Genomic DNA, 57,671 nt, shown 5'->3' with positions numbered 1-57,671 from the left:
TCTTGATCTTCGTTAAGTCCAATAAAAGATTTATCTATTCCATATTTATCCATCTCATCTATGATAAATTTTACAAAATCTTTTTGATCTCCAGTAACTGGAACATCTTTAAACATATATTCAGCGGGAAAAGAAAACAACTCCTTACTTTCCTTATCTAACAAAAGTGGTTTCATAAATTCATACCAGTCATTTCTATCTGAATTACTTGGTATTCCCATCATTAGATCTATTATTTTTATATTCTTCGAAAACTTCATAAAATTTACCTCTTTAGTAATTTAAGACCTGAAGTAACTGTCCTTGAAAATTTATTGATATGGCAATATCTAATTCAGATTCTTTCAGAGAGTTAACTTTAACCCAGTTAAAAGATTTTTTATTATTATCTGATAAAAAAGGGAGTGTTATAAGAAATAATCTCCGCAGCTGATTAGCTTCATAAGCTACTGAAATTTCTTTCTCATCATTGATGATTAGATTCTTTTTATTCTTTTTAAAATATTTTAATAAGTAATCTATATTCAATATCATCTCATCATTAAATTCCACTTCTTTGAAATGAAAGTTGCAACCATTTATAGATTGAATATAAATAGCCGAAGTTTGCAATAGATTTTGATTTAATTCCGAAATATATCCTATTAAATGTTTATTGGCTTTCATTGTCTAATTTATTTAGTTTAATTTCTGATTAACAGACTACCTTATCAAAGGTTATACTTCTAAAAAAATCATTTAATTAAATTAATGCCCGAGTCTACAACTGCTAATGTAAAAGAAGTCCTCAATAAATTGACGCCTTGGTTTGAGGATCGCTTAGATAGCCCTAAAGTTCTTGAGTTAACTTCATCTGGAGGACCTGAGGACACTGGTTTTTCTAATGAAACTTTAATAATAAAAGCTAGTTATATAAAAAAAGATATTCCTCATGAAGATTCTTATGTTTTAAGAGTTAAGCCGACAGGTTTTCAGGTTTTTCCAGAATATGACCTAGATAAGCAGGTTCTAATAATGAATGAATTATATAAGTTAGGTTTGCCAACCCCGGAAGTCGTGTGGAATGAATCTTCTTCTACAATAATTGGCTCACCCTTTTATTTAATGAGATATGTAGAGGGTACAGCTCCCCCAGATAGCCCCCCATTTCATATGGACCCAAACTGTTGGGTTGCAAGGGCTTCTATAGAGCAAAAGAAGAGAATATGGTGGGAATGGGTTCACTACATGTCAGAGGTTCATCTAATTGATTTAGAAGATCTACAACTCAGCTCTTTAGATAGGCCTGAATTAGGTGAAAGACCCCTAGATCAAGAGATCCAATATTATCGGAACTTTATGTCATCGGCTCTTCCAGAAGAGGAGCATAAAGTATGTGAAGATGCATTTGCTTGGCTAGAAGATAATAAACCAACTTTGGATATCAATCCTATAAGCTTAGTATGGGGTGACTGTCGTTGTGGAAATATTTTATATAAAGATTTTAAAGCTTCAGCCTTACTAGATTGGGAAATGGCTATTTTAGGAGATCCAGTTATGGACTTATCTTGGGGAATTGCTGTTGATGATGCAAATAGCTTAGGCTTGTCGGTGCCGAGATTAGAAGGTTTTCCAGAAGCAGAAGAGACTATCGAGGTGTGGGTAAAAAAAACAGGTTATGATCCAACTAACTATTTTTATTATAGAATTCTTGCCCTCCAAAAATTTTCAATTGTTATGATAATGACAAGTAAAAAAATGATAATTAATGGAGTGATGCCTGAAGATAGTGATTATTATATAAACAATCATGTCACTCAGTACATGACTCAAGAATTAGAGAAACATGGTTAGAGTTTAGATGTCCATTTTAACAAGACATATTTTAGAAGACGGCAGACGAGAATATATTCTTAAGAGTCCAGTAGACCTTAGTTCAGCTGGGTCCTTTATAGCGACAACTAAAAAAGAGATTGTTGAGGCTGTAGACAAGGGAAGGTTAGCTCAAAAGAAATGGTCTATTTTGTCTTATAAAGAAAGAGCCGCATACATGCATTCCATGATTGATGAGATTATTAAGAATCAAGATGAAATTATGGAAGTTGTAATGAAAGAGACAGGAAAACCGAAAACTGAAGCATTATCAATGGAAGTTTATGCTGCAGTGGATTCTTTATCATTTTATGCTAAAAGAGCAGAGAAACTTTTAAAACCTAAAAGGATAAAACTTCATGGCGTTATGAATCTTTTAAAAAAAGCCATGGTCCTTCATAAACCTCTTGGAGTAATAGGTATTATTACTCCTTGGAATGGCCCTTTTATTCTTGCTCTAAATCCAGCTGTCCAAGCATTGTTAGCAGGCAATGCTGTTATTATAAAACCTTCGGAGGTAACACCTTTTTCATCTAAATTAGTTGAGAAATTATTTTTACAATCAGGCTTACCAGATAATTTAGTTCAAGTTCTAGTTGGAGATGGTCAAACAGGAGAGGATCTAGTGGAAAGTTCTGTAGATAAAATTTCTTTTACTGGAAGTGTTGCTACAGGAAAAAAAGTAGCAATGAGTTGTAGTGAAAAATTAGTTCCTTTTACACTTGAATTAGGTGGGAATGACGCAATGATTGTTTGCGATGATGCCGATATAGACAAGGCAGCTTCAGGCGCCTTAATTGGTTCATGTATGAATGCGGGGCAGTATTGTTGTGGTACAGAAAGAATATATGTGACAGAAGGGAACTATGATGAATTTATTAAAAAACTTTCTCATAAAGCTTCTCTTCTCATTCAAAATGGAAAAGAAAATGCTGATGTAGGCTCGATAGTATGGGACAAGCAGCTAATGATTATTGAAGAGCATGTCCAACTTGCTATAGATGACGGAGCTATTCTTCACACGGGAGGAAAAAGAAATACTTCTCTTCCAGGTCTTTATTTTGAACCCACCGTTCTTTCTAATGTAGATCATTCAATGAAGATTATGAATGAGGAGACCTTTGGACCTATTGCTTGCGTTCAAAAGGTAGTAGATGAAGAAGAAGCTTTAATGCTTGCTAATGATTCCAGTTATGGACTTAATGGAAATATTTGGACCGAAAGTAGGGAAAAGGGAATAAGGCTTGCTAACAAGTTAAATACTGGAGCAGTTAGTATAAATGATATGGCTATGAGCTATGGAGTTAATGAAGTTCCTTTTGGAGGAATAAAGAATAGTGGTTTTGGTTTAGTTAATGGAGTTGAAGGTTTGAAAGGGTACTGTCATCCTATGCCGATTATTACTGAACGTTTTTCTAAGGGTCCTGTTTCTGAATATCCTTATTCAGAAAAAACAGTCAAGGATATGCAAGGAGCAATAAAATTATTTTGGGGCAGTAAACTTGTTAGGAAAATGTTTGGTTAAAATTATGCAGGAAAGTTTAGAACCAAGTAAATTTGAAAAACAAAACCTTCCATTTAAGGTAAAAAGGTTAAGTCCTTCAATAGGAGCGGAACTCTTAAATATAGATTTAACTAAAAATCTTAGCAAAGAAATAATACAATTAATCTATGAGGCCCTCCTGATATATAAAGTAATTTTCTTTAGGAAACAGGTAATAAATACAAAAGATCATATAAGATTTGCTAACTACTTTGGGGATCTAGAAGTCCATCCTTTTGGAGCTAATAATCCTGATTACCCAGAAGTTTTAAGTATAGTTCGAGATAAAAGAAATAAAGGAAAAGAGAATGTTTGGCATTCTGATGTAACCTGGAGAAAGGAACCTTCTTTAGGTTCTATACTTAGAATGTTGAAATGTCCAAAAAATGGTGGAGACACTTTATTTGCAGATATGGGTGCAGCATATAATGATCTTCCTGATCAGGTTAAAGAAAAGTTAGTTGGAGCAGTTGCCATACATGACTTTACAACTTTCCGATACAGGATGATAAAAGAAGGGAAGACTAAAGATGAAATAGAATCTTTTAATATGATGTATCCTAAACCTGAACATCCGGTAATAAGAACACATCCGGGTACAGGTCAAAAAACTATTTATGTGAATGTAGCCTTTACGCAAGAAATAAAAGGTTGGAATAAACAGGAATCAGAAGAGATGTTAAAATATCTTTACTCTAGGTCTTCTATTCCGGAGTACCAGTGCAGGTTTAAATGGAAAAAAAATTCTATTGCCTTTTGGGATAATAGAGCTTGCCAACATTATGCAGTTCAGGATTATTTTCCTCAAAACAGAGCTGTAGAAAGAGTTACTATAAAAGGTAATAAACCATATTAATTTTAAGATGACTAACGAAAAAGATAAGTATTCTAAAAAAGCAAAAAAGATCGCTGATAATGTCATGAAGAAATCATTACTTGCAGAAAATTTTATAAATAACTCTCTACTCAAAATAGAAAAGATGATTTCTAAACCATATAATTTAGATAAAGAAAATTCTAAAAAGAAACAGGAAAGAAAATCCTAGTCCTAATACTTTAGGAGATAAATTACATAGTAATTTCGTTATTAAGTTATGCGGGCATGCAACATAAATCAGTATAACCTTAGATTTGCTATGTTATATTTAGGTTTTTGTATCTTACTTTCTTGGAGGAAATATGAAAGCTGCAGTTTTTAAGGAGGCAGGAAAACCTTTAAGCATAGAAAATGTAGATGATCCCACGCCTGGAGATAAACAGGTGGTTATTGCGGTAAAGAGATGTGGAATTTGTGGAACAGATCTTCACGGGACTGAATCACATGCAACAGCTCTTCCATCTGGAACAATACCTGGCCATGAATATGTAGGAGAAATTATAGCTACAGGTAAGTCTGTAGATAAAGATTGGAAAACAGGTAAGAAAGTAACAGGACTTCCTTTCTATAGTTGTGGAAATTGTGCTTCATGCCAGTTAGGTAGGCCTTGGCAATGTAAAAAAAATGAAGTTATAGGCATGATGCATCCAGGAGGTTTTGCAGACTATGTTTGCTTGGATACCCATAATTCTATTATTCTTCCAGATAGTGTTGATTGGATTGAAGGAGCTCTTATAGAGCCTATGGCTGTAGGTCTTCATGCTGTTAAGATGGCTTCTTCGTTACAAGGTAAAAATATATTAATAATCGGAGCAGGTCCTGTTGGACTGTCTGTAACTTACTGGGCACGTTTTATGGGCGCTTTTAATATTATTGTTAGTGAGCCTGAAGATATTCGCAATAAGGCTTCATATGATTATGGTGCAACTGCAACTATTAATCCAACTCTAACACCAGATGTAGGAGAAGAGTTTTCTAAAATCTGCGATGGCTCCTTCCCCGATATTATATTTGAATGTGTTGGTATACCTGGCATGATCTCTGAAGCAACAAATATTGCTATTTACGGAACTGAACTAATAGTAGTTGGGTTTTGTACTCGTGAGGATCACTTTATACCTGCTACGGCTATGGCAAAAGAAATGACAGTTAAGTTTGTCTTATCCTATCATAAAGAAGATTTTGAATTTATCTCTGGTCTAATTGCTTCTGATAGGCTCGATGTTTCTAATATGTGTACCGGAACAGTAGGTTATTCTGACTTTCCTGATGCTTTCGAAGATTTGAGAAAACCTAATAATCATTGCAAAGTTATGTTGGCTCCTGATGAAGAGTAAAATGAAAGATTTATTCTCCGTTAAAGGAAAGATAGCTTTAGTTACAGGCGGTTCAAGAGGCATTGGAGAAATGATAGCAGCTGGTTTCTTAGCTAATGGAGTAAAGGTTTATATTAGCTCAAGAAAATCTGATATTTGTAATGCCACTGCAAAAAGACTAATGAAAGAATATGGAAGTGACTGTATTTCTATACCAGCTGATTTATCTACCGATGAAGGCATAAAATTTTTAGCAAAAGAACTCTCTTTAAAAGAAGAAGGGCTTGATATTCTTGTTAATAATGCCGGAGCTTCTTGGGGAGAACCACTAGAGGAATATTCCTCTAAGGGTTGGGATAAAGTTATGGATACAAATGTCAAAGGTGTTTTCTTTTTAACACAGCAACTTCTTAATTTATTAAAGGTGAATGCAAGTCATCAAGACCCTTCAAGAGTTATAAATATTGGCTCAATAGATGGGATTAGAGGTCATTCCTTTGATGCTCATGCTTATGGGCCTTCTAAGGCAGCTCTGCATCATTTAACAAAAGAGATGGCATCCAGGCTAGTTAAAGATAATATTATTGTTAATGCTATAGCACCGGGTCCGTTCCCTACATGGATGTTAAGTACAGGCGTAGGGGGTGGTGGAGATACGGATATTGACTGGTCATTTGTTTCAGATTCTAATCCCAGGAAGAGAGTAGGCACAATGGAGGATATAGCTGGTTTAGCAATATTCTTAAGTTCAAGAGCCGGTGCTTATACCGTAGGTGATGTAATTACCTGCGATGGGGGTGTGGTAGTTAGGGTCTCTAATATTTAGATTATATATTTCAGAAATATGGATGAGTCTATTAAGTCAGCAATTGTGGACTTAAAGTCAGGTGACTTAGAAAACTCAAAAAAAAAGTTACTTAATCTTCTTAAAAAAGAACTTAAAAGGTTTGATCTTTCTGTAGTACTTGGAATTCTAGGTGAGGTTTATCTTGTTTTAGGCGACTATAAAAATTCAATATTATATTTAAAAAGAAGCCTTGAAATTCGTTCAGATTTTCCTGAGGCTTTAAATACTTTAGGTTTATCTTATAAAAAAGATAAGCAGTTATATAAATCTATTCAAGCATTTAAAAAGGCAATTCAAAATAAATTTAACTATTCCGTTGCTCATAGAAACTTAGGATTGGTATATAAAGAATTAGAACAATTTAATGATGCTGCAGATTCATATCGTTTAGCTATTAAATATAGTGATGGATATTCTGAAGCTTGTAATGATCTTGCAAATGTTCTCCGATATCAAGGTAAGATTGATGAGGCAACTTCCCTCTATAAGGATGCTATCAGATTAAATAAAAATAACACTGTAGCTTATAGAAATTTATTTACCTTATTTAAGGTTAATAATAAATCTGAGTATTTACTCTCAGCAGAAAAGGCCTATAAATCATTAAAAGAAGAAGAAGATCTAGTTAATATAGAATTTGCCTTAGGTAAAGCGTACAAAGACTTAGAAATTTTTGATAAATCATTTACTTTTTATAAGAAAGCAAATAAAAGAAAATACAATCTATTATCTCGGAAACCTACTAATTACGATAAAGAATTTGAAGAGATCATATTTCTTCATCAACAATTTGAGTCTTTTAAAAAAGTAACAAGTAATAAAGAACTTCTTCCTATATTTATAATAGGGCTTCCACGCTCAGGTTCAACATTAGTTGAATCGATTTTATCAATGAATGGTGATATCTCTAGTTTAGGTGAGGTAGATCATTTGAATGAGGCTATTTATTCGACTGTATTACTAAAAACAAATAACAAAGCAGGTGCATTAAGAAAGAAATATATAGATCTAGTTGGTGGTACCAGAAGTTTTACCGATAAAATGTTATTTAATTTTAAGTTTTGTGGAATTATTTTAAATTCTTTTCCTGAGGCAAGAATATTACATACTTATCGAAATCCCTTAGATAATATTTTTTCTCTTTTCACCACATATTTTAGTAATGAACTTGAATGGACATTTAGCTTAGATGAAATTGAGAGATATTATGACTTCTATAAAAAAGTTATGGAATATTGGGAAAGGCAGTTTCCATCTAAAATATATCATCTGGAATATGATTCATTAGTAAAAAGCCCTGAAACAGAAATTTATAATTTGATAAAATTTTGTAATTTAAGATGGGACAATAAGTATTTATCTCCTCACAATAGTAGTCGAAATATTTTAACAGCTAGTTCTTATCAAGCTAGGCAACCTATCAATACTTCTTCTGTTGGGTTTTCAAAGAATTACGAAAATAATTTCTTTAAAATAAAAGAAAGTATGATTGAGAAAGGTTATAAATTAGATTAATCCATGATTAGAACTAAAATATTATCTGAATGATCTTTTATGTCGAGATTGATATCTGAATATTCTTTTTTATTGAGTTCTGATTGTATTTTTTGTTTTTTTGCAAAATCAGAATAGTCACTAAATCCGCAACTTATATAAAAAGCAATTTCAGGACCGAACTTGTGTTGTGCTAGATTGCAAGCTTTAAATGACGACTGAAATAGATTAAATAATTTTTTAGCTCTGTCTCCTCTTTCAGTAGCTGTAAGGTAAGGGCCAAAAATAAATTTAGAATAAAGAAGGTAATTAGGTGCTTCTGTCAGGTTTCTTTCTATTACAGAGACAAAATTATCACTATGAGAAGCAAAATTTTGTCTACTTGAAGTATTTGGTGCAGCATTTGATTTTTTCATTATTTCAGCAAATTGTCCAAAATCATCAAAATTGCAATAGGTATAAAATGACCTAGGTGCTCCAAATTCATGTTGATAGACTCCGCAATTATTATAACCAAATGATTCTTGATTTTTTTGGTAAGTTTGTAACCATTTAGAAAGAACTTGAGGATTCTGTCCATAAGCTATTTCGTATGTAGAAATAAGTTGATAGTTATTAGACCCTAGATCAGATTCTTCATGGTGAGCAGCATATGCATTTAAGGAAAAAAAGATTAAGGCTGAGATGACTAGATTTTTCATAATATATTACTTTTATTTTTATATTAGTGATGAAAAGAAGAAAGTAAAGACTTTAAATTTATTCTTTGGCGTCGTGATAGGATGGCTTTTCTCCTCCTCCATGTACCAGTAATGAAGCTCCGCTAATATATTGAGCTAAAGATGAACTTAAGAATAAGCAACTATTGCCAATATCACTTGGTTTTCCCATTCTTCCTAAAGGAATAGTATTTGATATCCGGTTTATAGATTCTTTGTCACCATAATGCATAATGGATTCTTCTGTTTCAACTAGTCCTGAAAGTATACTATTTACTCTAACTTTGGGCGCCCATTCTATAGCTAAAGATTCTGTTAAATTAGCTAAACCAGCTTTAGCGCCTCCATATGTTGCTGCTCCAGGAGAAGGTCTAATTACACTTACGCTTGAAATATTTATAATTGACCCTCCATAAGTTTGCTTCTGCATTATTTTATTTGTCGCCTGACTTACATATATAGGCGCTAAAAGATTTAAATCTATTATAGCTTTAGTGAGTTTAGGAGGGGCATTACTTGCTTCTATGGGCGGCCCCCCTCCGGCATTATTGACTAAAATATCTATAGACTTTTTTTTCTTTAGAATAGTTGAAAACATTTTTTTTATTTGATCAGGATCTTTAACATTACATTTAATAAATTCTGCTTTCAATCCAGATACTCTAGGGAGACTATTAGGTTTATTTCTTCCGCAAACTATTACATTCGCTTTTTCTTTTAGAAAACTTTCAGCTATACCTTTTCCTATGCCCTTAGTTCCACCAGTAATAAGGACTATTTTATTCGAAAATTCTTTTTTAAAGTTCACAATAGTCTAGTTTTTTTACCAAATGTTTTTGACATAAATGATACACCTATTCATTATACGCAAACCAATATAACAGTAAAAAAGGTTAACTATGGAAAGTAATAAAACTATTTCAATATTAGGTGGTACAGGAGATTTAGGAACTGGTATTGCAAAAAGACTTATAAGAGCAAATTATAAAGTTATTATAGGATCAAGAAAGTTAGAAGCAGCTCAGGCTTCTGCAAAATTATTAAGTCCTTCTTGCGAAGGTTTACTGAATAAAGATGCTGCAAAGAAAGGTGATATCTCAATTTTGACTGTTCCTTTCGCTCACCATGAATCTACAATTAATAGTTGTTTTAATGAGGTGCAAGACAAAATTTTTATCGATGCAACTGTTCCTCTAATGCCACCAAAAGTTGGAACAGTGCAATTACCAAAATATCAATCAGCAGCTGTATCTGCACAATTAATCTTAGGAAAGAAGGTAAAGGTCGTCTCTGCTTTCCAGAATATATCAGCAGAACTTCTAAAAAATGATCAATCGATAGATTGTGATGTTCTAGTTTGCGGAAATAATAAAGAAGCACGTCAGAAAGTTATAGATTTAATAAAAAAAATGGGAATGAAGGGTTGGCATGCTGGGCAGTTAGCTAATTCATCTGCTTCAGAAGCTTTAACGTCTGTTCTTATAAGTATTAATAGGCATCACAAAATAAAACACTCGGGTGTAAAGATAACTGGAATAGAAGAAATGTAATTATGAATGATTTAATCTTAAAATCATTAGAATCAATTCCTCTTATAGAACCAGGAGATGATCTTCCTCAGATTATCTATGACTCCATTGTCAAACTTAGTTTAGATATCCAAGATGGAGACATATTTGTGATTGCACAAAAAGTTGTTTCAAAATCAGAAAATAGATATGTTTACTTAAATGAAGTCAAGCCATCAATAGAAGCTATTGCATTATCAAAGGAGACAAAGAAAGATCCAAGATTAGTTCAAGTGATTCTCCAAGAATCTGAAAGAGTAGTTAGAACAAGAGAAGGAGTTATAGTAGTTGAAAATAAATTAGGTTTTGTTCATGCTAATGCAGGAATTGATAGATCAAATATAGATTCATTGGATAATAACCCAAAGGTACTATTATTACCCAAAGATCCTGATAAAAGCGCTGAGGATATAAGGCTATCATTAGAAAAGAAGTTACATGTAAAGTTGGGAGTAATCATTAATGATAGCGCAGGAAGAGCCTGGAGGAATGGAACAACTGGTATTGCTATTGGATCTAGTGGAGTTTTAACTTTATCAGATTTGAGAGGAAAAAAGGATTTATATGGTAGATTGCTAGAAGTTACCCAAATAGGATTAGGCGATGAATTAGCTTCTTCAGCTTCAATTCTTATGGGGCAAGCAGATGAGGGGCTTCCTGTTGTTCTGATTAAGGGTTTAATGCTTCCAACAGTAGAACAATCAGCAAAAGAATTACTTAGATTGGCAGACCAGGATTTATTTAGATAAGTTGAAAAAAAAATACTTAGCATTATGCGGCGGAATTGGTGGAGCTAAATTAGCCTTTGGTTTATCAAAAAAACTTTCATCTGATGAATTAATCTTTATTGTTAATACTGGAGATGATTTTATTCATTTTGATCTAAATATTAGCCCAGATATTGATACTTTGATTTATACATTAACAAACATAAATGACCATACAAGAGGCTGGGGCATAAAAGATGAAACTTGGGAATTCATGAGAATATTAGATCGCATTAAAGAAGATACCTGGTTCCAATTAGGAGATAAAGACCTTATGACTCATATAAAAAGAAGTTTCTTAATAAAAGAAGGAGGTCTTTTTTCAGAAGTTATCACTAAAATTGCAGTTGATTTTAATGTACATTATTCTATTTTTCCTATGTCTGAGATTCCTGTCAGTACTATATTAGAAACAGACATAGGCACATTATCATTCCAAGAATATTTCGTTAAACATAAATGCCATCCCGCAATAAAAGAGATTAACTTCAGAAATAGTATAAATGCCAAAGTTCCTGACTCTTTATTACAAAAAATGCAAGAAAATTATTTTTCTGGAATTATTATTTGTCCTTCAAATCCTTATTTAAGTATTGATCCAATCTTGTCAGTCAAAGATATAAGAGATTTTTTGATTAATAGAAAATGCCCAGCAATAGCTGTTTCTCCAATTATCAAGAATCGTGCTATTAAAGGCCCTACAGTTAAAATTATGGAAGAATTGGATTTGCAAGTTAGTATAGATACAATTTTAGAACATTATAAAGATATGATTGACATACTATTGGTAGATCATGAAGACAAGTTGTCTTTTTCTGGCAGAGAAAATATTCAAATAGAATTTGATGAAATATTAATGACTGACACAAAAACTAAAATAACTTTAGCTGAAGCTTGTTTAAATTTATTAAATTAAAATGACTATTTGGTCTCTAGTTCCCATTAAATCATTCAAAAGACCTAAAAGTAGATTAAATGATATTCTTTCTTTGGATGAGAGAAGAAGTTTAGTCCGGAAAATGCTCTCGGATGTCATTAAAGTTCAACAGAATACAAAAGCTTTCACAGAGCATTTGATAGTAACGGAGGACGAAGAGGTTATTAGGTTTGCTAAGAAACTAGGCTGTAAATCTTTATTGCAAAAAAAACCAGGTTTAAATCAAGGTGTTAAAGAAGGAGTATCTTACTCTATGAGTAATGGAGCTAAGTCTATATTTATAATGCATGGAGATATTCCGGGAGTCGATCAAGCATCAATATTTTCAATTATTAATGCGCATAATGAATTATTGATAAATAATGTAGCCGCTGTAACTTTATTACCAGATACAATTGGAGCAGGTACTAACTGTATGATTTGCACTCCTCCAAATGCAATTAAATTTAGGTATGGAATAGATAGTTGTAGTTATCATCTTGAAGAGGCTGGTCAAGTAAAAGTAAAAATAAAGATCCATAAGGCTAATAAATTATCAGCTGATATTGATGTTCGTCAAGATTTAGATGATTTCCTAACCGAAAGAAAATATTTAAATTTAGAAAGTTATTTAAATAGTTAGTATTGTTTGATTACTGTTCTGGAATAAAAATCTATTTCAGCAAGCATGCCATCTAAAGTTCGATCATCTTTACCGCCTGCATAACTATCTCTAAAACCTACAGCACACTCATTAACGCCTATAGAATTTAGTTTCGATACTCCTTCAAGTGAATAACATTCAGGCCCCATTGAAAGATTATAAAATTCTTTATCTTTTGTTCCATATTCAGATCTTAACTCATTTATTCGGTTAATAATTCTTTCAGTTTCATCTATTTCTAAGCCAGCACTAGTCCATCCATCAAGAAATCTTGCAGCTCTTTTTAGAGCCGGTTCACTATGACCTCCCATTAAAAGAGGTATCTTCAAAGAGGGAACAGGGCATATTTTGATAGAAGGAAGTTTATAGAATTCCCCTTCGTAGCTAAAATAATCTCCTTTTAATAAACCTCTTATGATCTCTATCATTTCATCCATTCTTTTACCTCTTCCGCTCCATTGGGATTGAGTTACTTCAAAGTCTTCAATCCAAGGACTTAGACCAACACCAAAAGTAAATCTATTATTTGATATTACAGCAACTGATGATAATTGTTTTGCTACTAGGACGGGTTGCCTGATAGGCAATTTCATTACTTGAGTAGTAAATCTTAATGAAGAAGTGTGAGAGGCAAGAACAGGTATAAGAGTAAAAGGTTCTAAAAAAGGAACTCCATCTAGAAAATCACCTTTACCAGTTTCATTATATGGATATGTCGATTTCGATGGAGTCTCTGGAAAACATATGCTATCCGGAATAACAAAATTATCAAAACCAGCAGACTCAGCTGCCTTGGCTAGAGGTATATAGAATTCTGGGTTGCACATAGCTGCGTGATATCCAAATTTCATTTTATTCCCCTTTATTTTTCATAACTTAAGTTTTTTTTATTTATTATGTAATTAAAGATATTATATCACCCAAATGGAACATGAGGCATACGTAAAAAACTACAAAGATCAAGATATCCTGAATCTGGCTAAAGCTACTGATACTGAATTGCTATCATTGAATGCTTCTTCTTTGAGAGATTCAAACTTCTCTAATATTATAACTTACTCTCCAAAAGTCTTTATTCCCTTAACTCATCTTTGCAGAGATGTTTGTCATTATTGCACTTTTGCTAAGACTCCCAAAAATGTAAAAAGTCTTTTTATGAGTATTGAGGAGGTTGTAGAGTCTGCAAAAAAAGCGGAAAAAGCAGGTTGTAAAGAAGCTTTATTTACCTTGGGAGAGAAGCCTGAATTAAGATATTCTGCAGCGCGAAAGGCCCTTAAAGATTTAGGTCATGATTCAACTCTATCCTATCTGCACGAAGCTAGTTCCGCTGTTCTTAAAGAAACAAGTCTTCTTCCTCATTTAAACCCGGGATGTATGACATCAGAAGAAATAATATCTATGAGAGAAGTGTCAGCCTCTATGGGTTTAATGCTAGAAAGCTCTTCATTAAGACTTTGTGAAAAAGGCGGTCCACATTATGGATCTCCTGATAAAGATCCTCGAGTTAGATTACAAACTATAGAACTAGCGGGTATTCATAAAATTCCTTTCACAACCGGGATACTGATTGGTATAGGTGAGACTAGGCTAGAAAGAATAGAGTCCCTTATAGCTATCAAGAATATACACGATAAATATGGACATATTCAAGAAGTCATAATTCAGAATTTTAAACCAAAACAAAATACAAAGATGTCTGCATCTGAAGAGCCATTGACTGAAGATCTAATATGGACAATAGCTATTGCTAGAATTATCTTTGGAAAAGGAATGAGTATTCAGGCCCCTCCTAATTTAAGCCCAAATAAATTAAATCTTTTAATAAATGCAGGTATAAACGATTGGGGAGGAGTTTCACCACTAACGCCAGATTATGTTAATCCAGAGTTACCTTGGCCTCATCTTGAGGAGCTTGCTAAAGAAACTTTAGCTTCTAATAAGATTTTAGTTCCCCGTTTAACTATTTATCCTAAATATCTTGATGATTTAAATCACTGGAGTCATAAGGCACTTCATGCAAAAATTCTTTTTTTATCAGATGCTACAGGTCTATCAAGAGAAGATAATTGGATAACTGGTAAAGGAAAAATTCCAATAAAAAAAGATAGTGTAATTCCTCTGCATAAATCCAAAACATTTAACGAACATTTAAAAGTAGTTGAATCAGGAAAGTCATTAAATAATAAACAAATAATAGAGTTATTTAATGCCAGAGGTTCTGATTTTAATTATGTTATTGAAGCAGCAAATGAACTTCGAAAAGACCAGATAGGTAATGAAGTCACTTATGTTGTAAATAGAAATATTAACTACACAAATATTTGTTATTTTGGTTGTACTTTTTGTGCTTTTTCTAAGGGGCAGGGTAATTCAGATTTACGCGGATCTCCATATGATATTCCAATATCTGAGATTCTAAGACGATGCCAAGAGGCAGAAGATAGAGGAGCAACTGAGGTATGTCTTCAAGGTGGAATCCACCCATCTTACGACGGTCATACGTATATGGAAATCGTCAATTCAATAAAAAAACATAATCCTTCTTTGCATATCCATGCATTTTCTCCATTGGAGGTTTGGCAGGGAGCTAGCTCTTTAGGTCTTAGTTTAAAAGACTATCTAACTGAACTTAAACGAATTGGGTTAGGTACTTTGCCAGGAACAGCTGCCGAAATATTAGACGATTCAATAAGACAAATTATTTGTCCTGATAAAATAAATACATCTCAATGGATAGAGGTTATGAAAACGGCACATGAAATAGGTTTGGCATCTACTTCTACCATTATGTTTGGGCATATTGAGAAACCTGAGCATTGGGCTAATCATCTTATGCAAATAAGAAGGCTTCAAGAAGAGACGGGCGGTTTTACAGAATTTGTACCACTACCATATGTTGCTCAGGAAGCTCCAATGTACAAAAATGGCAAATCAAGGTACGGCCCTACCTTAAGGGAATCAGTCTTGATGCATGCAGTTTCAAGGTTAGTATTTCATGGACTTATAAAAAATATTCAAACCTCATGGGTTAAAATGGGACCTTCTGGAGTAAAGCTATGTCTAGAAGCTGGTGCAAATGATCTTGGTGGAACTTTAATGAATGAATCTATCACCAGCGCCGCAGGATCAGAGCATGGACAAGAACTATCACCTTTTAAATTAGAGAACATAATTCAAGACATGGGAAGAACTCCAAGGCAGCGAAATACTTTATATGGACAAGTAGAATCTCAAATCTCATCCAAAGCAAAAACTCCTTCAAAGTTGCAAGAGCCTGTTAATGGATTGGTTGATAGAAAAAAAATAAAAAAAGATCTTATAAGAATTAAAAATATTTAGACATAATTATGACCAGCAAAAATAAAGATCTATTAATTTGTTCTTTTATTTACCTTTTTACTTTATTAATCTCCCTATGTATAGGTTATTTTGTATCAAATCTAACTCAATGGTTTATTATTTTGGCTGCTCATCTAGCAGCTACATGTATTATTTTTGTTTTTAGTTTTTTATTAAAAAACTCTAGTCTATATGACCCTTTCTGGTCTCTTGGGCCTTTACCTATAGTAATTTATCTAAGTTTTTGGCCTGTGTCAGGAGTAATAAACTATGAAAAAATAATATTTGTTTTACTACCAATATCTTATTGGTCTTATAGGTTGACGCATAATTGGGCTAGGCATTGGCAAGGTTTACAAATGGAAGATTGGAGATATGTTGATTTAAGAAAAAAATCATCTCAATCGCCTTACATCATAGATTTCTTTGGAATCCATCTATATCCCACCTTACAGGTTAATTTTTCTCTATTTCCAGTTTATTTTGTTTTATCAAGCTCTACTGACTCCATAAATAGTTTTTTTTACCTTTCTTGTATTTTTACATTTTTAGCAGTAATTTTAGAAAAAATAGCGGATGATCAGATGAGGAATTTTAAGTCTAAATCAGTCAATTTTAATTTAACCATGAAGCAAGGTTTGTGGAAATATTCAAGGCACCCTAATTATTTAGGAGAAACTTTATTTTGGTGGGGACTTTATTTGATGGCCATTAGTCTCAACTTAAATCTATGGTGGCTATTTATATGCCCTCTAAGTATGACTTTTATGTTTATATTTGGAACTTGCAAGATGATGGATGATAGAAGCCTTGGGAAGAGATCAGACTATCTTCCTTATATGAAAAAGACGTCTATGATAATGTTGTGGCCGAATAAGTAGTGACTAATGAATTAATATTTTTTTACCATTCCTACATATTTACCTTCAAATTCAAGTACACAAAATTCTAACTGATTTTCCTCTACAAATTCTCTAAAAGCTGAGTTATCTTCAATGTCATCTGAGATGAAAATACCTCCTTCCTTTAAGTGCTTCCAAATTAAGGGTTGAGACCATTTTCTACCATAATAAGATTTATCTGAGTCATAGTGGGCTATATCAAAACTATCGCCATGTTTTTTTATAGCCTTCCTTAACCCAAATTTATCTGGCTCCCTTATTAAATCCCAAAACTTTAGATTTTCTTCATGAACAGCAGTCCCTATTAAGTGATAATCAGTTTGTTTCATCATTGGCATATCAACTGATATTAATTTTCCAGATCTCTTGGAAAGAGATTTAAGGATGGCAGATGATGACCATCCGTATGCAACTCCCGTTTCTACAACTTTTGTTGCTTTTAATCCTTCACATGCTATGTATAAAAGATCTATATGCCCTTGACCGCCAAAATTTGATCTAGATTTATTTAATCTATTTTCCACTTCTAGAATATAGTCATTGTTAAATATAGGATCTGCTGGCAACGTAAAACCATATTTTTGAACACATTCCTCTAAGGAAATGCTGTGTTTTTCACACCAAGATCTTTCTAATTCTTTATGTTGTAAAGAGTCCTTAAATGGTAAGAATTTTCTTAAAATTAAAGAAAACATTGTAGGATAAAATTTGGGCCCTTTTAGTAAAAACCAAAGTAAAGTCTTTAAATCTTCTAGCATTGTTATAGATTTTTAATTAAAAAATTGCTTCATTATTTTTGGAAACAGTATATTAGACCTTTTGCTACCAATAGCTATCATAAAATTAAATCTAAATACTCCTTGCCTATTTTTTCAATAGAAAAATCTTTTGCTCTATTTTTTAGTACGCTTGCATCAAAAGGATTTAAAAGACCTTTATGGATAGATTTAGATAAGTCCTCTGCATCATTAATTTTACATAAATATCCTAATTCACCTTTTAAAAGAATTTCACTTGGTCCAGATGGGCAGTCAGTGGAGACAACATTTACGCCTTCAGAGAGAGCTTCAGCTATAACAACCCCAAAACCTTCAAAATCAGATGAGAGAATAAATAAATCTGATTCTTTTAAGAAGGGCATAGGGTCATCTACCCAGCCGGGCAATGAAAAAAAATTTTGTAAGTTATGACTATTAATTTTAGACTGAATAAATTCCCTTTCTTCCCCGTCACCTAAAATTAAAACTTGAGGTTTTAGTTCATAGTTTTTATAGAAATGAGCCATAGCTTCTACTAGATTGGGAAAGTTTTTCTGTTTTTTAAATTGACCTATGGCAATAAGTTTTTTTTCTTTTGAATTTAACCATTTATCTATTTTTATATCAGAAAGAACAGACTCAGACGAAGAATGCAAAGGATTATAGATAACCGATAATTTTTTATTAGTTACTCCTTTATCTTCTAAATCTTCTTTTACACCTTTAGACACAGCTATTACATGGTGTGCTAATTTATAAAAAAGTAAAATTGAGATATTTTGCATCTTCTTAAATAAAAAATTATATTTCTTAAATTCAGCTGATAAATTGCAATGGTCTATAAAAACTAGTCGCGTTCTAGACGAGATAAGATTTATAAAGCTAGATAGGATTGTTAAAGGCCAGACATTTGCAACAAAGACATCAATCTTATTTTGTAATACAAATCTATACAAAGGAAAAAAAGCGGAAGAGATTACTTTTTTATTTAAGCTTTTTATATTAATTCTTGGATCAATTAGGTCATTAAGATGATTCTCATTCGAGATTGTAAGAATAGACACATTTAGATTTTGTTGAACAAAATAATTCGCTAAATAGATAACCACTTTCTCTGTACCTCCTATTCTGAGGTCATAAAGAAAGAAATAAATAGAGCTATTCTTACGGTCCATAATTCATAAAATTTACTTAAAAAACTCTCATAATTTTAGCAAAATACTTTCGATAAATTGAATAAAGGAATTCAAGTTTTTTTTCTTCATTTGGATAGTCTTTATAAGATTTAGGCTTGGCTCTAATAATATTTTCAAGATCTTCATAACTAATGCCAAGTTTTTTACTTACATATTCTTTATCTGATCGAAGTGTTTCTTGATTAAAAGGTACTTTTTTTAGATCTATCAGGGCTTCTTCTCTTGAAATTTCACCATTGCATATTTGACTCGAAAAGGTTGCTTTTCTGTAATCAAGATCAAATTTTACTGGCTGAAGATAAGACTGAACAAACCTCGTATAAACTGATTCATGATGTTTTCCACCATAATTTTTCCAGCCTACCTTTTCCTCTAGTTCACTTATTGCCTTAGATTTATTAAATGGTAAGTAATTTAGTAAATATACTATTTTGATTCGTCTTATAAATTTATAGTAGATTTCTATTTTGTAATCAAATGTAGGAAAATCACTAAGTCCCTTTGAAGCAAATTCTTTATGGATGGATTTTAGTAATTTAAGGTCTTTTGGATTGTAAAACCAAAGGTTTGGTAATATTCCTTCTGTTGCATAATTACCTCCGCCTATAATGTATTTAATATTATTTTCAGATGCCACCTTGTGACATACTCGTGTTATTGCTACATCAGTGGGTATTTCTACTTCGACAATAGAAGATTTAAGAATAGAAAGTTGTATCTCTTTAAATTGTTCCCAATTCAAGACATAACTTTGATAATCTACATTGAGTTTGGTGCAGACATTTTTTATATTCTTAACAGCCTCTTCTGAATTCCAGCCATTGTCCATATGCACTGCCAAAGGTCTTAACCCATATTCTACAGCTTTATAGGTAACATAGCTGCTATCAACTCCTCCACTCATACCAATTAAACAATCATATTCTTTACCTTTTCCTTCAGCCTTAATCCTTTTTAAAATTTGTTCTAATTGCCTATCACTTTCTTCTCCGTGATAAACAATATCTTGGGAGGTAGATAAGAATTCATTGCAATGGTTACAGTTGCCTAATTCATCAAAGATAATTGCTGGATCAGAAGTATCCATTACGCATCTTTTGCATATTTGGTGAAGATTATTCATATAAGAATTATAGGTGCGTGAAATTTAGTTAAATTATAAATCACTTAAAAAGCGAAAGAGAATCTTTTTCTAAATAATTTACTAAAACACCCTTTTTTGGACCTTGATAGACAAACATACTTCCTGCTGCCACAGCACTAGCATGAGCTTTTTTATACCCTTCTATTAAATCCTCAATTTTACCAGCGCCCCCTAAAGCAACTACAGGAATCGAAACAGATGTAGAAACATTTCTTATTAATTCAACGTCATAACCATTCATTTGACCATCTCTATCAATACTTTGTATGATAATTTCTCCAGCTCCTTTATCCTCTAGCATCATGGCGCAATCGATTGGGGATAAATTAGTTGCCTTTTTTCCACCATGAGTCCAAACAACTTCTTTTCCAAAAAGTCTCTTTTTTACATCTATGCAAACTGTAATTGTGGATGTACCAAAGTTATCAGAGGACTCTTTAATGAAATCAGGATTAGAAATCGCTGATGTATTTAAAATAACCTTTTCAGCCCCTTTGGCTATAATATTTTGAATTTCTTTTAGCTTTGTAATTCCGCCACCCACTGAAAAGGGCATATTTGCTTCTTCTCCTACTTTTTCTACTAACTCTAGTGGAATTATTCTTTTTTCAATCGTGGCTGATATATCTAAAAAAGTTAGTTCATCTGCTTTAAGGTCATTAAAAACTTTAACTGCATTTATAGGATCACCAATATATCTATATTTTTTAAACTTTGTAGATTTAACCAATATATTATCTTTTAGAAGAAGTACTGGTATAACTCGCGGCCTAAACATTAAATCTCTATGAAGTTTTTTAATAAAGTTTTCCCATGATCATGACTTTTTTCAGGATGATATTGAACTCCAAAAATATTGTCATCTTGAAAAGCTGAAATAAATCTATCTTCATATTTTGTCTCATTGACAATGTATTTCTTATTTTTTGTTACAAAGTGATAAGAGTGAACAAAATAGAACTCAGTATTATTTTTAATATCTTTCATTAGAGGGCTGTCTTGAGTAATTTCAATGTTATTCCATCCAATATGTGGTACTTTATATTTTAAAGAGTTTTTAACTTCAAACTTCTTTATTTCGCCATCTATCCAGCCTAGTCCTTCAATATTTCCTTCTTCGCTTTTTTTTGCCATCAGCTGCATGCCTAAACATATACCTAGAATTGGTTTTTTTCTAATAAGGACTGCATCATTTAAAGCATCTATAATATTTAGTGATCTTAAATTTTCTAAAGCTTTCTTAAAGTGGCCAACCCCTACAAGAATAATTTTATCAGCTGAATCAATATCTATTTTAGTTGAGGTGATTATAGGGTCTACGTTCAAATAATTAAGGGCTTTTTTAACTGAATGCAAGTTACCCATGCCATAATCAATGACAGCTATATTGGAGGTCATTAGATTTTTATTTTATTTAATTTGTATAGAATTGTTTAAACCATCTTCTAAAACCAGCAATTGGTCCGTCTTTAGAACATAGTATAGGGTTTTCTAAATATTTTTTATTTTCCCATATGGGTATGTCCTCTTGGACTTGCTTATTTATATCAGCAATTATTGCAGCAGCCACTCCTCCTTTAGGGTCTTTCCCATCTTTCTTTTCCTGACAAAAGGCAAACCTTAATTCCATCTTTTCAGAATTAATTGGAGTAGGTAAACCCATAAGAAATGTTTCACAAATTCCAGTAAATCTTGTTGAACTTTGACCAGGACCTGATCCAAAAAGATTGATAGAACCATCTACCAGTCCCCTAGGTGTTGGCATTTTTGCTTTCATTACTCCAACACGTTTATGTTCTTCATAAGAAAAATCCCATTCTGGAAGCGTTGCCGTACCATGTACATATACGAAGTGAGCTGAATCAGCTCCATTTTCCGCTGTTTCTTGTAAATGAGCATTGAATTTATATTCATATTTATCAAAATTTGTCCAATTAGCATTTGTAGCTTCATCATAAATATCTGGTTCCCATATAGGATCTAAGTCATCTGGATGATACCAGGCCATTATTGTTCTATTTACTTCTCTCGTAGGAAAAGTTTTTATACATTTTTTATCTTTAATTTTTGGTGGAATATTATCAGCATAGGGAATATCAACTACGTAACCTTCTTTACTGAAAGTCCATCCATGGAAAGGACATGAAATATTATCGCCTTTAACGGGTCCGCCTTCTCCTATGTTTTCGTGAATACCATAACCAAGATGAGCACCCATATGTGGACAATAGGCTTCCATAAGAACTGGATCTCCTTTTTTTGTTCTATATAAAACTAACTCGGTATTAAAATAGTTTAAAGGTTTTGATTTTTCCTTAATAAGATCTTCTGAATAAGATACAAAATACCACCCATGTGGAATTGGCATTGGAAAACGACTCACAAATTTCTCCCTTCTCTGTTAATTTAAGTATTATAACTAAGTTTTTGGATTTATATTAAAACTAAAAAGCATAATTATGACTGTTAAATCAAGTTATTCGTATGATGTAATAATAATCGGTTCAGGAAATGGTGGAATGACAGCTGCTATTTCAGCGCACGATCAGGGGCTTAATGTATTAATCATAGAAAAAAGTAGATTATTTGGGGGCTCAAGCGCAACTTCTGGTGGGGGAGTTTGGGTACCTAATAATAGATATGCAAAAGAATTAGAGGCAAATGATTCCTTGGAAGAGGCAAGGACATATATAAAACATGTTTCCCCTAAAGAAAAAATAAGTGATGACTTGATAGAGACATACTTAATTAAAGGGCCTGAGATGATTGATTATCTTCATGAAAATACACACGTAAAGTATATTAGTCTTGAACACTATCCTGACTATTTTCCTGATGATCCAGGCGGCAAGTCAGGCCATAGATCAATGGAGCCAGAGCCTTTTTATGGGGACTTATTAAGAGAGGACTTGAAATTTTTAAGGGGTCAGCATCCTCAGACAAAAGGACCCATGGGCATTAATTTTACTCAAGTAGAAGGCCAAATATTATTAGGTGGATTATCGGGATGGGTTATTTTGTTTATCAAACTTCTAATAAAATTTTTGTTTGATTTTCCATATCGTTTTACAAATTTCAAAGACAGAAGATTGACAATGGGTAATGCTGGAATTGCTAGATTAAGAATGTCGTTAAAAGAAAGAGAAGTTCCTTTTTGGCTTAATACCTCTTTTAAAGAATTTGTATTTGAAGGCGGAAAGGTAACGGGAATAAAGGCTATAAAAGAAGGAGATGAGGTTACTATAAGTGCAAGACATGGGGTTGTTTTGGCCTCAGGTGGATTTGAACGCAATCAAGAAATGAGGGATAAATTCCTGCCCAAGCCTTCTAAAACATCATGGAGTGCCGCAAATCTTGATAATACAGGAGAGGTCATCACAGAAGCGATCAAGATTGGAGGTAAGACTAATCAAATGGAATCAGCCTGGTGGTCAACAGTTATGCAAGTTCCCGGAGAAGAAAAAGCTAGACTTTCAATGGTAGATAAATCACTACCTGGGGCATTTTGTGTAAATTCTAATGGTGAGAGATTTTCAAATGAATCTCAAAATTATGTGAGTTTTGTTGATGAGATGTATGATAAATTTTCTGTTGGAAACCCTTGCATACCTTGTTTTATGATTTTTGATTCAGAGTATAGAAAAAAAAGGCCTTGTGGACCTCTTCTTCAGTCCTCTATGATGCCTGATAGCTTGGTACCTAATCATTGGTGGGATAATTCTTTTCTTGTAAAGGCCAATTCTTTAGAGGAATTGGCTGATAAACTCTCTATAAATAAAGATGGCTTTATGAAGACAATAAACAAAGTGAACACCTTTGCTGCAGAAGGTAAAGATTTAGATTATAAAAGAGGAGATAGTGTTTACGACAGATATTATGGCGATCCTTCAATCAAACCTAATCCATGTCTAGGTACAGTCAGCAAACCTCCTTTCTATAGTATTACTCTTTATCCTGGGGAAATGGGCACAGCTGGAGGCCTAGTAATAGATTCAAGAGCCAGAGTTTTAGATTCTAATAATTTACACATACCAGGTTTATGGGCTTGTGGAAATTGTACTTCTGCACTTTTACCTAGGTATCCAGGACCTGGATCTACTCTTGGCCCTGCCATGACTTTTGGTTATATTGCCGGTAGAGACATAGGGAGAGCTAATTGAAAGTAGAGGGATATTGCGACTCTAAATTTTTAGAAGTAAGAGATCTTTTTCAAAAAAGTTTTGATTCAGGGTTTGAGTTCGGTGCGGCTATTGCAATAGAAGTTGAAGGAGAAATGGTTATAGATCTCTGGGGAGGAAGGGTAAGTAAAAATTCAAAAGAACTGTGGAAAAAAGATACCATAGTAAATGTTTTTTCTACAACAAAAGGAATTGCGGCAATTTGTTTTTTAAAGTTACTGGAGGAAGGTTCAGTCAATCTTGATGATCCTGTTTCTAAGCATTGGCCTGAATTTAGTCAAGGTGGGAAAGAGTCCATACCAGTAAGGTTTTTATTAAGTCATCAATCAGGTCTTTGTGGAATTAAAAAACCTTTACCTAGTGGTGCTTGGACGGACTGGAATTTAATTACTACATCTTTAGCGGAACAAGAACCTTGGTGGATTCCAGGTTCTAGACACGGCTATCATGCACTATCTTATGGTCATTTGGTGGGAGAGTTAGTAAGAAGAATTTCTGGTAAGTCGATCGGTACATATTTTAAAGAAAATATACAAGAGCCACTGGAATTAGACTTCTGGATTGGATTACCAGATGATAAGTTTGATAGAGTCACGAATATCCTTAAAGCAGAAACTCCAATAGTAGATTTTTTCATGCCAATTCTTAAAAAAATCCCTCAGATGCCTTTTTATCCTCCTTACTTAAAAATCTTATTAAATTTTTTTGACTCTAACACTCCTCAGGGTTCTGCTTTTTCAAATCCTGAATTTAATATAGAGTATGTTAATACTAAAGAATGGAGAAATGCTGAAATACCAGCTGCTAATGGTCATGGAACAGCTCGTGCCTTGGCCAAACTTTATGGCATACTTGCTAATGGAGGTTCGAGAGATGGTATTCATATATTAAATCCAGAAACAATAGAAAAAGGAAGAACCGCCGAAGTGGAAGGTAAGGATCTTGTTCTAGCCAACATTAAAAGTAAATTTGGATTAGGTTTTATGCTTGGAACTGAGCATATTAGTATGGGTCCAGGAATAAAATCTTTTGGACATGGAGGCGCTGGTGGATCTCTCGGTTTTAGTGATCCAGAAAATAAAACATCTTTAGGTTTTGTTATGAACCAAATGCATCCTGGCATAACAGCATGGAAGACGGCAAATGATATAGCATCTTTAGTATATAAAATAAGAGGAGTTTAAAAAATATGAAAGCAATAAATTATCACGATGGACAGGTCAATATTTTTGATACGCCAGCTCCCTCCGGTGAGGGGGTATTAGTTAATATTCTCGCATCTGGTATTTGTGGTACCGATATCCATTTATTTTCATCCGGATTAGAATCTCCCCATATAGCAGGACATGAATTTTCTGGAATCACTGAAAATGGAAAGCCAGTAGCTATAGAACCTTATACAAGATGTGGAAAATGTAATTCTTGTTCGATAGGTGATAGTCATTTATGTACGGAAGATTTTTCTTGTTTTGGGGTTAATTCGAATGGTGGAATGACAGAACAAATGATCGTACCAGAATATTGTTTAGTGCCATTGTCAGATAAAGTAGAGGTAAAAGATGCTTGTCTTGTTGAGCCTCTTGCAGTTGCTTTTCATGGCCTAGTAAGAACAGGTACAAAATCACATCATAGAGTAGCAGTAGTAGGAGCTGGGAGTATAGGTCTTTGTGCAGTCGCAGCAGCTAGATATATTGGATGTGAAGTTGGTTTGCATGCTAAATATGATCATCAAATGGCTGCGGGAGAAAAACTAGGTGCTGAGCCTATAAAAGGAACATATGACAGGGTTATTGATTGTGCTGGTGCTTCTGGCGTTATGGAATTATGTCATTCACTTGCGAATCCTGCAGCATGGGTAATCCTTTTATCAGTTTATTGGGATCAATTTGAAATGCCTGGAATATCTGCTTTTGTTAAAGAATTAAAAATATTTCCTTCTATGATGTATGGTCAGACCAATGGAGTCAGAGATATGGATGAGGCAGTAACAATTCTGGCAAAGAACCCCCAAATAGGTGAGACTTTAATCTCTCATAGATTCCCTTTGGAGTCAGCAAAAGAAGCATTTGATACTGCTAAGGACAAGAAATCAGGGGCTATAAAAGTTGTATTTGATACAACTATTTGATGTATGAAAAGTTTACAAGAAAAAGTAGCGATAGTTACCGGTAGTGGACAAGGTATTGGAAAGGGTATTGCCTTAGCTTTAGCAGAGGAGGGTGCTAAAATTGTTTCAGCTGGAAGAACTTTTTCAAAAGTTGATGAAACAGCAGATGAAATCACTTCTCTTGGAGGTGAGGCAATAGCCGTTGAATGTGACGTTACAAATCTAGAAGAAATAGAAAATGTAGTGTCTTTAGCTATTCAAACATATAGCCGTATTGATATCTTGGTAAACAACGCTCAACTAGTTCCTTTAGGTAAGATTTTAGATGTTACTGATTCTTCATTCCTGGACGGTTGGAATTCTGGACCTTTAGCAGTTCATAGATTTATGAAGTTATGTTATCCGCATTTAAAATCAGCAAAAGGTAGTATAGTAAATTTAGGTACTGGAGCAGCAATTAGACCAGACCCAGATGGGTTTGGATTATATTCAGCTGTTAAAGAGGCAATCAGAGCTCTTTCAAGAGCAGCAGCAGTGGAATGGGGTAAAGATGGAATTCGTATCAATACTATTATACCAATAGGCAATTCACCCGGCATGCAGATTTGGGAAGAATTAGTTCCTGAAGAAGCAAATGCATTCAAGAAATCTATTCCACTTGACAGGATTGGAGATTGTAAAAATGATATTGGTAAGGCGGTTGTTTCTTTAGTCGGACCTAATATGAAATATATAACCGGTGCAACAATACCTATAGATGGTGGGCACTCACACTTAAGATAATATGGAGGATGATATGGAGGATAAATTACAAAAATTATTAGATATAGAAGAGATAAAAAAAATCAAATATAGATATTTTCGAGGACTTGACACCGCCGATGTTGATTTATTGAGAACGCTTTTTACAGATGATGCTGAACTTGATTACAGAGGAGCGGTCTATAGATGGGAAGTTACAGGAAAAGAAAATATTGTTCAACAAATTGAAAATTCTTTCTCTTCGGATGCAGCGACATGTCACCAAGGGCATCATCCTGAAATAGATATTCTGAGTCAGAATAATGCCGAAGGTTTATGGTATTTGAGTGATATGTTCACAGATACAAAAAGAAAAATAATTACTAGAGGCTCTGCTATCTATAAAGATATTTATGAAAAGATAGATGAAACTTGGTATATAAAAAAATCTGAATATGACAGAATATGGGAACAATACGAACCTTTAAGTCCTGATACTAATATTACTTATGCCTATCTTTCTAGTCATGGAAAGAAGCTCACTGACGATGAAAGAAATGAATCTAATTCTTTTTTAGATGAGATGAATAATAAAATTAATAAAAACTAGAGGATTGAATGTCAGAAAATAACTTATCACAAGATTCTGTAGAATCTTACTTTGAGGCCTGGAAAAAAAATAATAAAGAGTTACTTTTATCTGTTTTTTCAGATGACGCTGTCTGGGAGGATCCTGTAGGATCATCACCACATATTGGTAAAGATCAAATAGGAAAATTTTGGGATCAAGCTCATAGCGATCCTAAAGGCACACTAAATCCAATAATTAATAGATCAGTCTTCTTAGGAAATGAAGCTATGGTCTCTTTTAGAATGGAAGTTAGAGGAGAGTCAGGAGGAATGGATTTAGAGGTAACAGATTTTTTTCAAGTTAATTCAGGTGGACAAATAATATTGGCGCGCGCTTTTTGGGACGCTACTTGCATTACCCCTATTCCTTAATTTAATAGTAGTTGATAGAGAATCCTTTCTTCTATTTAACGGCTATACCTGCTGTCATACTTTATGGTATAGCTAAAGGTGGTTTTGCTGGACCGTTAGCTATCTTAGGCGTCCCATTGATGTCATTGGTTATTTCTCCTATACAAGCTGCTGCAATTTTATTGCCTATTTTATGTATTCAAGACTTAATCGCTGTTTATTTTTATAGAAAGAAATTTCATTTGGAGAATTTAAAAATTCTTATACCAGGAGCTTTATTTGGAATAACAGTTGGTTTTTTTTGGTTTCAATATCTTAGTGAGTCGCATATTAGGCTTTTGATAGGTATTATTGCTTTAGGTTTTGTAATCTCTTATCTCCTCAAGGGTGATGATGTGGATAAAACACTACCCTCTAAAACAAAAGGAACTTTTTGGGGTTCATTATCTGGATTTACTAGTTTTGGAATACATGCCGGAGGTCTTCCATTTAATATTTATATGTTGCCTCAGAAACTAGATCAAAGAGTATACGCGGGATCTGCTGCTCTTTTCTTCTGTATGGTGAATTATGTTAAATTATATCCGTATTACTTATTGGATCAATTAAGGATTGAAAATTTATATACTTCGTTAATTTTAGTTATATTTGCTCCTTTTGGTTTTGCAATAGGCTATTTTTTAACACATAAAGTAGATGAAAAATTTTTTTATGGGACAGCATATTTTGGTTTGTCATTAATAGGCTTAAAATTATCTTATGATGGAATTATGGGTTTATAAAAAATGAAAACAGCACAATTAAGATGTTATGGAGATTCATCATGTTTTGAAATCTTAGATACAGAATCTAAGATTATTTTAGGCCCTAAAGAATTATTGATAAGTATTAAGGCAACTTCCATAAACCCTATCGATGTAATGAAAAGAGAAGGTTATGGAAAATCTATCTTTGAAAAGCAAAGAAAAATTCTTTTTCCTTGGGTATTAGGAACTGATTTAGCTGGTGTAGTGCTTGAAATTGGAGAAAGAGTAACCCGATTTAAAGTTGGCCAACAGGTTTGGGGTTCATCTACCAATCCAAATAGAGGGACATACTCTGATTTAGGATCTTTTCACGAAGATGAATTGGACTTAAAGCCTGATATTTTAAGTTTCGAAGAAGCTGCATCGTTACCATATGCTGCGATTACTACTTGGTCAGCTCTTGTGCGTTGGGCAGGATTAAGACCAGTAGATTTAAAGGGAAAAAAGGTTTTTATTCAAGCAGGATCTGGAGGAGTCGGCACTTATGCTGTTCAATTTTTTAAACACTTAGGGTGTTATGTGTCTACAAATTGCAGTCATAAGAATATAGAACTTCTATATAGCTTAGGAGCTGATGAAGTAATAAATTATGAGGAAACTAAGTTTCAGGATATTCTCTCTGAATATGATATTTTTTATGACCTGCTGGGGGGAGATCAGGAAGAAAATTGTATCAGCACACTAAAGAAAAATAGCGAATCACACTTCATAACCTTAGTCCATCCATTTATGGCCGCATTAGATACAAAAGGCTTATTGTTAGGCCTCCCGTCAGCAATCTCTAAGAGACAAAAACTTAAAAATAAATATCGTCCTATTAATTATCATTGGGCTATATATAGGCCAAGTCTTTCTGCCTTGAAGGAGTTAACTAGAATGGTCCAGATAGGAATAATTAAACCAGTTATAAGTAAAGTTTATGGGTTAGAAGAAATATCCGCAGCGCATGATAATGTGGAAACTGGCCATGCTAGCGGTAAGATAATTATTAATATGGAGAGCAGTTAATTTAAGATTCATGACAAAACTAAGCGTTAATGTTAACAAGATAGCTTGGCTTCGGAATGCTAGGGGAGGTAATGTTCCTGATCTTTCTAATGTAAGTAAATTAATATTAGAATCAGGATCTCATGGAATTACTGTGCATCCTAGGCCAGATTTAAGGCATATTTTACCAAAAGACGTTTATGAACTCTCTGAATTAACTAAAATCTTTTCTAAAGAATTTAATATAGAAGGCAATCCTTTTTCTTCTAAAACTAAAATTTATGATGGCTTCATGGAAATAGTTAGAATTACTCAGCCTATACAATGCACTTTAGTGCCAGACAGTCATGACCAATTAACTTCAGATCATGGATGGAATCTTTTAACTATGAACCAAAGATTAGAAGATTGCATAATGGAAATTAAAGAATTAGGTACTAGAGTTAGTTTATTTATAGACCCAGATATAGAGCAGGTCATTCAAGCTAAAGAAATTGGAGCTGACAGGATAGAACTTTACACTGGCCCATATGCTGAAGAATATGCTCTAAAGTCTAAAGATTTAAATATTCTTGAAGTTTATAAAAATGCATCTGAGTACGCTAATAGTATTGGATTAGAGGTTAATGCAGGACATGATCTGAATCTCCAGAATTTAAGTACTTTTCTTTCTATAGGAGGCATTGCCGAGGTTTCAATTGGCCAGGCACTAATATCTGATTCATTAGTCCATGGCATACCAAATATAATTAAAGAGTACCTGAAACTCTGCGCATAAGTTAAAATAAGGATATGAATATTGAAGAACAAATTAAAGAACAGATTAAAGCAAATCCTATTCTGCTTTACATGAAAGGTTCACCTGATGCCCCGCAATGTGGCTTTTCATCTAAGGCTTCTCAGGCCTTAATAGCCTGTGGAAAACCTTTTTCCTTTGTAGACATCCTTTCAAACCAAGAAATAAGGGCTAATTTACCTTCAGTTTCAGATTGGCCAACATTTCCTCAGTTGTTTATTAACGGAGAGTTAGTTGGAGGTAGTGACATAATATCTGAACTATTAGAAAATGGTGATTTACAAAAATCTATAGATTCTCTTAATCTTGAGGATTAATTCTCTTGAAGATTTATCGTTTAGGTGGCTACCAGTCCTGGCTTATCCATACAAGTACCTCAAAAATAATAATTGATCCTTGGCTAACAAATAAGCTTTCTATCCCTGGAGCGTCTTGGCTCTTATCAAGAACTCAAGAAGAAAATTTAAATGCAATAATAGATAAAATTTTAGATTCTGATATTTTATTAATTTCTTCTAATTATACTGATCATTTAAATAAAGAGTCTTTATCATTGCTCCCAAAAAATATTAAAGTATTTTGTTCAAAAAGTTCTTATAAATCATTGAAAAATATAGGTTTTATAGATTTAAATATCCTTAATCCTGGTCAAAATATAGTTGCTAATCAGTTATCTTTAAAAGGAATAATGTCTGGATTTCCATATTCATATAGTTCCTTGTCCTTTTTAATTGAAGACTTAACCAATAATAAAAGAATTTTTATTGAACCCCATGTAGTTTCATTAAAATCAATTAATTCAATAACTAATTTAGATGCCTTTATAGGAACGACAGAATCAGTTAAATTATTACAAATTGAATTATCAATGAGTCCAACAAGAGTTTTCAATATCCTTGAAATATTGAAACCTAAATACTTTCTACCAACAGGTACTAATGCAAATGCCAACGAAGGTTTTCTTAATAATTTTTTAAGTATTAAAGGAAATTATCAAGACTTACAAGATTTGTTAGATTTAAGTGAATTATCAACCAAAATTGTTTGTACAGATGCTGATAATGAGGTGCTTTTATAGGACCTTTGTTGGTCTTTTAAAATTTTCACTATAGAATGTCCGGCTATTTTTTAAGAAATGAAAGGTAAATTTAAAAAAATAATATTAGCTTATTCCGGAGGTTTAGATACCACCGTAATTCTTCATTGGCTAAAAAAGACTTATTCTGCAGAAGTTATCGCTTTTACTGCTGATCTTGGACAGGAGATTGATACACAGAAGGTTGAAGAAAAAGCTATTAGAATTGGAGCAGCCAATATTCATATTGAAGATTTAAAAAATGAATTTGTAAAGAATTACATTTTTCCTATGTTTAGATGCAATACCGTTTACGAAGGTGAGTATCTTTTAGGGACATCTATAGCAAGGCCACTAATAGCAAAAAGGATGGTAGAAATTGCGAATGATACTGGAGCACATGCCATATCTCATGGTGCTACTGGAAAAGGTAATGATCAAATTCGCTTTGAGCTTAGCGCTTACTCTCTTAGTCCTAATATACAAGTCATAGCTCCGTGGAGGATTTGGGACTTCAATTCTAGGTCTGATCTTGTTAATTATTGTAAACAAGAAGAAATAGAAGTAGATAAAAAAAGTGAAAATGACCCTCTATATTCTATGGATGAGAATATACTTCATACTTCATACGAAGGCGGCCCATTGGAAGATACAAATACTATTCCACCTGAAGACATGTGGCTAAGAACACAAAATCTGATGAATACTCCAAATGAACCTTCATTAATTAAAATTGGTTTCAAAAATGGTGATCCAATCTCCATAGATGATAGCAAGTTAGAGCCTGGAGATTTACTTCAAAATTTAAATGAGTTAGCAGGAATGCATGGAATCGGTAGGTTGGATTTGGTAGAGCATAGATTTACTGGTATGAAATCAAGAGGTTGTTATGAAACTCCAGGTGGAACAATCTTATTAAAAGCTCACAGGGCAATAGAATCAATAACGTTAGACGGAGAAGTTATTCATTTAAAAGATGAATTAATGCCAAAGTATTCAAATTTAATATATAACGGTTTGTGGTGGAGTCCTGAGAGGATCGCTTTACAAGCTTTTATTGATAAAACCCAAGAATATGTTGAGGGAAGTGTAAGTTTAAAATTATTTAAAGGTAATATTGAAGTATTGGGTAGAGAATCTAATTTTAGTTTATATGATCCAAAGGTAGCTACATTTGAAGATGGTGCGGATACTTTTAATCAAGAAGATGCCTCAGGCTTTATAAAAATCAATGCAGTGAGATTAAAAGCTATCGCTAAAAGAAAAAAAGATTAAGAAACTCCTAATTTCTTTTGTAGCTTAGTATTTGAAGTGGTGTATCCGAAAGGCACTTTTTCTCCAGGATTTAATCTTTTATATGCATGCTGAACTGCTAAGGTGGTTTCATGGAAACCGCATAAGATTAGATCTAGTTTACCAGGGTAGTCATTTATGTCGCCCACAGCGAATATTCCAGATTCACTAGTTTCAAATTTTTCTGTATCTACCTTTATTTTGTTATCCTTTAAGTCAAGGCCCCAATTTAAAATTGGACCTAATTTTTTGTTCAACCCAAAAAGAAACAGTATCTCATCTGATGAAATTTCTTCTATTTCTTTAGTTGCAAAGTTTTTAATCAGAGCGCCAGTCGCTTTTTTATTTCCTATTATTGATTCAATTACAAAAGGAGTTTTAAGATTAATTTTTCCTAAATGAACTAAATCCCTCATCTTCTTTTCAGTATTTGGTGCCCCTCTAAATGCATCTCTTCTGTGAATTAAGGTAATAGATCTACAAACTTCAGCTAATTCTACTGACCAATCTAATGCAGAATCACCTCCACCAAAGATAAGAAGATCTTTATCCTGATACTTATCCCTTTCTTTTACGGAATACTCTATTCCTTTTGATAAAAATTTGTCTGGATCTTTTACACTGGGCGGTCTTCTTGGTTCAAAGGAACCACCTCCAGCGGCTATAAATATATTTTTAGTTCTAAAGAGGCTGTCTTCAGACGTTATTACTTCCCAACTATCATCATCTACTTTTTTAATTGAATTGACTCTTTGATTTAGATGTAAGTTGTAATCAAAAGGTCTGATTTGTTCTAGTAATGCATTTACATGCTCCTCTGCTGTTTGAATAGCAACTCCAGGAATATCATATATTGGTTTCTCTGGATAAAGTTCAGAACATTGACCACCTGGTTTATCTAAGTTGTCAATAATCTCACAATGTAGTCCCAGCAACCCTGCTTCAAATACAGTAAAAAGTCCTACTGGACCTGCTCCTACAACTAGAATATCTGTCTCTATTACTTTCTTCATTTCTTTATTTTACTTGCATACCTGCTAATGCTCCAGAGTCTGGAGAGAGAAGAAAGATTCCGCTTTCGTCCTCTCCGCATGCCAAAATCATTCCTTCCGAAGTTCCAAATCTCATTTCTCTGGGTTTAAGATTTGCAACACATACAAGCTTCCTTCCAATTAAATCCTTGCTTTGGTATGATTTCTTTATACCAGCAAAGACTGTTTTTTTTCCTAATTCACCTAAATTAAGATTTAATTTAATTAATTTATTTGCATCTTCAATATCTTCTGCTGATTCAACTATTGCAACTCTTAAATCTATTTTCATAAAATCTTGAATCTCTATTTCTTCCATTTTTATCCTTTCGCCTCTTTTTCAATTGATTTTAGATTATCTTCTGTAATTCTATTAATAAGTGGTTCATAGTTATTAATCCTTTTATCCACAATAATAGAATTTATGTCCTCCCAAGTTTGTAACTTTAAGTTTAAAAAATTAAAAGCACCATTGGTAATTTTAGGAAGAATAGGATTTAAATATATAGAAAGTATTTTAAATAGATTCAAAGTGGTGGTGCATATCGCTTGAACTTCTTGAGAAGATGGATCTTCTTTAATTAAGATCCAAGGTTTTTTTGAATCAAAATACTGATTTGCTTGGTCAGCAAGTGTCATTATTTCTTTTACAGCCTTGCTATAGAGCCTCTTGTTATATAGTTCATCTAATAAATTACTTTTATTTACAAATGATTGCACTAGTTCAGGCTGGTCTAACTTTCCAGAAAGTTTATTATCAAAATTCTTATTTATAAATTTAGCACTTCTACTTGCTATATTGATGTACTTACCAACTAGATCAGAGTTTACTCTTTGTCTGAAGTCTTCATAATTCATATCAATATCTTCAACGCCATTACTTAGTTTGCTAGCAAAGAAGTATCTTAAATATTCAGGTTCTAAGAATTTTAGATAAGCTTTAGCTAAAATAAAAGTTCCTCTAGATTTAGACATTTTTTCTCCATTCACAGTAAGAAAGCCATGTACATGAACTCCATTAGGCATTTTATACTCTCCAGCGCTCAACAATGCAGGCCAAAAAAGGGTGTGAAAGTACATGACATCTTTACCAATGAAATGATAAATATTAAATTCAGATTTTATTCCCCATACATCATCTAAATTAAAGGACGAATTGCTATTCTTTAAGAAATTCTTTGTGCTTGCTATATATCCGATAGGAGCATCTAACCATACATAAAAATATTTATCTTTATAACCCGGTATTTGAAATCCAAAGTATGGCTTATCTCTGCTTATATCCCAGTCTTTAAGTTCTCCAGATAGCCATTCATTAAGTTTATTAATTACTGATGTTTGGATGTCAGATTGATTTAACCAAGAAACTATTTGTGTTTTTAATTTAGTTAATTGAAAGAAAAGATGCTCTGACTCTTTAAGAGTAGGTTTTGTATCAGTTAATTGAGAAATTGGATCCACTAACTCGCAAGCATCATATGTAGCGCTGCAAACTTCACAATTATCGCCATATTGCTCTTTTGCACCACAAGAGGGGCATTGACCTTTTACATATCTATCAGATAGGAACATATCTTTAGTTATATCAAAAAGCTGCTCTATATTTTTTTTTGTTATTAGTCCCTTTTTTTCTGCAGATTTAAATATTTTTTCAGAAAGCTCTTTATTTTCTTCGCTGTGAGTTGTGTGATAATTATCATAAGAAATAAGAAATTTAGATAATTCCTCAGTATGCTCTTTATAAATATTTTGAATGAGCTCATCTGGTGTCAAGCCTAACTCTTCAGCTTTAAGCATTATTGGAGTTCCATGAGCATCATCTCCAGCAACAAATAAACACTCATGCCCCTTTAATCTCTGAAAACGAACCCATATATCTGCTTGGATATGTTCTAATAGATGACCTAAATGAAGAGGTCCATTAGCATATGGTAAAGCGTTTGTTACTAGGAATTTTTTTAAATTTTCTTTGGATGACATTTGCGCCTAGGCTTATATAGAATAGAATAAGAATTTTAATTATACCGGATTATATTTCAATTTTATGCCAGAAAATTCAAATGCACTTAGAATTCCAGAAACTTTATTAAAGGTTAAGTCTTTAATTGGAGTATTTTCTGCAAAAGGAGGCGTAGGTAAATCCATGATCTCTTTAAACTTAGCTAAGTCACTGAATGCTTTGGGTCACAAGGTTGGCCTAGTTGATGGAGATATTTATGGGCCAAGTCAAGCAATTATGCTTGATGTTGCAGAAAAAACAGTTGAGGTGAAGGATCAAAAAATGCTTAAGCCTTTAATGGTAGATGGAATTAGCTTTATGTCTATGGGCCTTATTTCAAGTGATCGTATGCCAGTAATCTGGAGAGGCCCAATGGTAAGTGGAGCAATTATGCAACTTTTAAGCCAAACCGAGTGGGGCAGTCTTGACTATCTTATAATTGATACACCTCCAGGCACTGGTGATATTCAGTTAACTTTAATGCAAAGGTTGCCTTTGACTGCTGCCATAGTGGTTACTACCCCAGAAGAAGTTTCTATATCAGATACACGTAAAGGTATAGAAATGATTAATAAACTCTCTATACCAATTTTAGGTTTAGTAGAGAATATGAGTTACTTTAATTGTAATAATTGTGATGAACGTCATTATATATTTGGAAAAGGAGGAGGGCAGAAATTAGCTACAGAATATAATTTAGACTTATTAACATCATTTCCTTTATTAAACTCTGATGAGAATAAAAATATATTGCAAAATTCTATATGCAAAGAAAATTTTGCTAAACTAGCAGAATCCGTTCGACAAGAAATAGGTAATTTAAGAACAACACAAAATGAGGAGATACCCCAGACGACATTAAAATGATTGTGCTAAGAAATAACTTACTTTTTCTTTATATTTTTTTAATTTCCTCTTCGGGGACTATGGCAGCCGAAGAAGACCCTTGGCAGGTTATGAATGAAAATACTTATAATTTTAATGAGGCTATGGATGCAACAATTGCTACTCCTTTGGCTAGAGGATATCTCTATGTAACACCTGAAATAGTTCAGACAGGAGTCACTAATTTTATTTCTAATGTAGAAGATGTAAGTATCGGAATAAATAATATTTTACAGGGTCATTTTAAACTCGGGATAATGGACTTTACAAGGGTGATTATTAATAGCTCTTTAGGCATTGGAGGTTTATTTAACGTTGCCACTTCTTTTGGCTTAGAAAAACATGACGAGGATTTTGGTCAAACTTTAGCAGTCTGGGGTGTTCCTGCTGGTCCTTATATAGTCTTACCTCTTTTAGGCCCAAGTACGCTAAGAGATACATTTGGAAAAATACCGGATAGTTTTGTTAGCCCAACATTAGCTTTAGATGATGACAGGACTAGTTATACATATACTTTTATAGATTTAGTAGAAACAAGGGCCAGATATTTAGGTTTTGATTCTTTAATCATAGGAGATAAATACACATTTATGAAAAATGCTTTCTATCAGCAAAGAGCTTTTGATATAAGTAATGGTATGATGAAAGATGAATTTGATGACTCCGATGAATTTGATTTTTAATTCTTAACGGGCTTTTAGTTTTTCTGAAATAAAATCTGTGTGATCTATATACAGTAGACCTGCAATCTTTCTTATTAAATGTTCTTCATATTTATCAAGACTATTATCAGCATATGCTATTTTCCACATGGTGTTGATTAGCAGTAATTTCTCTTTGTAATTTAGATTGTCATTTAATGGTTTTGTATATTCATAAAGAGATGTGCTGTTTTTAATGCTTGCTTCGCTTTCAATTATAAGTGATTCAACTATCTGTTCTTCTAATCCATAGACTTCTTGCAAACAAGAGCGTAAAGAATTTATTTCATCTTTTTCCAAGGTCTTGTCGGCGTATGCAGTTTCTATAAGTAATGCAGCACAAGTTATATTTACATCTTCTTGAGTATTATTATCATAATCATCAGTTTCTAATTTACTAAAAATATTTCTTATTTTTTTAATCATTTTTATGTTTGTATCATTTCTTGTATTAATTTTAAAGGATTTTCTTGATAGGCTAAATTTGCAAAAAATTTTCTATTCTTTTTAGCTTGCTTTGTGCCTTTATATAAACCCATCAAATGCTTAGAAATATATTGTAAATTTACACCATTCTTGTATTGTTTTTCCATATATGGAAAAAGTTTTAGTAATATTTCACTTCTAGAAGTTTTCAAAAAAGTGTCCCCATATATTTTTGAATCTACATCTTTTAAAAGGTACGGGTTCTCATAAGCCTCTCTTCCAATCATCACTCCATCAACATAATTAAGATGCAGTTTGCACTCTTCAAGAGTTTTTATTCCACCATTTATGATTATCTCTGTATCAGGTAATAAATTTTTTAAATCATAAACTGCGCCATAATTAAGAGGCGGTATCTCTCTATTTTGTTTTGGATTAAGGCCCTTAAGCCATGCCTTTCTCGCATGAATGATAAAAGTCTCCACTCCTTCGTCCTTGCAGCTAAAAATAAAATTTTGTAGATCCTTCTTTTCGCACATTTTGTCTACTCCGATCCTGCATTTGACGGTTACTGGTATATCGCAACTATTTTTCATCGCCTTTAAGCATTTTGCTACTAAAGGAGCATTCTTCATTAAAATAGCTCCAAATGAACCATCTTGAACTCTCTGACTTGGACACCCTATATTAAGATTAATTTCTTTGAAACCAGACTCTTCAGCAATTTCCGCGCAAAGTGATAACTTTCCTGGATCAGATCCTCCTACTTGAATTGCAAGAGGGTGTTCTTTTTTGTCGTAAGATATTAAATTTCTCTTTCCATGAATAATAGCATTGGCATGTATCATTTCTGTATAAAGATATGCTCTTTTGGTGATACATCTTAAGAAATACCTTTCATGACAGTCAGTCCTATCCATCATAGGAGCAACACAAAATCTACGAATCATTAAGATGTATGAAGGGGCAATGCATAATAGTCAAAAAATAGATACATAATTATGGTGCATATCACCAAAGTCAAAATCATCACAGGTAAACCTTTTTGCGCCCATTTAAGAGGAGTAATTGCCATATCAGGATTACCTGTTGTTTTAGCTAGTTTCTCTGAAACAGTAACTATATATACATTTGCTGTAGAACCAATATGAGTACCATTACCACCCATACCAACTCCTATTGCAAGACACCAGCATAATGCTGCAATATTTACACCTACAGCTTCTAATGAGGCAATGATCGGAATCATAGCAGCAGTAAATGGGATATTATCTATGGCTGCTGACATGATAGCTGCAACCCACATTAATGCGATACAAGTCATCATGAAGTTTTCCTGAATAACTTCGCCTGTTACCGGGTCAATCAAGAAGGGAATTATAAATTGACCTAGGTATTCAAGAAATTTACTTCCTTCTACTCCACCAACTATCATGAATAACGCAACAAAAAACATTAGTAACGGTATTTCGTGAGTCATATCTTTCATTACATCTGAAAATTCTATTTCCTTAGCAAGAATAGTTAAAAGAATTAAACCTGTACCGGCAACCATCCATGGTTCCCAATCTATTTTGTTATGGATGATAAAGAGAATTACCATTAATCCTAAAATTGAAAGTGATTTATTCCACAAGGTTTTATCCTTATAAGGAATTGAGTCTTCGAATTTACCCTCAGGTACAATTGCCAGTTCTTCTTTAAATAAATATCTCATAAAGAAAACTGTTGCGATCCAAGCTACAAAAACTATTGGAAACATTTTGTAAGCAAATGGCATAAATGCGATATCAAATGCTGATCCAATCATTAAGTTTGGAGGATCACCCACTAAAGTAGCTACACCTCCAGTATCTGACAATAAAGCTGCCGCCATTAAATAAGGAATTGCACTAACCCTCATTTTTTGACAGATCAATACAATTAATGGTCCAAAAATTACAACGGTTGTGACGTTATCAAGTAATAATGATATGACCGTTACAGCTGTGCCAAGTAGGGCAAGAAGCATAAATTGCCTGCCTTTTGCTACCTTTCCTATATTAGCTGCAAGAACTTCAAAGCCGCCTGAATTTATCATAATCGTTACAACAGCCATCATTGAGCCAAGAAGGAATACTACATTCCAATCTACCGCTTTAAAAGCTGCTTCTGGGGAGTAGAAACCATACGATTGACCAACCACGAGCATTACAGCAGCTCCTGCCATCGCTACTTTTACTCTGTGAAATCCATGTACTGTTTCTGTAAAGATACCAACAAAGCTTAATACGAGTATTACGGCCGAAACAAACATTGATTCTGACATTACTAATTCATGCATAATAAATCTTAGTATTAGTTTAAAAAAATTCGTATAAAATAATTTATACTCTAAAATACAACAAAAAAAAATGATTTTATACCATGATAAATCTATTTTCATCCCTGAAAATATTAATACTTCGAATAATCAAAAAATATTCCTAATAATAAGAGGGCAAGAAGTTTTAGAAGATGGTATTTCTGGGCAAGTTGCACTCCTAGCAGAAGATGACTTAAAGTGGTCAAGTTTAGAATTACTTTCCGAACATTTTCTAGGATACTTAGACGATAAAGCTCTTTATGCAGCTGAATTATCACAATCAAGTAACTTACTCGATAATACTAAGATGTCTACCATGTATGCTCTTCTAGGAAGAGTTGCGGATTCTCTGTTTACCGCTTTGTCTAGAGCAGTACAAATTGTTGAATGGTATAGATCAAATCAATATTGTGGTAAGTGCAGTAAAAGTCTTCAAGAGGATGAGAAGGAAAGAGCAATGAAATGTTCTTGCGGCAACCTGGTCTACCCTAGAATATCTCCTTGTGTAATAGTTTTAGTTACTAAAGGGGAAGAATTACTTCTTGCGCACAATAAGAATTTTCCAGGAAATTTTTTCAGTACTCTAGCTGGTTTTATAGAACCTGGCGAATCTGCTGAACATTCCCTAAGACGCGAGGTTTTAGAAGAAGTGAATATAGAGATTGAGAATATTATTTATTACGGAAGTCAGTCTTGGCCCTTTCCCAGTCAGTTAATGCTTGGATTTCATGCCGAATTTAAATCTGGAGATATAAAACCAGATGGCCTTGAAATTGATAAAGCAGATTGGTTTAATTATCAAAATCTTCCTGAAGTACCAACAGGTAACATCTCTATTTCTGGACAATTAATTGAATCCTATATCAAGAGCTTGGGATAAATTATCAACTTTGGTTTCTAGGGTCATTTGAAGCCATACCCCAGTCAGAAGCTCTCTTCGAGCTCTCTGTATCATTGATAGAGTCAAGTTTATTAGATTCTTCTTCAGTATTTTTAATTTTTGTCTTTTCTTCAGATTTATTTTCAGTAATATCGTCATTTTTTGTCAGAATTTCTTGCTGACTTAATACACCTGTATTTACTGAAGAGGGCATTTCAGTTGACCTGGGATCATTATCTGCCTTACCAAAATCCTTAGGTTTTTTTGATGTTTTACTAGAAGTAGATCCCTTAGAATTTACGTTCTTTATTGAATTATTTTCTGGCTCTATCTTGTTGCCATCAACCTCTTTAAGGATTTCTTCTGTGTTTCCTGAAGCAGGTATTTCTTTGAATCTAGGGTCATTGGACGCTTGACCCCAATCCTTAGGTTTTTTTGATGTTTTACTAGAAGTAGATGCCTTAGAATTTACGTTCTTTATTGAATTATTTTCTGGCTCTATCTTGTTGCCATCAACTTCTTTAGTCTTTTGCTTAACAGGCTTTCTAGGGGTAGTGCTTTTATTTGCACTTTGTTTATCTTTAGTATTTTTTGGATTATTTGGTCTATTTTTTGCTTTTTCAGGGTTTAATTTTTTACTATCTTCTTTTTTATTAGCAGAAGCTTGTCTATTCTTATTTTGGTTACTAGTTTTGTAGTTAGTTCTTCTATTCTTATTTTGGTTGCTAGCTTTTCTTGGCTTAGGAGACGGAGGCGTTATAGCTTTTTTCTTAAAAAGATTATCTATTAGCCTTCCAAAAAAACCTTTATCTTTTTTTACAGGCCTTGCTTTTTGCACAATATCAACGGCAGCTACTTCCAGTTTTTTTGGTTTAATATTTTTTTTCTTTTCTGGTTGTTTTACGTTTTTATCTTCCTTATCCTCTTGAGGAACCTTATTATTTTTAGCATCATTGATTCTTATTCTTGTAACTTCATACCTATCATCTTCTCTTGTTTGATCTGCTTTTATAACTATCCTTATACTTGCCTTTTGTTCTATTTCATTGATTCTAGATCTTCTTTCATTCAAGAGATAAACAGACATCTCGGGAGAAACTTTAGCTCTTATCTCTAAGCTATTTTCTTTAGCTGACTCTTCTTCGATTCTTCTGAGAACAGCTGTTGAAAGACTATTTATATCTTGTTGCCATCTTTCTTGAAGAGAAGGTCTTAATCTTTGACGAGACATTTCAATTAATCCAAACCTAGAAATTCTTCCTATTTGTATTTTTGCTCTATCCATTTCAACTGATTCCCAAACAGCTTCCTCGACTTGTCTTTTATGTTTTAAGGAAGTCATGTCTATGAAATCTATAACTATCAAGCCTCCTATGTCTCTAAGGCGTAACTGTTTTGCAATTTCTTTTGCTGCTTCTAAATTAGTCTTAACAGCTGTATCTTCAATATTAGATCCTTTTGTAGATTTTGCTGAATTTATATCAATTGCAACAAGAGCTTCTGTTTGATCAATACAAATTGAGCCACCACTTTCTAAAGTAACCTCTCTTTGTTGGGCTGAATCTATTTGAGGCTCTATCTGGTATTTACTGAATAAAGGGGTTGTTTCAGTATAATGAATTATTCTGCTTTCATATTCAGGCATTAGTTTACATACAAAATCTAGTGCTTTTTCATGAGCTTCTTCTGAGTCTATCAACACTTCTTTAATATCATCTCTTAAGTAATCTCTTAACGATCTCGTAATTAAATCACTTTCACGATAAACCAAGAAAGGAGCCTTCCTTAATTGATTCGCCTCAATAATGGCATCCCATACGTTTAATAAATATTCTAGATCCCACTCAAGTTCATTTTTTTCAACACCTTTTGCAGCTGTTCTAACTATAAGCCCCATTTTATCTGGAACTTCTAGAGCTCTAATACTTGCTTTAATTTTATCTCTTTCTTTCGGATCAAGATTTCTAGAGATGCCGCCGGCTTCTGGATTATTAGGCAGTAAAACAATATAGTGCCCAGCCAGTGTTATGAAAGTTGTTAGGGCTGCACCCTTATTTCCTCTTTCCTCTTTTTCAACTTGTACTATTATTTCTTGACCTTCTTTTAAGCAGTCTTTTATTGAAGAATTTCTTGAGAACTTTCCCTTAGGAAAATACTGTGGAGCTATATCCTTCATTGGAAGGAATCCATGTCTTTCAGCGCCGTAATCAATAAAAGCTGCACCAAGGCTTTGCTCTATTCTTGATACTCTTGCTTTGTAGATATTCGCTCGTTTTCTTTCATAGCCAATTTGTTCTAAATCAAAGTCATATAGGCTTTGTCCATCAACTAGGGCTAATCTCAACTCTTCTGGTTGAGATGCATTTATTAACATTCTTTTCATTTGTTTCCTTTATATTTTTATAAAGAAAGTAGTTTTTTACTAAAGACCTAAAAGATATTAAATTAATATTTTTTTAGATATATTTTAATGAACGTATTACCTTCTATTTTTTTTGCCACGTTCAAATAACAAAAAAATTCCAAATCCCTTGAGGGCTTTTTTATGCCCTAAATATCCTACTTTCTTTCAATTTTAATTAAGTTTAAAGTTAAAATTTCATTACTTTTAAACAAAATCTCCGAGCAAAGTACCACAAATAGCTAAATAATCAAAGTTTATGAATACAAAGGCTTTATAATTCTGTTATGGAATTTCAAAGAGTAAGTAAAGAGTCTGTAGATGCAGATCATGATGGTATGCGTTTGGATAACTTTCTTATTTCGTTACTTAAAGGTGTTCCTAGATCAAAAATATATTCTATTATTAGAAGAGGTGAGGTTCGCGTTAATAGTCTTAGATATAAACCTAAGCAAAGAATATCTTTAGGGGATATAGTTAGAATTCCCCCTATAATCAAAAAAGAGGACCACCAAATTCTGCCAAGTGAAAATCTAATAGAATTAATAAAAAGACAAGTTATTTATGAAGATAGTAATCTTTTGGCATTAAATAAACCAATTGGCATAGCAAGTCATGGAGGTAGTGGCATATCTTTAGGATTAATAGAAATCGTAAGACAAATTAAACCCGCCTATAAGGCCATACAATTAGTCCACAGATTAGACAAAGATACATCTGGGTGCATCCTTTTAGCTAAGAAGAAAAGTAAATTACGAGAACTTCATTTACTTTTAAGACAAAAAAAAGTTTCTAAAGACTATGTGGCTATTACAAAAGCAGGCTGGAAAAAGAATGTTACAGAAGTTACTGTTGATCTTGACAAGGTTGGCAGTATGTCGGGGGAGCAGAAAGTAAAAGTTGTAACAGAAGGAAAATTTTCTACTTCTCTTTTTAAGGTTCTAAAACAAGATAATAATTTAGCTTTAGTAAATTGTTCCATAAAAACAGGAAGAACCCATCAAATAAGAGTGCATTGTGATTTTCTAGGCCATCCTATAGTTGGGGATAGAAAATATGGAAATAAAATTTTTAATAAAGAGATGGCAATTCAAGGGCATAAAAGAATGATGTTGCACGCAAAATCTATAAGTTTTCCTAGTTTAGATATTGGATTTCAAGCAGAAGAACCAAAAGAGTTTATTAATTTAGCCAATAAAATTAAATGAAAGATTTGAATTTACTTGAAATAGAATTTCCTAGTGTAGTAAACGTTGAAGTAGATTTAATGATTAAGGCAAGTTCTATAGATAATAATAAAGAGCGTGTATCAATAGCCTTAGTAATTAATAAAATAACAGAAGATAATTTTTCTATAAAAGGATCAATAAATCTAGATTGTAAGGATTATTGTAGCAGCTGCTTAAAGACTATTAATCTTCCATTGTCACTTGAAGTAAGTGTCACTGTTTTAGAAAAAAATCTTGAATTTAAGAATGAAAGTAATTTTGAAGAAATCCATTATCAAGATCTAAGTTGCTTTTCAATTGAAGATTTAGTGCAAGAAGAAATTCAATTAAGCTACCCAAATGGAATTTTTTGTGAAGATCAAAAGTGTAAAGAGAAACACCTTTCCGCTATAAAAAAAGAGAGTCCTTTTAAAAAACTTAAAGACCTTCTTTAAGATTTCATTTAAAATGCTTTCAGGAGAAATAAATGGCTGTTCAAAAAAGTAAAGTATCAAAATCTAGAAAAAGGCAAAGACGCTCTCATCATGCCTTAAAATCACCTACTCTATCGACGGATAGTATTACAGGTGAGCGTCATTTAAGACATCATATGACCAAAGATGGCTTTTATAAAGGCAAGCAAGTCATAGAACTTAAGGTAGAAGAGGAAGCAGAAGAAACGCCTTAACATTCTCAATGATATTGGAAAACACTTCTATAGTCTTTCCAGGACAGGGCTCTCAGAGCCTTGATATGCTGTCTGATTATTTTGATGAGTATGTCTCTTTTAAAGATGCGTTCGAAGAGGCATCTTCGATAATCAATGTTGACTTAATTAATTTATTAAAAGATGGAACCTCTGAAGATTTAGCAAAAACAGAGATAACTCAACCTTTAATGCTTGCTGCTGATATTGCAATCTGGAGACAAATTCCATTAGAGAATTTATCTAGCATAAAATTTTTAGCAGGACATTCTTTAGGTGAATATTCTGCTTTAGTAGCATCGGAGGTTATAACTTACAAAGATGCAGTATTTTTAGTCTCTAATAGGGCTAGATTAATGCAGGAAGCAGTTCCGGAAGGTGAAGGTGGAATAGCAGCTATTTTAGGTCTTCCTTTTGTAGATATTAAAAATATATGCCAATCTATTTCTAAAGATCCAAAAAATCTAGTAAGTCCTGCTAACTTAAATTCACTTTCACAAACAGTCATTTCAGGAACCAAGCTCGGAGTAGAGTGCGCGATAGTTGAATTAAAAGAAGCAGGAGCAAAGAGGGCCTTATTACTCCCCATGAGTGTTCCTGCACATTGCCAGCTTATGGAAGGAGTTGCGGATGAATTTCTAAGTTTTTTAGATGGTGTTTCTTTTCAAGAACCAGTAATTCCGGTAGTGCAGAATTTCAATGCAAGCATTGCAAAAGATTTAGCCTCTTTAAGAAATAATTTACTATGTCAGATATTCAGTCCGGTTAATTGGGTAGACACTATACGATTTTTTGAAGAACAAGATATTGAACTCATAATAGAATGTGGTCCTGGAAAAGTTCTAACTGGATTAAATAGACAAATTTATAAAGATGCTAATAATTTTGCACTAGAGAAAGTATCTTCTTTTAAGGAATTATTCATAGATCATGTCTGAACCTAAAATAGCTATAGTAACAGGAGCCACTAGAGGTATTGGTCAAGCAATTTCTTTAGCTTTGAAGAGTTCTGGAATAAAAGTTATTGGCACGGCAACTACTAAAAAAGGTGTTGAAGATATAAATGCAGCAGGTTTTATTGGTGCGCTACTCAACCTAACTGAAAGTAATAGTGTGGAAACCTTTTGGTCGGAAATTAAAGAACAATATCAGACAATTAATATACTTGTGAATAATGCCGGTATTACAAGAGATAATTTACTTCTTAGAATGAAAGAAGAAGAATGGCATGAGGTATTGAATGTGCATTTAACTGGCGCTTATCGAATGTGTAAAATGGCAAGTAAATACATGATTAAAAATAAATGGGGTAGGATAGTCAATATATCTTCAACCTCAGCATCTCTTGGGAATGCTGGCCAAGCTAATTATTCTGCGGCAAAAGCTGGACTTGAAGCCCTAACTAGAACAATGGCAAGAGAATTTGGAAGCAGAAATATTACATCAAATGTTGTTGCGCCAGGCTTCATATCTACAGATATGACTTCTTATTTAACTGAAGAAGAGCGTCTAGATCTTCTAAGGCAGATTCCTCTAGAAAGGTTCGGTAAACCAGATGAAGTTGCTGAATTAGTTAACTATTTAATTTCAGAAGAAGCTTCTTATATTACAGGTCAAACTATTCACCTTAATGGAGGCCTCTATATGTAATTTATAAGATAATATCTTGACTTTTCATTAAAAATATAGCGAATGTTGATGCAATTAATCAGGAACTTGATACTATCACGTTTTTTTATAGATAGAATTACATAATCCTAAGTGGGAGAACCATAATGAGTGTAGAAGAAAGAGTTAGAAAAATTGTTTGCGAACAGTTAGGAGTTACTGAAGAAGAAGTGAAAACTGAGGCATCTTTTGTTGATGACTTAGGAGCTGATTCATTAGATACAGTTGAATTAGTTATGGCTTTTGAAGAAGAATTTGAAATTGAAATACCCGATGAAGAAGCTGAAGTAATCGCTACAGTAAAAAATGCAGTTGACTACATAACCAATAATTCCTGATTTCTCTAGGATTAAAGATTTTCTTTAATCATCCAATAAATGAATGGTAATAGACAAGTTGTTGTAACTGGCTTGGGAATTGTTTCCCCTGTGGGGTCAGAATTATCAACGGCCTGGAGTAATATTCTATCTGGTAAAAGTGGAGTAAGCATTATTGATCAATTCAATACTGATGAATTTGCAACTCATTTTGCTGCTTCCGTCAAAGATTTTAATACTGAGGGTTATATAAATCCAAAAGATCTAAGAAGAATGGATTTATTTATTCAATACGGAATAGTGGCTGCAGCTAATTCTATTTCCGATTCAGGACTTAATGATAGTGCTTTAGATAAAACAAGAATTGGGGTTTCTATTGGATCAGGTATTGGAGGTCTTTCAACGATAGAAAACAATAAAGTCCTATTAGAGGCAAAAGGACCAAAAAAAATATCACCTTTCTTTGTCCCTGGGTCTATAAGTAATATGGTTTCAGGTTATGTTTCTTTATTAAATGGATTTCAAGGACCTAGCATGTCTATAGCTAGTGCATGTTCAAGTGCAAGTCATTCCATAGGATATGCTGCAAGATCAATTGCCTATGGGGAGTCAGATATTATTATTACAGGAGGGGCAGAAATGGCTATATCTCCATTAGGTTTAGCTGGATTTAATGCAGCTAAAGCTTTATCAACAAATAATGAGAATCCTCAACAAGCTAGTAGGCCATGGGATAAGGACAGAGATGGTTTTGTGTTGGGTGAAGGAGCTGGTTGTTTAGTTTTAGAAGAATTGGGCCATGCTAAAAAAAGGGGAGCAAACATATATGCAGAGATTATAGGCTTTGGTATGAGTTCAGATGCCTATCATATTACGTCACCACCAGAAGGTGGAGAAGGGGCTGCGAGAGCCATGGAAAATGCAATTAAGGATGCTCAAATCGATGCCTCTCAGGTTGATTATATAAATGCACATGGAACATCGACTCCTGCAGGTGACATAGCAGAGACTCAAGCAATTAAAAGTGTATTCGGTCAAGATCCATCAGATTTTATAGTTAGCTCTACTAAATCAATGACTGGTCATTTATTAGGAGCTGCTGGAGCAGTGGAAGCTATTTTTTCAATTTTATCTATACGAGATAACATAACTCCCCCCACAATAAATTTAGATAATCCTGATGAGCAATGCGATCTTAATTATTCTGCTAATGAAGCTACCGAGACTTCAGTCGATATTAGTATTTCAAATTCATTTGGTTTTGGTGGCACCAATGCTTCTCTAGTCTTTAAAGAATACTAAGTGCAATTTAAAAAAACTACTTATCTCTCCATAGTTTCTTTAACTTTAATTCTCTTTGTATTGATATATATTCTTAAATCTTTTAATTCAGAGCTAGGTCTTAATAATAAAATTTTAACAATTAATTCTGGTGACAACCTTAAAACTATATCTTCAAACTTGGAAAAAATTGGTGCTACAAGACATACACTTCTTGTAAATATATATATGCGAATTAGTGGGAAGGAAACAGAAATAAAAACAGGTGAGTATCTTTTAAAGCCGGATATGAATTTGTTAAGAATTTTGCATGATATTTCTTTGGGCAATAATTATTATAGGGACATCAGAATTAAAGAATCTTCTACCTTTAAAGAACTAATCGCAGAGTTAAGAAACTCAAAGGGTTTGGTTGATGATTTAGGGAGCAATCCAGAAGCTTTTCTTAGTGAATTTCTGGCTCCCTTTTCTTTGGAAGGAGTATTTGCTCCTGAAACTTACTTTTATAAATATGGAGATACTTATTCTAATCTTCTAAAAAGAGCATTTGATAGACAAAACTTAATTGTAGATAAATATTGGGAATTAAGATCGATGGGGTTACCTTATGAATCTAAATCTGATCTCCTTATACTTGCCTCTATTGTAGAAAAGGAGGGAGAAGAAAAAGAGCTAATTGCAGGAGTTTTTTTAAGACGACTACTAATGGGAATGAAACTTCAAACAGATCCCACGGTGATCTATGCTATGGGAAATAATTATCATGGTAATATTACCAAAAAAGATTTGAGGATGCAGCACCCATATAATACATATTTTATTAAAGGACTACCTCCAGGACCTATTTCTTATCCTAGCCAATCATCTATTCAAGCCGCGTCTATATTAAACGATGAAGAGTATTTATATTTTGTTTCTAAAGGCGATGGTACGCATTACTTCTCAAAGTCCTATGAGGAGCATTTAAAGGCGGTAAAAAAATATCAATTGGGTCAATAATGGATGCTAAATTTATTACTTTAGAGGGGATAGAAGGTTCTGGAAAATCTACTGCAATAACTTATATCAAACAAGTTCTTAATAATAATAACATACCTTTTATTGCAACAAGAGAGCCCGGAGGAGGGCCTAATGGCTCAAACATAAGAGATGTTTTATTACATAGAGACAATAAAATCACACCTATAACTGAATTATTATTAATGTTAGCAGATAGAGTGGACCACGTAGAAAATGTCATAAATCCAAATTTAAATAAAGGAATATGGGTAATTTCTGATAGATATTTAGATTCTACAATTTGCTACCAGGGCGGAGGAAGAGGAATATCTCAGGATATAATTATGTCCATCACTTCAAGGTTGGATTTACCTACCCCTGATTTAACTCTTTTATTTGATTTATCAGTTGATGAAGCTCTAAAGAGAGTAAGATCTAGAGGTGGATTGGATAGATTTGAACAAGAGTCAAAAGATTTTCATCAAAGAATCAGGTTAGATTATCAGAGAATAGCTCGTGAAAATAAAGATCGTATTCGTATTATAGATAGTTCTAAAGAACAAGCTGATGTGCAGGAAGTAGTTTCTAAATTAATCTTTGAATTAGTTTAATTAAATGAAGAATCCAGCTATCTTTCCTTGGTTTGATAATACTATTAAAGCTCTCCAGGATAAGAATTTAAGTCACGCATACTTAATATCAGGCAATGAAGGCTTAGGGAAAATAGATTTTTGTAATCTTTTTGCTCAATCTCTTCTTTGCTCTAATAGAGATAATTTTTTCCCTTGCGAAAAATGCAAGTCTTGTAAATTGTTTATAAGTCATAACCATCCAGATTTATATTTAATTTCTAAAGAAGAGGATAAAACCTTTATATCTATAAACCAAATTAGAGATATTCAGTCTAGTGTTTTTGAAACGGCATTTATGGGTGGAAGTAAAGTTTTCTTAATTAATAGATGTGAGTTAATGAATTCCGAAGCATCAAATTCTATGTTAAAAATTCTGGAAGAACCTCCAAAGAATACCTTCTTTATCTTGACAAGTAATTCTTCAAAATCAATATCTTTAACAGTAAGAAGCAGGTGTATAGAAATGCAAATACCCAATCCTTCTGATGCTCAAATTATAAATTGGTTGGATCAGACAGATCTTAATAGAGATGAATCATTAAAGATATTAAGTCTCAATAGAAAGAATATAAGCACTTTAATTAAACAGGATAATTCTCAGATTTTAGAAGACAGGCAATCATTTATTAATGAAATAGGGTTATTTATTAAACAAGGACATAATTTATTAGAGGTATCATCCTCCTGGTCTAAAGAACCAACAAGCCTTACTTTACATCTAGATTGGATGAGCAGACTTTTAATGGATGCTCTGAGATTTAAAACGGGAAGTAGTTTGATCCAAGTTCAGGAAGACTCTAAAATAATTAGTAAATATTTAGCTCAAAAAGTTACGCATCAAGTCCTCTGTTCTCTTCTATTCAGCACTAATTCACTGTGGAATCTTTTTAAAAATGGAACTAGTCTAAAACCAGATTATCATTTGCGCAGTTTATTGATTGACTGGGGACAAAAGCTTAATATCTCAACTCAATGAGTTTTGTATAGTATAGTCTAAGAAATTATTTTGAATTAGGGAGCAGGGATGATAGAAATCTGGTCAAAACCTCAGTGTGTATTTTGCGATAAAGCTGTTAATTTATGTAAGATTAAGGATTTAGAATTTAAAAAATATATGTTGAATGAAGATTTCACAATGGAGGATTTATTGGATAAATTTCCTCATGCTAAAACTTTTCCACAAATAACTCAGCATGGCAACTATGTTGGTGGATATACAGAATTAGAAATACTTTTAAAAAAATAATCTAAATTATTAAATGAATACATTATCTCAAGTACTTGATTTCCTTACATATTATTTAGTTGACCAATACTGGTTTCCTGCTCTACTTATAGGTACGGGCATATTCTTTACTATATATTTAGGTTTCCCTCAAATTAAGTATTTTCGTCATGGTTGGAGCATTCTTACTGGAAAATATATTAAAGAAGATACAGTTGGAGAAACTACTCCATTCCAAGCCCTGACTACAGCCTTGTCTGGGACCGTTGGAACAGGAAACATCGGCGGTGTCGCCCTCGCTATTTTTCTAGGTGGGCCGGCTGCAATTTTTTGGATGTGGGTTACTGCTTTTTTAGGCATGACCACAAAATTTGTGGAAGTGACTTTGGCACACAAATATCGAATTAAATTACAAGATGACTCAATAGCTGGTGGCCCTATGTACTATATAGAGCATGGCCTTAATATGAAATGGCTGGCAGTACTCTTCTCCATTTGTCTTTTGTTGATGTGTTTAGGCACTGGCAATATGCCTCAAATAAGCAGTATTGCAGTAGTTATGAAGGATACTTTTGAGATTCCAAAAATAATGACAGGTATTGTCTTAACTATTCTTCTCTGGTTAGTAATCATTGGGGGGATTAAGCGAATAGCTTTAATTGCTTCTAAACTAGTTCCTTTCATGGCTTTTTGGTATTTAGTTGGAGCTTTTGCGGTGATTATTTCAAATTACGATAACATTCTTCCTTCATTCCAAAATATCTTTGTGCATGTCTTTACTCCTACAGCTGCAGTAGGAGGTTTCTTAGGAGCGAGTGTTGCTGCAGCGTTAACACGAGGAGTGAATAGGGGGCTTTATTCAAATGAAGCAGGACAAGGATCTGCACCTATTGCTCACGCCTCGTCTAAGACAGAAAACCCAATTGAAGAAGGTATTGTTTCAATCTTAGAACCCTTTATTGATACTATTGTTATTTGCACTATCACCGGATTAGTAATTTTATCTTCAGGTGTCTGGACAGAGAAATTTGAAAATAGATTTGAAGCCAGCTCTATGTACTTTGTAGAAGGGCAGTTTGATCTAGAAGATCCACAATCTATAAAACCTTTGCAAAATTTTATCACAGGCGCTTCTAGTGATATTGAGTTTACGGGCAACATTCCAATAAAAAATGGTGTTCTTAATACTTCAAAAGTTACCCTTATTCATAACAGGTCTATTGCTGAAGATGTCACATTCCTTGATTCTTCTACTGGAGAAGTATTTTCAGGATCTATTTTTGTAGACGATGGAAAAATTATGGACGTTGGGAATTATGATGTTGATGGAAAGTCATTACTACTTGGAGCAGATTTAACCAGTAAAGCATTTTCTAGAAGTATATTTGGAAATTTTGGTCAGTATATTGTAGCAATAGGTCTACTTATGTTTGCCTTTTCTACAGTAATTGCTTGGTCTTATTATGGCGATAGAGCAACTGCTTACTTATTCGGCGAAGGTTGGATACTTTATTATAGGATAATTTATGTTAGTGCTTTTTTTCTTGCTTCCATTATTGATACTAAAATTATTTGGGATATAGCTACCGTCATAGGTCCAATTGCAACTATTCCCAATTTACTGGCTTTAGTCTTATTAAGAAAAGAAATGAAGTCTATAGATTCAGGCTATGTACAACCTAAGCAGAAGTAAAAAAGGAATGATTCATAAAATAGTTTTTTAAAAAAGGACAGGGGTTTTAAGTATTCTAATTTAAAATATTAATTCCTTCTTAAAAAGTAATTAATTAGTTACATTAAATGATTAATTAAAAAGGGTATAATTTTAGTTCAGTAATGTTTTCAAAATCAAATAAGTTTTTGCTCTTATTCCTCTTTGTAGTTACGGATGGAATTTATGCTGATATCTCTTCAAATAAGGAAACTGCAGCAGTCGGTGAAACCATCACTCTGACCTGGTCTTCTTCGGCTTCGAGTTGTGCGGCTTTTGAAGACTGGTCCGGTAGTAAATCCGGTAACGGCAGTGAACAAGTTGAAGTGGCAAAACTGCAATGGAATGTCTATGGGATTACCTGCGGGGGAGTTAGTGAGTGGAAGTACGTTTGGGGAATTGAGTCTACTTCTAGTAGTCCTGTAACTGATTCTACTACTTTTAATGGCTTTCAAATAGGTGAGACTCTTACTCTAATAGACTATCCAGAAAGTACCCCTGATCCTCAAACTACTTATCAATTGATCTATACCACCAGCGATGGAGTGTTGACGGCTAATTTAGATGAAGGAGCCCTAGATTTAAATAACTTAGAGAAACTTTTTACACCTTTCTCGGATGGCTTATCTCCAACACTGAGTTTGCCATTAAGTAGTATCCCGTCTGCTGGAAGTGGCACGGTAACGATTGCCTTAAAACTATACGACGGCAACGATGCCACTCAAAGTGGTTCTGAAAGATTGCTGCAAACTTCGGCTACGGTAGACTGGAGTTCTGATGGCTCTATGGTGGATCTGGATCTACCAACACAAACCCTTACCATTGATTATTTCACCGCAGAGGGCACGGTCATTGAAAGAACTTATCAGAGTCTTTCATCCAGCTCTACAGTCTTGTCCGTAAGTAACAATTTAGACCTCAATTTAGCCTTTTTTGATCTGGTTAACCCAGGCAGTTTGGATTTAACCGGTTACATGACAGAGGGCACTTATTTCTACTCAATTGAAATTACTGGAATTGATTTCGTCGATACTGACAGCATAGCCTTTACTACCATGCAAGGATATTTCAATGTGTTAAATGTATTAGAAGAGTCTTTGACTAGCCCGGATACATCAACTACTACTTCAACAGAAACACCTGAGGTAACTGAAACAGCTACAGACACACCAACAACAACTCCGACTACAACGACACCAGCGACCACTTCTCCTGTTGTAACTACTCCTGCAGTCATCGCGCCTACGGACTTTGATCTCGAAGCCGAAGATGGTGGTTCTGATTTCCTCTCATCCTTTTTTGGCGGATTTATTGATTTCTTAACACCAGCAGACACAACTACAGAGACATCAACTGTAACTCCGCCGGCGATCACAACCGTCCCAACACCAGCAGACACAACTGCTGAGACTACAGAGACATCAACTGTAACTCAGCCGGCAATCACTTCTCCTGCTGTAACTACTCCTGCAGTCACTGCACCTACGGACTTTGGTCTTGAAGCCGAGAGTGGTGGTTTTGATTTCCTTTCATCCTTTTTTGACGGATTTGTTAATTTCGCAACACCAGCAGACACAACTACAGAGACATCAACTGTAACTCCGCCGGCGATCACAACTCCGACTACAACCACTCCAACACTAGCAGACACAACTGCTGAGACTACAGAGACTACAGAGACATCAACTGCAACTCCGCCAGCGACCACAACTGCTCCAACACCAGCTGACACAACATCAACCACGAGTTCATCTGATACTACAACGACCACGACACCAACAGATACAACATCTTCTAGCAGTCCTTCAACTGACTTAGGAAGTTCTACAAGTTCATCTTCTGTTATTACTACTCCTGAAGTTATTCTTCCTTCAGCAGACCAGGGAGGTTCAGTCATTGGAACTACGCAAGGTGGGGGCGTATTTAATTTCTTTGATTTTTTTGCAGGTACAGACTCTTTTGTAGATACAACCGCAACAACAGATACCTCAACCGATGCAACCACAACAACGGATACCCCAACCGATGCTACCGCAACAACGGATACCCCAACCGATGCAACCGCAACAACCAATACACCAGTTGTTTTACCAGCAAATATGTTTCCTGAAATTTCAGGATTGGCTTCGAGTGTTACTGTTGATGAAAATCAAACTTCAATAGTAACGGTTTCTGCTTCAGATGCGGATGGAGATAATTTAACCTACAGCCTAAGCGGTCTAGATACTAGCTCTTTAAGTATTAATTCATCTGGAGTACTTACTTTTAACTTAGCTCCAGATTATGAAACTAAGACCAGTTATTCTATTACTATCAATGTAAGTGATGGAAGTGATACAACCAGCCAGAATTTAACAATCAATATAGCAGATGTAGATGAAACACCTGCTCCGGCACCAGTAGAAAATTCATCAGTTGGAACTTCAGGTGACGACACTTTTACTGTTGAAAATAAAACTGGGAGCTTTGTAGAAAATATCTCGGGAGGAGAAGGCAATGACACCTTGGTAATCAACTATGGAGGAATTAATAATTTGGGTGGTTTTGCTAATTTCTTCCAAGACTATCCAGATGGATCTTACAAATTAGTAGATCCTAACGGTGGTACAATAATTTTTTCTGGAATAGAAAACATTAAGGTAGGAGATTACACCTATACCACATTGGAGACTTCTGCAGGGAAGGTCTATTGGAATAGCGATGAAAAAGTTTTTTACATGGCCTATGATTTAGATGAGGATGGTTGGCTTGTAAACACTCAATATGGAACATTTACAGGAGACACATTCAATGGAGATAGACTTGAAACTGACCATATAACTAACAACCTATCCCCAGATGATCCTTTGAAAATAAAAGGATTTGATGGTTCAGATTCGATAGGTATTAGTAGTGAAACCCCCCCCATTTCTTTTGGAAGTGGTAGAGGAGAAGATTTAGATCGCTCTATCTACAGTCAGAATGTCAATATAGATTTAGGTAAAGGCAACGATATAATTAGTAATTTAGGATTTAAGAACGGTGACGTAATTAATCTTGGTCCCGGGGGTGATATTTTAAGAATAAAAATAACAGGTACAAACGGTACACCTTTCTTAAACGCTTTAGATCTTTCTTTAGTGGATGGAGGGCCTAATGGATATAGTGGTGGGTTTAATGAGCCAGTTAGAGATGTTTTAGATTTCAGATTTTTGTCTTCATCCGATGGTCTAGATTTACATCCAGCATTTGGAGGAGCAACTAATTTTGAAGATATAATTGGCACCTCTGGAAATGATACAATCACAGGAAATTCTTCCTCCAATAAGTTAGAAGGAATAGATGGCAATGACAAAATTTATGGGTATTTAGGTGATGATTACTTAATTGGTGGAAATGGTGAAGATATACTTTACGGCGGAGGGGGAAATGATACTTTATCTAGTGGGGAGGGAGAAACTACCTTAGATGGAGGTTCTGGGAAAGATTTTTATGCTCTTGGTTCAGGATCAGATACGATTGTGTTAAGACCTGGAAGTGGGTCTTCAGATTTTAATGAAATTAGTCTAGGAGCATTTGAGACCTTTAGGCAGAGACCAGATAACCCAAGAATTATACAAACTGATACAGCAAATGGCTTTGAAGATGGAAAAGATATAATAGGATTAAGCGGAATTCAAATTTCTGACCTTTCAATAGAACAAAGCGGGGATGATGTCCTAATTAGATCAGTTTCTTCAGGGGAATATTTGCTCTTGTTGCTTGATGAAGATTCTTCATCTATTAGCGCTTCTGATTTTACCTCAGTCTATGAACCAGATTCTTTTGATCAAGCACCGGCTCCTAATCAAGAGCCTACAATTTCAGGATTGGGTGATAGCATAACTGTTGATGAAAACCAAACTTCAGTGATCACTATTTCAGCTTCTGATCCAGATGGAGATAGCCTAAGTTATTCACTTTCAGGCAATGATAGCTCATCATTCTCTATTGATTCTACTGGAGTAGTAACGTTTAATTCTTCTCCTGATTTTGAATCACAGTCATCTTATTTTATAACCATAAGTGTTAGCGATGGTACAGATAGTGTTAATAAAAGCTTTACCATTTATATCAATAATATTAATGACAATAATCCGGTTATATCAGGACTATTGTCTTCCGTTTCTGCAGCCGAGAACCAAACTGCAGTCACTACGGTGTCTGCTTCTGATGCGGACGGGGATTCTTTGTCTTATAGCTTAACTGGAACAGACGCTGGATCACTGAGTGTCAATTCTTCTGGAGTCATCACTTTCAATACATCTCCGGATTATGAGACTAAGACCAGTTACTCCATCACCGTTAATGTAAGTGATGGAAGCAATACTGCCAGTCAAGAAGTTACTGTAAACATAACCGATGTGGAGGATG

At 33.7% G+C, this 57,671-nt stretch carries 57 protein-coding genes and 1 pseudogene (1 of these 58 running past the window's edge); 41 read left to right on the top strand and 17 right to left on the bottom strand.

Annotated features, from left to right (window positions below):
• Nucleotides 1–260 carry the start of an amidohydrolase family protein gene (locus tag P8J93_06910; protein MDG2061526.1) on the bottom strand. It extends 613 nt beyond the left edge of the window, so only the first 260 of its 873 coding nucleotides appear in the window; it begins with the start codon at nt 258–260; its stop codon lies off the left edge, out of view.
• A gap of 13 nt (nt 261–273) precedes the next feature.
• Nucleotides 274–666, bottom strand: coding sequence for a hypothetical protein (locus P8J93_06905; GenBank protein MDG2061525.1), 393 nt, complete (start codon nt 664–666; stop codon nt 274–276).
• A gap of 84 nt (nt 667–750) precedes the next feature.
• Here P8J93_06905 and P8J93_06900 point away from each other — a divergent pair, with 84 nt between their 5' ends.
• From P8J93_06900 to P8J93_06870, 7 genes are all read left to right on the top strand, one after another.
• Entirely contained in the window at nt 751–1,833 is a 1,083-nt protein-coding gene (locus P8J93_06900) for a phosphotransferase family protein (GenBank protein MDG2061524.1), read from the top strand.
• Between the two features lie 7 nt (nt 1,834–1,840).
• Nucleotides 1,841–3,376 (top strand): aldehyde dehydrogenase family protein, encoded by a 1,536-nt coding sequence (locus P8J93_06895; GenBank protein ID MDG2061523.1) that lies wholly within the window; start codon nt 1,841–1,843, stop codon nt 3,374–3,376.
• Nucleotides 3,377–3,380: 4 nt separating this feature from the next.
• Entirely contained in the window at nt 3,381–4,250 is an 870-nt protein-coding gene (locus P8J93_06890; GenBank protein MDG2061522.1) for a TauD/TfdA family dioxygenase, read from the top strand.
• Between the two features lie 7 nt (nt 4,251–4,257).
• Nucleotides 4,258–4,440: a hypothetical protein gene (locus tag P8J93_06885; protein ID MDG2061521.1), complete on the top strand. Its 183-nt coding sequence runs from the start codon at nt 4,258–4,260 to the stop codon at nt 4,438–4,440.
• A 133-nt stretch (nt 4,441–4,573) separates the two neighbouring features.
• The gene (locus P8J93_06880) at nt 4,574–5,608 is read left to right on the top strand and encodes an alcohol dehydrogenase catalytic domain-containing protein (protein MDG2061520.1); all 1,035 of its coding nucleotides are present in this window, start codon (nt 4,574–4,576) and stop codon (nt 5,606–5,608) included.
• A gap of 1 nt (nt 5,609) precedes the next feature.
• Complete coding sequence (locus P8J93_06875) at nt 5,610–6,413, top strand: SDR family oxidoreductase (protein ID MDG2061519.1); 804 nt, start codon at nt 5,610–5,612, stop codon at nt 6,411–6,413.
• An 18-nt stretch (nt 6,414–6,431) separates the two neighbouring features.
• Nucleotides 6,432–7,949: a sulfotransferase gene (locus tag P8J93_06870; GenBank protein MDG2061518.1), complete on the top strand. Its 1,518-nt coding sequence runs from the start codon at nt 6,432–6,434 to the stop codon at nt 7,947–7,949.
• Here the strand turns inward: P8J93_06870 and P8J93_06865 are convergent.
• The gene (locus P8J93_06865; GenBank protein MDG2061517.1) at nt 7,946–8,629 is read right to left on the bottom strand and encodes a hypothetical protein; all 684 of its coding nucleotides are present in this window, start codon (nt 8,627–8,629) and stop codon (nt 7,946–7,948) included. The genes P8J93_06870 and P8J93_06865 overlap by 4 nt on opposite strands.
• A gap of 58 nt (nt 8,630–8,687) precedes the next feature.
• Nucleotides 8,688–9,455 carry an SDR family oxidoreductase gene (locus P8J93_06860; GenBank protein ID MDG2061516.1) on the bottom strand — a complete coding sequence of 256 codons (768 nt, stop codon included), beginning with the start codon at nt 9,453–9,455 and terminating at the stop codon, nt 8,688–8,690.
• A gap of 91 nt (nt 9,456–9,546) precedes the next feature.
• Between P8J93_06860 and npdG the strand changes: the two genes are divergently transcribed.
• From npdG to cofC, 4 genes are read left to right on the top strand one after another with little or no spacing between them, the layout of a single operon-like run.
• Nucleotides 9,547–10,197 carry an NADPH-dependent F420 reductase gene (gene npdG / locus P8J93_06855; GenBank protein MDG2061515.1) on the top strand — a complete coding sequence of 217 codons (651 nt, stop codon included), beginning with the start codon at nt 9,547–9,549 and terminating at the stop codon, nt 10,195–10,197.
• A 2-nt stretch (nt 10,198–10,199) separates the two neighbouring features.
• Nucleotides 10,200–10,964, top strand: a complete 765-nt coding sequence (cofE, locus tag P8J93_06850) for a coenzyme F420-0:L-glutamate ligase (GenBank protein ID MDG2061514.1) — start codon at nt 10,200–10,202, stop codon at nt 10,962–10,964.
• Between the two features lies 1 nt (nt 10,965).
• Nucleotides 10,966–11,898 (top strand): 2-phospho-L-lactate transferase CofD family protein, encoded by a 933-nt coding sequence (locus P8J93_06845; protein MDG2061513.1) that lies wholly within the window; start codon nt 10,966–10,968, stop codon nt 11,896–11,898.
• A 1-nt stretch (nt 11,899) separates the two neighbouring features.
• A complete protein-coding gene (gene cofC, locus P8J93_06840; GenBank protein ID MDG2061512.1) occupies nt 11,900–12,541 on the top strand; it encodes a 2-phospho-L-lactate guanylyltransferase in 642 nt (213 codons plus the stop codon).
• On the opposite strand, the gene P8J93_06835 is transcribed toward cofC, so the two are convergent.
• Nucleotides 12,538–13,413 carry a TIGR03619 family F420-dependent LLM class oxidoreductase gene (locus P8J93_06835; GenBank protein ID MDG2061511.1) on the bottom strand — a complete coding sequence of 292 codons (876 nt, stop codon included), beginning with the start codon at nt 13,411–13,413 and terminating at the stop codon, nt 12,538–12,540. The two genes, cofC and P8J93_06835, sit on opposite strands and share 4 nt — an antisense overlap.
• A 73-nt stretch (nt 13,414–13,486) precedes the next feature.
• On the opposite strand from P8J93_06835, the gene cofH reads away from it, so the two are divergent.
• Both cofH and P8J93_06825 read left to right on the top strand, forming a co-directional pair.
• Complete coding sequence (gene cofH / locus P8J93_06830) at nt 13,487–15,901, top strand: 5-amino-6-(D-ribitylamino)uracil--L-tyrosine 4-hydroxyphenyl transferase CofH (protein ID MDG2061510.1); 2,415 nt, start codon at nt 13,487–13,489, stop codon at nt 15,899–15,901.
• A gap of 8 nt (nt 15,902–15,909) precedes the next feature.
• Nucleotides 15,910–16,782, top strand: coding sequence for a DUF1295 domain-containing protein (locus P8J93_06825; protein ID MDG2061509.1), 873 nt, complete (start codon nt 15,910–15,912; stop codon nt 16,780–16,782).
• 11 nt (nt 16,783–16,793) lie between these two features.
• On the opposite strand, the gene P8J93_06820 is transcribed toward P8J93_06825, so the two are convergent.
• The 6 genes from P8J93_06820 to P8J93_06795 form a co-directional block, all read right to left on the bottom strand.
• Nucleotides 16,794–17,561 (bottom strand): class I SAM-dependent methyltransferase, encoded by a 768-nt coding sequence (locus P8J93_06820; GenBank protein ID MDG2061508.1) that lies wholly within the window; start codon nt 17,559–17,561, stop codon nt 16,794–16,796.
• 77 nt (nt 17,562–17,638) lie between these two features.
• Complete coding sequence (locus tag P8J93_06815) at nt 17,639–18,736, bottom strand: glycosyltransferase (GenBank protein MDG2061507.1); 1,098 nt, start codon at nt 18,734–18,736, stop codon at nt 17,639–17,641.
• Nucleotides 18,737–18,752: 16 nt separating this feature from the next.
• The gene (locus P8J93_06810; GenBank protein MDG2061506.1) at nt 18,753–19,880 is read right to left on the bottom strand and encodes an N-acetyl sugar amidotransferase; all 1,128 of its coding nucleotides are present in this window, start codon (nt 19,878–19,880) and stop codon (nt 18,753–18,755) included.
• Between the two features lie 40 nt (nt 19,881–19,920).
• The gene (locus tag P8J93_06805) at nt 19,921–20,679 is read right to left on the bottom strand and encodes an AglZ/HisF2 family acetamidino modification protein (protein ID MDG2061505.1); all 759 of its coding nucleotides are present in this window, start codon (nt 20,677–20,679) and stop codon (nt 19,921–19,923) included.
• Nucleotides 20,679–21,299: an imidazole glycerol phosphate synthase subunit HisH gene (gene hisH, locus P8J93_06800; GenBank protein MDG2061504.1), complete on the bottom strand. Its 621-nt coding sequence runs from the start codon at nt 21,297–21,299 to the stop codon at nt 20,679–20,681. The genes P8J93_06805 and hisH overlap by 1 nt, the downstream gene beginning before the upstream one ends.
• A gap of 16 nt (nt 21,300–21,315) precedes the next feature.
• Nucleotides 21,316–22,284, bottom strand: a complete 969-nt coding sequence (locus P8J93_06795; protein ID MDG2061503.1) for a Rieske 2Fe-2S domain-containing protein — start codon at nt 22,282–22,284, stop codon at nt 21,316–21,318.
• A 76-nt stretch (nt 22,285–22,360) separates the two neighbouring features.
• On the opposite strand from P8J93_06795, the gene P8J93_06790 reads away from it, so the two are divergent.
• From P8J93_06790 to P8J93_06735, 12 genes are read left to right on the top strand one after another with little or no spacing between them, the layout of a single operon-like run.
• A complete protein-coding gene (locus tag P8J93_06790; GenBank protein ID MDG2061502.1) occupies nt 22,361–24,061 on the top strand; it encodes an FAD-dependent oxidoreductase in 1,701 nt (566 codons plus the stop codon).
• A complete protein-coding gene (locus P8J93_06785; protein ID MDG2061501.1) occupies nt 24,058–25,263 on the top strand; it encodes a serine hydrolase in 1,206 nt (401 codons plus the stop codon). The genes P8J93_06790 and P8J93_06785 overlap by 4 nt, the downstream gene beginning before the upstream one ends.
• A gap of 5 nt (nt 25,264–25,268) precedes the next feature.
• Entirely contained in the window at nt 25,269–26,207 is a 939-nt protein-coding gene (locus P8J93_06780; protein ID MDG2061500.1) for an alcohol dehydrogenase catalytic domain-containing protein, read from the top strand.
• 3 nt (nt 26,208–26,210) lie between these two features.
• Nucleotides 26,211–26,969, top strand: a complete 759-nt coding sequence (locus P8J93_06775; GenBank protein ID MDG2061499.1) for an SDR family oxidoreductase — start codon at nt 26,211–26,213, stop codon at nt 26,967–26,969.
• Between the two features lie 13 nt (nt 26,970–26,982).
• Entirely contained in the window at nt 26,983–27,537 is a 555-nt protein-coding gene (locus P8J93_06770; protein MDG2061498.1) for a nuclear transport factor 2 family protein, read from the top strand.
• 8 nt (nt 27,538–27,545) lie between these two features.
• Nucleotides 27,546–27,929, top strand: a complete 384-nt coding sequence (locus tag P8J93_06765; protein MDG2061497.1) for a nuclear transport factor 2 family protein — start codon at nt 27,546–27,548, stop codon at nt 27,927–27,929.
• Nucleotides 27,930–27,940: 11 nt separating this feature from the next.
• Nucleotides 27,941–28,690, top strand: a complete 750-nt coding sequence (locus P8J93_06760; GenBank protein ID MDG2061496.1) for a sulfite exporter TauE/SafE family protein — start codon at nt 27,941–27,943, stop codon at nt 28,688–28,690.
• A gap of 3 nt (nt 28,691–28,693) precedes the next feature.
• Nucleotides 28,694–29,722, top strand: coding sequence for a zinc-binding dehydrogenase (locus P8J93_06755; GenBank protein MDG2061495.1), 1,029 nt, complete (start codon nt 28,694–28,696; stop codon nt 29,720–29,722).
• 10 nt (nt 29,723–29,732) lie between these two features.
• Nucleotides 29,733–30,479, top strand: a complete 747-nt coding sequence (locus P8J93_06750) for a pyridoxine 5'-phosphate synthase (protein MDG2061494.1) — start codon at nt 29,733–29,735, stop codon at nt 30,477–30,479.
• A 14-nt stretch (nt 30,480–30,493) separates the two neighbouring features.
• Nucleotides 30,494–30,814: a Grx4 family monothiol glutaredoxin gene (gene grxD, locus P8J93_06745; protein ID MDG2061493.1), complete on the top strand. Its 321-nt coding sequence runs from the start codon at nt 30,494–30,496 to the stop codon at nt 30,812–30,814.
• Nucleotides 30,815–30,819: 5 nt separating this feature from the next.
• Nucleotides 30,820–31,575, top strand: coding sequence for an MBL fold metallo-hydrolase (locus tag P8J93_06740; GenBank protein ID MDG2061492.1), 756 nt, complete (start codon nt 30,820–30,822; stop codon nt 31,573–31,575).
• A 57-nt stretch (nt 31,576–31,632) separates the two neighbouring features.
• Nucleotides 31,633–32,847 carry an argininosuccinate synthase gene (locus tag P8J93_06735; protein ID MDG2061491.1) on the top strand — a complete coding sequence of 405 codons (1,215 nt, stop codon included), beginning with the start codon at nt 31,633–31,635 and terminating at the stop codon, nt 32,845–32,847.
• Here the strand turns inward: P8J93_06735 and P8J93_06730 are convergent.
• Both P8J93_06730 and metG read right to left on the bottom strand, forming a co-directional pair.
• Complete coding sequence (locus tag P8J93_06730) at nt 32,844–33,878, bottom strand: NAD(P)/FAD-dependent oxidoreductase (GenBank protein MDG2061490.1); 1,035 nt, start codon at nt 33,876–33,878, stop codon at nt 32,844–32,846. The genes P8J93_06735 and P8J93_06730 overlap by 4 nt on opposite strands.
• Before the next feature lie 4 nt (nt 33,879–33,882).
• A pseudogene (gene metG, locus P8J93_06725) lies at nt 33,883–35,876 on the bottom strand (methionine--tRNA ligase).
• Nucleotides 35,877–35,940: 64 nt separating this feature from the next.
• On the opposite strand from metG, the gene P8J93_06720 reads away from it, so the two are divergent.
• Nucleotides 35,941–36,762 carry an Mrp/NBP35 family ATP-binding protein gene (locus P8J93_06720; GenBank protein ID MDG2061489.1) on the top strand — a complete coding sequence of 274 codons (822 nt, stop codon included), beginning with the start codon at nt 35,941–35,943 and terminating at the stop codon, nt 36,760–36,762.
• 59 nt (nt 36,763–36,821) lie between these two features.
• Nucleotides 36,822–37,463 (top strand): VacJ family lipoprotein, encoded by a 642-nt coding sequence (locus tag P8J93_06715; GenBank protein MDG2061488.1) that lies wholly within the window; start codon nt 36,822–36,824, stop codon nt 37,461–37,463.
• Between the two features lie 3 nt (nt 37,464–37,466).
• Here P8J93_06715 and P8J93_06710 read toward each other — a convergent pair whose 3' ends face one another.
• The 3 genes from P8J93_06710 to P8J93_06700 are packed head-to-tail and all read right to left on the bottom strand — an operon-like array spanning nt 37,467 to nt 40,230.
• Nucleotides 37,467–37,907 carry a TerB family tellurite resistance protein gene (locus P8J93_06710; GenBank protein ID MDG2061487.1) on the bottom strand — a complete coding sequence of 147 codons (441 nt, stop codon included), beginning with the start codon at nt 37,905–37,907 and terminating at the stop codon, nt 37,467–37,469.
• A 2-nt stretch (nt 37,908–37,909) separates the two neighbouring features.
• Complete coding sequence (gene dusA / locus P8J93_06705) at nt 37,910–38,857, bottom strand: tRNA dihydrouridine(20/20a) synthase DusA (protein ID MDG2061486.1); 948 nt, start codon at nt 38,855–38,857, stop codon at nt 37,910–37,912.
• Complete coding sequence (locus P8J93_06700) at nt 38,857–40,230, bottom strand: SLC13 family permease (protein MDG2061485.1); 1,374 nt, start codon at nt 40,228–40,230, stop codon at nt 38,857–38,859. The genes dusA and P8J93_06700 overlap by 1 nt, the downstream gene beginning before the upstream one ends.
• Nucleotides 40,231–40,300: 70 nt before the next feature.
• On the opposite strand from P8J93_06700, the gene nudC reads away from it, so the two are divergent.
• Nucleotides 40,301–41,131, top strand: a complete 831-nt coding sequence (nudC, locus tag P8J93_06695; protein MDG2061484.1) for an NAD(+) diphosphatase — start codon at nt 40,301–40,303, stop codon at nt 41,129–41,131.
• A 4-nt stretch (nt 41,132–41,135) separates the two neighbouring features.
• On the opposite strand, the gene P8J93_06690 is transcribed toward nudC, so the two are convergent.
• On the bottom strand, nt 41,136–43,514 hold the full coding sequence (locus P8J93_06690; protein MDG2061483.1) for an Rne/Rng family ribonuclease: 2,379 nt from the start codon (nt 43,512–43,514) through the stop codon (nt 41,136–41,138).
• A 305-nt stretch (nt 43,515–43,819) separates the two neighbouring features.
• On the opposite strand from P8J93_06690, the gene P8J93_06685 reads away from it, so the two are divergent.
• The 13 genes from P8J93_06685 to P8J93_06625 form a co-directional block, all read left to right on the top strand.
• Nucleotides 43,820–44,740, top strand: coding sequence for an RluA family pseudouridine synthase (locus tag P8J93_06685; GenBank protein MDG2061482.1), 921 nt, complete (start codon nt 43,820–43,822; stop codon nt 44,738–44,740).
• Nucleotides 44,737–45,195 (top strand): hypothetical protein, encoded by a 459-nt coding sequence (locus P8J93_06680; protein ID MDG2061481.1) that lies wholly within the window; start codon nt 44,737–44,739, stop codon nt 45,193–45,195. Before P8J93_06685 ends, P8J93_06680 begins: the two co-directional genes overlap by 4 nt.
• A gap of 32 nt (nt 45,196–45,227) precedes the next feature.
• On the top strand, nt 45,228–45,428 hold the full coding sequence (gene rpmF / locus P8J93_06675) for a 50S ribosomal protein L32 (GenBank protein ID MDG2061480.1): 201 nt from the start codon (nt 45,228–45,230) through the stop codon (nt 45,426–45,428).
• A gap of 8 nt (nt 45,429–45,436) precedes the next feature.
• Complete coding sequence (gene fabD, locus P8J93_06670) at nt 45,437–46,384, top strand: ACP S-malonyltransferase (GenBank protein MDG2061479.1); 948 nt, start codon at nt 45,437–45,439, stop codon at nt 46,382–46,384.
• Complete coding sequence (fabG, locus tag P8J93_06665) at nt 46,374–47,096, top strand: 3-oxoacyl-[acyl-carrier-protein] reductase (protein ID MDG2061478.1); 723 nt, start codon at nt 46,374–46,376, stop codon at nt 47,094–47,096. Before fabD ends, fabG begins: the two co-directional genes overlap by 11 nt.
• A 125-nt stretch (nt 47,097–47,221) precedes the next feature.
• On the top strand, nt 47,222–47,452 hold the full coding sequence (gene acpP / locus P8J93_06660) for an acyl carrier protein (protein ID MDG2061477.1): 231 nt from the start codon (nt 47,222–47,224) through the stop codon (nt 47,450–47,452).
• Between the two features lie 39 nt (nt 47,453–47,491).
• A complete protein-coding gene (gene fabF / locus P8J93_06655) occupies nt 47,492–48,733 on the top strand; it encodes a beta-ketoacyl-ACP synthase II (GenBank protein ID MDG2061476.1) in 1,242 nt (413 codons plus the stop codon).
• Nucleotides 48,734–49,711: an endolytic transglycosylase MltG gene (gene mltG / locus P8J93_06650; GenBank protein MDG2061475.1), complete on the top strand. Its 978-nt coding sequence runs from the start codon at nt 48,734–48,736 to the stop codon at nt 49,709–49,711. It begins immediately after the preceding gene.
• A complete protein-coding gene (gene tmk / locus P8J93_06645) occupies nt 49,711–50,322 on the top strand; it encodes a dTMP kinase (GenBank protein MDG2061474.1) in 612 nt (203 codons plus the stop codon). The genes mltG and tmk overlap by 1 nt, the downstream gene beginning before the upstream one ends.
• Nucleotides 50,323–50,326: 4 nt before the next feature.
• On the top strand, nt 50,327–51,319 hold the full coding sequence (gene holB, locus P8J93_06640; protein MDG2061473.1) for a DNA polymerase III subunit delta': 993 nt from the start codon (nt 50,327–50,329) through the stop codon (nt 51,317–51,319).
• Nucleotides 51,320–51,367: 48 nt separating this feature from the next.
• The gene (locus tag P8J93_06635; GenBank protein MDG2061472.1) at nt 51,368–51,589 is read left to right on the top strand and encodes a glutaredoxin domain-containing protein; all 222 of its coding nucleotides are present in this window, start codon (nt 51,368–51,370) and stop codon (nt 51,587–51,589) included.
• A gap of 13 nt (nt 51,590–51,602) precedes the next feature.
• Nucleotides 51,603–53,261: a sodium:alanine symporter family protein gene (locus tag P8J93_06630; GenBank protein ID MDG2061471.1), complete on the top strand. Its 1,659-nt coding sequence runs from the start codon at nt 51,603–51,605 to the stop codon at nt 53,259–53,261.
• Nucleotides 53,262–53,404: 143 nt separating this feature from the next.
• The coding region (locus P8J93_06625; protein ID MDG2061470.1) for a cadherin domain-containing protein at nt 53,405–57,671 on the top strand (4,267 nt) is incomplete at its 3' end.

It is taken from the genome of SAR86 cluster bacterium (genome assembly GCA_029268615.1).
Classification (GTDB): domain Bacteria; phylum Pseudomonadota; class Gammaproteobacteria; order Magnimaribacterales; family Magnimaribacteraceae; genus JAQWNM01.
The sequence above is the reverse complement of the archived record's forward strand: the minus strand, read 5'-3'. Positions and strand labels throughout refer to the sequence as shown.

Bases quoted from the DNA above. Each gene is read 5' to 3' on its own strand.
- P8J93_06815 (MDG2061507.1), bottom strand. From the start codon at position 18,736: ATGGACCGTAAGAATAGCTCTATTTATTTCTTTCTTTATGACCTCAGA.
- acpP (MDG2061477.1), top strand. From the start codon at position 47,222: ATGAGTGTAGAAGAAAGAGTTAGAAAAATTGTTTGCGAACAGTTAGGA.
- dusA (MDG2061486.1), bottom strand. From the start codon at position 38,857: ATGATTCGTAGATTTTGTGTTGCTCCTATGATGGATAGGACTGACTGT.
- P8J93_06805 (MDG2061505.1), bottom strand. From the start codon at position 20,679: ATGTTTAGGCCGCGAGTTATACCAGTACTTCTTCTAAAAGATAATATA.
- P8J93_06780 (MDG2061500.1), top strand. From the start codon at position 25,269: ATGAAAGCAATAAATTATCACGATGGACAGGTCAATATTTTTGATACG.
- npdG (MDG2061515.1), top strand. From the start codon at position 9,547: ATGGAAAGTAATAAAACTATTTCAATATTAGGTGGTACAGGAGATTTA.
- P8J93_06730 (MDG2061490.1), bottom strand. From the start codon at position 33,878: ATGAAGAAAGTAATAGAGACAGATATTCTAGTTGTAGGAGCAGGTCCA.
- P8J93_06765 (MDG2061497.1), top strand. From the start codon at position 27,546: ATGTCAGAAAATAACTTATCACAAGATTCTGTAGAATCTTACTTTGAG.
- P8J93_06690 (MDG2061483.1), bottom strand. From the start codon at position 43,514: ATGAAAAGAATGTTAATAAATGCATCTCAACCAGAAGAGTTGAGATTA.
- hisH (MDG2061504.1), bottom strand. From the start codon at position 21,299: ATGACCTCCAATATAGCTGTCATTGATTATGGCATGGGTAACTTGCAT.
- P8J93_06685 (MDG2061482.1), top strand. From the start codon at position 43,820: ATGGAATTTCAAAGAGTAAGTAAAGAGTCTGTAGATGCAGATCATGAT.
- fabD (MDG2061479.1), top strand. From the start codon at position 45,437: ATGATATTGGAAAACACTTCTATAGTCTTTCCAGGACAGGGCTCTCAG.
- P8J93_06710 (MDG2061487.1), bottom strand. From the start codon at position 37,907: ATGATTAAAAAAATAAGAAATATTTTTAGTAAATTAGAAACTGATGAT.
- P8J93_06820 (MDG2061508.1), bottom strand. From the start codon at position 17,561: ATGCTAGAAGATTTAAAGACTTTACTTTGGTTTTTACTAAAAGGGCCC.
- P8J93_06905 (MDG2061525.1), bottom strand. From the start codon at position 666: ATGAAAGCCAATAAACATTTAATAGGATATATTTCGGAATTAAATCAA.
- rpmF (MDG2061480.1), top strand. From the start codon at position 45,228: ATGGCTGTTCAAAAAAGTAAAGTATCAAAATCTAGAAAAAGGCAAAGA.
- P8J93_06735 (MDG2061491.1), top strand. From the start codon at position 31,633: ATGAAAGGTAAATTTAAAAAAATAATATTAGCTTATTCCGGAGGTTTA.
- tmk (MDG2061474.1), top strand. From the start codon at position 49,711: ATGGATGCTAAATTTATTACTTTAGAGGGGATAGAAGGTTCTGGAAAA.
- P8J93_06900 (MDG2061524.1), top strand. From the start codon at position 751: ATGCCCGAGTCTACAACTGCTAATGTAAAAGAAGTCCTCAATAAATTG.
- P8J93_06635 (MDG2061472.1), top strand. From the start codon at position 51,368: ATGATAGAAATCTGGTCAAAACCTCAGTGTGTATTTTGCGATAAAGCT.
- P8J93_06755 (MDG2061495.1), top strand. From the start codon at position 28,694: ATGAAAACAGCACAATTAAGATGTTATGGAGATTCATCATGTTTTGAA.
- P8J93_06870 (MDG2061518.1), top strand. From the start codon at position 6,432: ATGGATGAGTCTATTAAGTCAGCAATTGTGGACTTAAAGTCAGGTGAC.
- P8J93_06880 (MDG2061520.1), top strand. From the start codon at position 4,574: ATGAAAGCTGCAGTTTTTAAGGAGGCAGGAAAACCTTTAAGCATAGAA.
- P8J93_06895 (MDG2061523.1), top strand. From the start codon at position 1,841: ATGTCCATTTTAACAAGACATATTTTAGAAGACGGCAGACGAGAATAT.
- P8J93_06775 (MDG2061499.1), top strand. From the start codon at position 26,211: ATGAAAAGTTTACAAGAAAAAGTAGCGATAGTTACCGGTAGTGGACAA.
- P8J93_06890 (MDG2061522.1), top strand. From the start codon at position 3,381: ATGCAGGAAAGTTTAGAACCAAGTAAATTTGAAAAACAAAACCTTCCA.
- holB (MDG2061473.1), top strand. From the start codon at position 50,327: ATGAAGAATCCAGCTATCTTTCCTTGGTTTGATAATACTATTAAAGCT.
- P8J93_06835 (MDG2061511.1), bottom strand. From the start codon at position 13,413: ATGAAATTTGGATATCACGCAGCTATGTGCAACCCAGAATTCTATATA.
- P8J93_06715 (MDG2061488.1), top strand. From the start codon at position 36,822: ATGGCAGCCGAAGAAGACCCTTGGCAGGTTATGAATGAAAATACTTAT.
- cofH (MDG2061510.1), top strand. From the start codon at position 13,487: ATGGAACATGAGGCATACGTAAAAAACTACAAAGATCAAGATATCCTG.
- P8J93_06750 (MDG2061494.1), top strand. From the start codon at position 29,733: ATGACAAAACTAAGCGTTAATGTTAACAAGATAGCTTGGCTTCGGAAT.
- P8J93_06790 (MDG2061502.1), top strand. From the start codon at position 22,361: ATGACTGTTAAATCAAGTTATTCGTATGATGTAATAATAATCGGTTCA.
- fabF (MDG2061476.1), top strand. From the start codon at position 47,492: ATGAATGGTAATAGACAAGTTGTTGTAACTGGCTTGGGAATTGTTTCC.
- P8J93_06700 (MDG2061485.1), bottom strand. From the start codon at position 40,230: ATGCATGAATTAGTAATGTCAGAATCAATGTTTGTTTCGGCCGTAATA.
- P8J93_06810 (MDG2061506.1), bottom strand. From the start codon at position 19,880: ATGAATAATCTTCACCAAATATGCAAAAGATGCGTAATGGATACTTCT.
- cofC (MDG2061512.1), top strand. From the start codon at position 11,900: ATGACTATTTGGTCTCTAGTTCCCATTAAATCATTCAAAAGACCTAAA.
- P8J93_06865 (MDG2061517.1), bottom strand. From the start codon at position 8,629: ATGAAAAATCTAGTCATCTCAGCCTTAATCTTTTTTTCCTTAAATGCA.
- nudC (MDG2061484.1), top strand. From the start codon at position 40,301: ATGATTTTATACCATGATAAATCTATTTTCATCCCTGAAAATATTAAT.
- P8J93_06630 (MDG2061471.1), top strand. From the start codon at position 51,603: ATGAATACATTATCTCAAGTACTTGATTTCCTTACATATTATTTAGTT.
- P8J93_06720 (MDG2061489.1), top strand. From the start codon at position 35,941: ATGCCAGAAAATTCAAATGCACTTAGAATTCCAGAAACTTTATTAAAG.
- P8J93_06770 (MDG2061498.1), top strand. From the start codon at position 26,983: ATGGAGGATAAATTACAAAAATTATTAGATATAGAAGAGATAAAAAAA.
- P8J93_06825 (MDG2061509.1), top strand. From the start codon at position 15,910: ATGACCAGCAAAAATAAAGATCTATTAATTTGTTCTTTTATTTACCTT.
- P8J93_06885 (MDG2061521.1), top strand. From the start codon at position 4,258: ATGACTAACGAAAAAGATAAGTATTCTAAAAAAGCAAAAAAGATCGCT.
- cofE (MDG2061514.1), top strand. From the start codon at position 10,200: ATGAATGATTTAATCTTAAAATCATTAGAATCAATTCCTCTTATAGAA.
- P8J93_06875 (MDG2061519.1), top strand. From the start codon at position 5,610: ATGAAAGATTTATTCTCCGTTAAAGGAAAGATAGCTTTAGTTACAGGC.
- grxD (MDG2061493.1), top strand. From the start codon at position 30,494: ATGAATATTGAAGAACAAATTAAAGAACAGATTAAAGCAAATCCTATT.
- P8J93_06680 (MDG2061481.1), top strand. From the start codon at position 44,737: ATGAAAGATTTGAATTTACTTGAAATAGAATTTCCTAGTGTAGTAAAC.